Consider the following 56,742-nt stretch of genomic DNA (forward strand, 5'->3'; position numbering starts at 1 on the left):
GAAGCCCTTCGGGGTGGATTAGTGGCGAACGGGTGAGTAACACGTGGGCAATCTGCCCTTCACTCTGGGACAAGCCCTGGAAACGGGGTCTAATACCGGATAACACTTTCCCTCTCATGGGGGAAGGTTAAAAGCTCCGGCGGTGAAGGATGAGCCCGCGGCCTATCAGCTAGTTGGTGGGGTAATGGCCTACCAAGGCGACGACGGGTAGCCGGCCTGAGAGGGCGACCGGCCACACTGGGACTGAGACACGGCCCAGACTCCTACGGGAGGCAGCAGTGGGGAATATTGCACAATGGGCGAAAGCCTGATGCAGCGACGCCGCGTGAGGGATGACGGCCTTCGGGTTGTAAACCTCTTTCAGCAGGGAAGAAGCGAAAGTGACGGTACCTGCAGAAGAAGCGCCGGCTAACTACGTGCCAGCAGCCGCGGTAATACGTAGGGCGCAAGCGTTGTCCGGAATTATTGGGCGTAAAGAGCTCGTAGGCGGCTTGTTGCGTCGGTTGTGAAAGCCCGGGGCTTAACCCCGGGTCTGCAGTCGATACGGGCAGGCTAGAGTGTGGTAGGGGAGATCGGAATTCCTGGTGTAGCGGTGAAATGCGCAGATATCAGGAGGAACACCGGTGGCGAAGGCGGATCTCTGGGCCATTACTGACGCTGAGGAGCGAAAGCGTGGGGAGCGAACAGGATTAGATACCCTGGTAGTCCACGCCGTAAACGTTGGGAACTAGGTGTTGGCGACATTCCACGTCGTCGGTGCCGCAGCTAACGCATTAAGTTCCCCGCCTGGGGAGTACGGCCGCAAGGCTAAAACTCAAAGGAATTGACGGGGGCCCGCACAAGCAGCGGAGCATGTGGCTTAATTCGACGCAACGCGAAGAACCTTACCAAGGCTTGACATACACCGGAAAGCATCAGAGATGGTGCCCCCCTTGTGGTCGGTGTACAGGTGGTGCATGGCTGTCGTCAGCTCGTGTCGTGAGATGTTGGGTTAAGTCCCGCAACGAGCGCAACCCTTGTTCTGTGTTGCCAGCATGCCCTTCGGGGTGATGGGGACTCACAGGAGACTGCCGGGGTCAACTCGGAGGAAGGTGGGGACGACGTCAAGTCATCATGCCCCTTATGTCTTGGGCTGCACACGTGCTACAATGGCCGGTACAATGAGCTGCGATGCCGCGAGGCGGAGCGAATCTCAAAAAGCCGGTCTCAGTTCGGATTGGGGTCTGCAACTCGACCCCATGAAGTCGGAGTTGCTAGTAATCGCAGATCAGCATTGCTGCGGTGAATACGTTCCCGGGCCTTGTACACACCGCCCGTCACGTCACGAAAGTCGGTAACACCCGAAGCCGGTGGCCCAACCCCTTGTGGGAGGGAGCTGTCGAAGGTGGGACTGGCGATTGGGACGAAGTCGTAACAAGGTAGCCGTACCGGAAGGTGCGGCTGGATCACCTCCTTTCTAAGGAGCACTTCTTACCAGGGTCTACGGGCTTTGGTCAGAGGCCAGTACACCGGCGAATGTTCGGTGCTGGTTGCTCATGGGTGGAACGTTGACTATTCGGCACGACAGGTTGTTTTTCACTAGTACTGCTTCGGCGTGGAATGTGGGAAGTGATCGGTCGGGTCGGGCACGCTGTTGGGTATCTGAAGGTACGGCCGTCATGGTCGTCCTTCGGTTGCCGGCCCCAGTGAACTCATCCGGTAAGGGTGGGGTGATGGGTGGCTGGTCGTTGTTTGAGAACTGCACAGTGGACGCGAGCATCTGTGGCCAAGTTTTTAAGGGCGCACGGTGGATGCCTTGGCACCAGGAACCGATGAAGGACGTGGGAGGCCACGATAGGCCCCGGGGAGCTGTCAACCAAGCTTTGATCCGGGGGTGTCCGAATGGGGAAACCCGGCAGTCGTCATGGGCTGTCACCCGCTGCTGAACACATAGGCAGTGTGGAGGGAACGAGGGGAAGTGAAACATCTCAGTACCCTCAGGAAGAGAAAACAACCGTGATTCCGGGAGTAGTGGCGAGCGAAACTGGATCAGGCCAAACCGTATGCGTGTGATACCCGGCAGGGGTTGCGCATGCGGGGTTGTGGGATCTCTTTTTCACAGTCTGCCGGCTGTGAGACGAGTCAGAAACCGTTGATGTAGGCGAAGGACATGCGAAAGGTCCGGCGTAGAGGGTAAGACCCCCGTAGCTGAAACATCAACGGCTCGTTTAAGAGACACCCAAGTAGCACGGGGCCCGAGAAATCCCGTGTGAATCTGGCGGGACCACCCGTTAAGCCTAAATATTCCCTGGTGACCGATAGCGGATAGTACCGTGAGGGAATGGTGAAAAGTACCGCGGGAGCGGAGTGAAATAGTACCTGAAACCGTGTGCCTACAAGCCGTGGGAGCGTCGCTGTATGTGCTTGCACATGCAGTCGTGACTGCGTGCCTTTTGAAGAATGAGCCTGCGAGTTTGCGGTGTGTTGCGAGGTTAACCCGTGTGGGGAAGCCGTAGCGAAAGCGAGTCCGAATAGGGCGATTTAGTAGCGCGCTCAAGACCCGAAGCGGAGTGATCTAGCCATGGGCAGGTTGAAGCGGAGGTAAGACTTCGTGGAGGACCGAACCCACCAGGGTTGAAAACCTGGGGGATGACCTGTGGTTAGGGGTGAAAGGCCAATCAAACTCCGTGATAGCTGGTTCTCCCCGAAATGCATTTAGGTGCAGCGTCGTGTGTTTCTTGCCGGAGGTAGAGCACTGGATAGGCGATGGGCCCTACCGGGTTACTGACCTTAGCCAAACTCCGAATGCCGGTAAGTGAGAGCACGGCAGTGAGACTGTGGGGGATAAGCTCCATGGTCGAGAGGGAAACAGCCCAGAGCATCGACTAAGGCCCCTAAGCGTACGCTAAGTGGGAAAGGATGTGGAGTCGCAGAGACAACCAGGAGGTTGGCTTAGAAGCAGCCACCCTTGAAAGAGTGCGTAATAGCTCACTGGTCAAGTGATTCCGCGCCGACAATGTAGCGGGGCTCAAGCGTACCGCCGAAGTCGTGTCATTCACACATATAGGGCCAACGCCTGTGTGGATGGGTAGGGGAGCGTCGTGTGCCGGGTGAAGCAGCCGCGGAAGCGAGTTGTGGACGGTTCACGAGTGAGAATGCAGGCATGAGTAGCGATACACACGTGAGAAACGTGTGCGCCGATTGACTAAGGGTTCCTGGGTCAAGCTGATCTGCCCAGGGTAAGTCGGGACCTAAGGCGAGGCCGACAGGCGTAGTCGATGGACAACCGGTTGATATTCCGGTACCCGCTTTGAAACGCCCAGTACTGAATCAGGCGATGCTAAGTCCGTGAAGCCGGCCCGATCTCTTCGGAGTTGAGGGTAGTGGTGGAGCCGACGAACCAGACTTGTATTAGGTAAGCGATGGGGTGACGCAGGAAGGTAGTCCAGCCCGGGCGGTGGTAGTCCCGGGGTAAGGGTGTAGGCCGTGTGGTAGGTAAATCCGTCACACATTAAGGCTGAGACCTGATGCCGAGCCGATTGTGGTGAAGTGGATGATCCTATGCTGTCGAGAAAAGCCTCTAGCGAGTTTCATGGCGGCCCGTACCCTAAACCGACTCAGGTGGTCAGGTAGAGAATACCGAGGCGTTCGGGTGAACTATGGTTAAGGAACTCGGCAAAATGCCCCCGTAACTTCGGGAGAAGGGGGGCCATCACTGGTGAGGGAACTTGCTTCCTGAGCTGGGGGTGGCCGCAGAGACCAGCGAGAAGCGACTGTTTACTAAAAACACAGGTCCGTGCGAAGCCGTAAGGCGATGTATACGGACTGACGCCTGCCCGGTGCTGGAACGTTAAGGGGACCGGTTAGCTGACTTTCGGGTCGGCGAAGCTGAGAACTTAAGCGCCAGTAAACGGCGGTGGTAACTATAACCATCCTAAGGTAGCGAAATTCCTTGTCGGGTAAGTTCCGACCTGCACGAATGGCGTAACGACTTCTCGACTGTCTCAACCATAGGCCCGGTGAAATTGCACTACGAGTAAAGATGCTCGTTTCGCGCAGCAGGACGGAAAGACCCCGGGACCTTTACTATAGTTTGATATTGGTGTTCGGTTCGGCTTGTGTAGGATAGGTGGGAGACTTTGAAGCGGCCACGCCAGTGGTTGTGGAGTCGTCGTTGAAATACCACTCTGGTCGTGCTGGATGTCTAACCTGGGTCCGTGATCCGGATCAGGGACAGTGTCTGATGGGTAGTTTAACTGGGGCGGTTGCCTCCTAAAGAGTAACGGAGGCGCCCAAAGGTTCCCTCAGCCTGGTTGGCAATCAGGTGTTGAGTGTAAGTGCACAAGGGAGCTTGACTGTGAGACCGACGGGTCGAGCAGGGACGAAAGTCGGGACTAGTGATCCGGCAGTGGCTTGTGGAAGCGCTGTCGCTCAACGGATAAAAGGTACCCCGGGGATAACAGGCTGATCTTCCCCAAGAGTCCATATCGACGGGATGGTTTGGCACCTCGATGTCGGCTCGTCGCATCCTGGGGCTGGAGTCGGTCCCAAGGGTTGGGCTGTTCGCCCATTAAAGCGGTACGCGAGCTGGGTTTAGAACGTCGTGAGACAGTTCGGTCCCTATCCGCTGTGCGCGTAGGAATATTGAGAAGGGCTGTCCCTAGTACGAGAGGACCGGGACGGACGAACCTCTGGTGTGCCAGTTGTCCTGCCAAGGGCATGGCTGGTTGGCTACGTTCGGAAAGGATAACCGCTGAAAGCATCTAAGCGGGAAGCCTGCTTCGAGATGAGTATTCCCACCAACTTGATTGGTTAAGGCTCCCAGTAGACGACTGGGTTGATAGGCCAGATGTGGAAGCCCGGTAACGGGTGGAGCTGACTGGTACTAATAGGCCGAGGGCTTGTCCTCAGTTGCTCGCGTCCACTGTGTTAGTTCTGAAATAACGAACGGCCGTGTTTTGTTCCGGTGTTGGTTAATTTCATAGTGTTTCGGTGGTCATTGCGTTAGGGAAACGCCCGGTTACATTCCGAACCCGGAAGCTAAGCCTTTCAGCGCCGATGGTACTGCAGGGGGGACCCTGTGGGAGAGTAGGACGCCGCCGAACTCCTTTTAAATAGTTGAGCCCCGTGCCCTTGTGGCACGGGGCTTTTCTGCGTTCCCCACCAGACCACCAGACCAGAAGGCCCTTACCTTTCTCAGCCCGCGGTGACCAGGTGGGTGTCGTACGCCAGGATCACTGCCTGGACGCGGTCCCTGGCACCGGTTTTCGCGAGGATGCGGGAGACGTGGGTCTTCACGGTTGATTCGGCCAGGTGCAATCGCTCCGCGATCTCCGAGTTGGTCCAGCCCTGGCCGATGACGGTGAGGATCTCCCGTTCCCGGCCGGTGAGGGTCCCGATGCGCGAATCGGGCGTCGCGGGTCCGCCGGGGGTCGTCGGCAGATGCTGGACGTACGCGTCCAGGAGGCGGCGGGTCAGGCTGGGGGCGACCACCGCGTCGCCGCTCGCGACCGCACGGATGCCGGAGAGCAGCTCCTCCGGCATCGCGTCCTTGATGAGGAAGCCGCTCGCGCCGGCCCGCAGCCCGTCGTACGCGTACCGGTCCAGGTCGAACGTCGTGACGATGAGGACGCGGGTGCGGGAACCGGTCCTGATGATGCGGCGGGTCGCCTCGATGCCGTCGAGCAGGGGCATGCGGATGTCCATCAGGGCGACGTCCGGCTGGTGCCGGGCGACGAGTTGGAGGGCCTCGTGGCCGTTGGCGGCCTCGCCGACGACCGTCATGTCGTCCTGGCTCTCCAACAGCATGCGGAATCCGAAGCGTTGCATCGGCTGGTCGTCCGCGATGAGCACGGTCGTCACGAGGGGGAGTCCTCCAGAGGGAGCCGGAGCCGTACCCGCCAGCCTGTGCCGGTGGGCCGGCCCGTTTCTACGGTGCCGTCGTACAGGGAAGCGCGTTCACGCATGCCCGTGATGCCCTGCCCGGTGCCGTCCGGTGCGGCGGCGCCGTGAGCAGGTGTTCCGTTGTCGGTGATCACGGCCTCCAGCTCGTTCGGCCGGTAGGTCAGGGTGACCTCGGCGGCCAGGGCGGAGTGTCCGCCGCCGTGCTTCAGCGTATTGGTCAGCGCCTCCTGTACCACCCGGTAGACGGTCAACTGCCGTCCTGCGGTGGGCGGGACGGCCGGTGGGGTGCCACGGCTGCTGAGTCGTACGGGAAGACCTGCCGTCCGTACGCCGGTGAGCAGGGTGTCCATGTCGTCGAGGGTCGGTTGCGGGGTGCGGTCGGCGCGGTCGGGGGGATCGCGCAGGACTCCGAGCAGGCGGCGGAGTTCGGCGAGGGCCTGGCGGCTGGTGGTGCCGATCGCGTCGAGGGCCTGGGCGGCCCGTTCCGGGCTCTTGGCCGCGGCGTACGCGCCGCCGTCGGCCAACCCCGTGATGACGGACAGGTTGTGGCCGATGATGTCGTGCATCTCCCGGGCGATCCGGGTCCGTTCGGCGACGGCGGCCAGCTGGGCCTGCTGGTCCCGTTCGAGTTCGAGCCGGTTGGCGCGGTCGACGAGGGCCTCCGTGTACTCCTTGCGGGTCCGGAAGACGATGCCGAACAGGGACGCCAACACGAACGCGTACAGGTGGGGGACGATGAGCTGGTTCCAGTGCTCCGGGAAGTGGGCAGAGCCGATCGCCAGCGGGGCGAGCACGATCCCGCCGGACAGGGCCAGGGTGCGCAGCGGCAGCCGGAGCGCGATGTTGAAGACCACGATCTCCTGGAGGAAGGCGGCCTGGATGACCGCCCCCGTCCAGACGTTGACCAGTGCGAACGGGGTCATGAACAGCAGGACGGCCAGCGGGTGGCCGCGGCGCCACAAGAGTGGCGCGGAGAACGCGGCGCTCAGCAGCAGCACCAGCCGGGGGGACACGCTCGGGTCGATGGCGACGGTGCGCCAGCCGCGCGAGGAGACGTCGAGCACGGCGAACAGGATCCAGAACGTGGTGAGCAGTCCGTCCCAGACGGCCGGCCTGCGGCGGTCGGCCGCGCGGATGCGCTGGAGTTGTCGCTGAATGTGCCCGGTGAGCGGGCTGGGGCGCGGTGTCCCCGCGCGGTCGGTGGCGGTGTCCCTGTCGCCCGTCATGTCCGCGTCCCCCCGATCGTCCTTCGTCTCCCCTGCGATCCTGACACCCTCCTTTGTGGCCCCGTCCGCCTCATGCGTCGCGGCGGCGCAGGAGGGCGGCTGCCGCGAGGAGTGCGGCCGAGGCCCAGAGGACGAGGGCGAGCAGGGCGGCGCCGTTGGAGGCGGCGTCGGGGAGCGGGGTGGCGGAGCCGAGTACGCCGGCGGCCTGGGTGGGGAAATAGCGGACGGCGGTCTCCACCGCTTCGTAGGGAAGCATGGAGAGCACCTCCGGAAGGACCATCACGCCCCCGATGAACGCGCCGATGGCGCCGGGGGTCGAGCGGAGCAGGGCGCCGAGGCCCAGGGCGATCAGGCTGAGGAGTGTGGTCCCGGCGGCGTTGCCCGCTATGGCGCGCAGGACGCCGGGGTCGGTGAGGGAGGCGGCCTGGTCGGTGTCGTCGAGGAAGAACTGGGCGACGACGAAGGTGACCAGCGAGGTGGCGAGCATGACGGTGAACACGGTGGCGGCGAAGACCGCGGCCTTCGCCCAGAGGACCGGGAGCCGTCGGGGTACGGCGGTGAGCGAGGCGCGGATCATGCCTGTCGAGTACTCGCCCGCCGTGACCAGGATGCCCAGCACGACGGTGCAGAGCGTGCCGAGCGTGGTGCCGTAGAGGACCATGACGACCGTGTCGACGTCCGAGTCGCCGCCCCCGGACGTATAGGTCGTGCCCATGAGGATCCCGACGGCGAGGACGAGAGCGGCGGCTGATCCCAGAGTGATCCAGGTCGAGCGCAGGGACCGGAGTTTGTGCCACTCGGAGCGCAGTACCCGGGCCGGGGTGACGCGGTAGGGGTGCGGGGTGACGGCCACGGTGGTCATGCGAGGGCTCCGGTCGGTTCGGGGGCGGTGATCCGGTAGTCGACCGATTCCTGGGTGAGGTCCATGAAGGCCTGTTCCAGTGAGGCGGTGCGCGGTGTGAGTTCGTACAGCGGGATGGCATGCGCGGCCGCGATCCGGCCGATGTGGGCGGCGTCCGCGCCGCGGACCTCCAGCTCGCCGATGTCGGTGGCGGCAGGGCCCGTGACGTCGATGCCGGGGCCCTGGAGGAGGTCGCGCAGGGCGGGGGCCTGTGGGGTGAGGACGCGGACCGAGGCGCCGCCGGCCATGGCGACGAAGTCGTCGACGGTGGTGTCCGCGAGGAGGCGGCCGCGTCCGATGATGACGAGGTGGTCGGCGGTCAGCGCCATCTCGCTCATCAGGTGCGAGGAGACGAGGACCGTGCGGCCTTCCCCGGCGAGGGACCTGAGCAGGTTTCGGATCCACAGGACGCCCTCGGGGTCGAGGCCGTTGACCGGTTCGTCGAGGATGAGGACGGCCGGGTCGCCGAGCAGTGCGGCGGCGATCCCGAGCCGTTGGCCCATGCCGAGTGAGAATCCCTTGATCCGCTTCCCTGCGACCGAGGTCAGTCCGGCCAGGTCGAGGACGTGCTCGACGCGGCTGCGGGGGATGCCGTGGGTGTGGGCGAGGGACATCAGGTGGTGGAAGGCGGTGCGGCCGGGGTGGACGGAACGGGCTTCCAGCAGGGCGCCGACTTCGGTCAGCGGTGCGCTGTGGCCGGCGTACGCGCGTCCACCGATCGTCGAACGGCCTCGGGTGGGGGCGTCCAGGCCGAGCAGCATGCGCATGGTGGTCGATTTCCCGGCGCCGTTCGGGCCGAGGAAGCCGGTCACGATGCCGGGGCGGACCGTGAAGTCGAGGTCTTGGACGACGGTGGTGTCCCCGTACCGTTTGGTGAGTTCGTATGCCCTGATCATGCGGTCGACGCTACGGAGCGGGCGGGCGCGGAACGTCGGACCGGGGGTGGCAGGTGGCGGCGCGCGTAGTACCGGGGTACGACTCCGGGGTCGGGGCGGGAACTCGTTTGCACGGCCGTCGGCGGCAGGTGAGGATCGGCGCATGGACTACGTGATACGGCCGGTGCGGGCCGAGGAGTGGCAGCTGGTGAAGGAACTCCGGCTGGCCGCGCTGCGGGACCCGGTGGCGCCGCTGGCGTTCCTGGAGACGTACGAGCAGGGCGTGGAGCAGCCCGACGCGTTCTGGCAGGAGCGGGCGGCCGGTTCTTCGGAGTCGGGCGACGGTGAGAAGCGGCAGTTCGTCGCGGTGGCGCCGGACGGAAGCTGGGCGGGTTCGGTGACCGTGCTGGTCGAGCGGCCGGACGGGGAGGTGGCGTTCGGTGCGGCGGCCGACGTCCACCAGGCGCATGTGGTCGGGGTGTTCGTACGCCCCGAGGCGCGGGGCGGGCGCGTGGCCGGGGAACTGTTCCGGGCCGGTCTGGACTGGGCGTGGTCGCTGGGCGGGCCGAGGATCGAACGCGTACGGCTGTACGTGCACGAGGACAACCTGCGTGCCTCCGCGTTCTACCGCCGGATCGGGTTCGTGCCGACCGGCGAGACGGTGCCGGTCCTGGGCGACCCGACGGCTCGTGAACTGGAGTACGCGGTGGCCCGGCCGTAGGGGTGGGGCGGGGGCGGGCCCGGGTGGGTCAGGGGGCGGTCGGCGTCTGGAGTTGCTGGGTCCAGCGGGCGCGGCCCTGTTCGGGGGAGCGGAGCAGGGCGACGGTGGGCAGGCCCAGGTTGTTGCCGGTCGCGAGCAGTTCGGGGAGTCGGGGCAGGGGTGCGACGGCTGCGACGTCGTCGAGGACGAGCGTCATTGGTGGGTCGAGCCGACCGTCGGATGACCGTGCGGCCATGCGGCGGCCGTGCTCGACCACGTCTGAGGCGAGCGCCGTGAGCAGGGGCATGGCTCCGGGGCTCGATCGCGGATTCTCGATGGGTTCACCCACCACATAGAGCGTGCCCCCTTCGTCCGCGAAAGATTCCAGCGCGAGCGCATCGGCCCGATTGGGGGTGCAGGCGTCGCGGACGTGGACCGAGGAGAGTGCGCCGAAGGCCCGGACCGTCAGTTCCTGCGCCATCTCGCGGCGTTCGGGGTGCGCGGTGAGCGCGGACTCCAGGAGTCCGGCGAGTCCGGACGCGGCCTTGGGGTGGGTACGCAGCAGCCGCACCGGTTCGTGGGCGGCGCCGCCCAGGGCCCAGCGGTGGACCTGGCGGAAGGGGCGGCCGTCGATGGCCGCGGCGTGCAGCCAGCACTGGAGGAGCGTCTCTGCGGTGTCGGCCGTCGCCGCGTCGATGCGGGCCTGCGGGCGGACCGGGGCGAGGAGGGCGGCGGAGCGGGCGGCCGCCCGCTCCGGCTGTTCGCAGCCGGCGGTGGGGGCCCAGTGGAGCCGGGCCGGGGTGTCGCAGAGGTGGCCGGGGTCGTAGATGAGGACGGGGCCCAGTTTGGCGCGGGCGTCCTTGGTCTCGGCCCAGACGCTGGGGTCCGAGGTGACGACGAGCACGGGCCCGTCGGCTTCGCTGATCGCCTGGACGACGGTGGGCCTGCGGGTGGCGGCGGGGCCGTAGACGACGAGGGGGGCGCGGGGGGAGGGCACGGTGAGCGGGGCGGCGGTCGCGAGGAGCTCGGTGGTGGTGGCGGGGGTGGTGGCCGGGGTGGTTGTGGCCTGTTGTTGTTGCGTTGCGGGGAGGCGTTCCGTGGGGGCGGGGCTCGGGGCCTGGTGTTCGTACCCCTGGCCCTTCTCCAGGTTGGGGAGCTGCTGGGCCGCTCGCTCCGGTCGGCGTTCCTCCAGCTGTTCCAACCGGTCCAGCCGTTGGGCGCGTTGCCGGGACCGTACGTCGCGCCAGCGTGCGACCACGCCCATGACGAAGATGGTCAGCACCACGAGCACCATCAGTTCACCGATGAACAGGCCCCAGAACAGACCGAATCCGGAGAGCGCCCCCGCCGGGGTGGTCGGCCAGGCGGCCGGCAGGTCGTGCGGGGCCTCCACCAGGCGCCGCATGGCCAGCGGGGTCTCGGCGAGGGTGACGCCGTGCGGCCAGGCGCCGTGCGAGAGGAGCCCGGACAGGCCGGTGGCCGTCCAGGCCAGCAGCGTCAGCCCGAGCAGGAAGGCCAGCAGGGCGATCAGCAGTCCGTCGGGGATGCCGCCGCTGCCGCCCCCGTTGCCGCCGGACCGTGCCTCGCCGCGCCCTGCCATGTCATGCCACCGTTGACTCGGACGACTCGTTGAGCCGCTGCTGGTTCTCGATCCGGGCCGCGCGCTGCTCGGCCTCCAGTTCGGCGGCGCGTACGTCCTCCGGGAGCAGGTCGATGGCGGAGGACTCGGTCATGGCGCGGTCGGTGAAGACGAGGGGGCGTTCGGCCTCGGTGATCAGGTGTTTGACGACCTGTACGTTCCCGTTGACGTCCCAGACGGCGATGCCCGGGGTGAGCGTGGGGATGATCTCGACCGCCCATCGGGGCAGCCCGAGGACCCGGCCGGTGGCTCTGGCCTCGTCGGCCTTCTGGGCGTAGATCGTGCGGGTCGAGGCCATCTTGAGGATGGCCGCCGCTTCCCGTGCCGCGGCTCCGTCGACGACATCGCTGAGGTGGTGGACGACGGCGACGAAGGACAGCCCGAGCCGTCGGCCGAACTTCAGCAGACGCTGGAAGAGCTGGGCGACGAAGGGGGAGTTGATGATGTGCCAGGCCTCCTCGACCAGGAAGATGCGTTTCTTCCGGTCGGGCCTGATCCAGGTGTGCTCCAGCCAGACGCCGACGATCGCCATCAGGATCGGCATGGCGATCGAGTTGCGGTCGATGTGGGAGAGGTCGAAGACGATCAGGGGGGCGTCCAGGTCGATGTCGGCGGACGTCGGCCCGTCGAACATGCCGCGGAGGTCACCGTCGACGAGCCGGTCCAGGACGAGGGCGACGTCCAGGCCCCAGGCCCGTACGTCGTCTATGTCGACGTTCATCGCCTCGGCCGACTCGGGTTCCGGGTGGCGCAGCTGGTCGACGATGTCCATCAGGACGGGCTGGCGGTCGTTCTTCGTCTCGTTCACGAAGGCGTGCGCGACCTTGAGCGCGAAGCCGGACCGTTCGTCGAGGCCGTGGCCCATGGCGACTTCGATGATCGTGCGGAGCAGGGCGAGCTGTCCGGTGGTGGTGATCGCGGGGTCGAGCGGGTTGAGCCGGATGCCGCCGTTGAGCGCGGAGGTGGGGTCGAGGCGGATGGGGGTCAGGCCCAGTTCCTGGGCGATGAGGTTCCATTCGCCGACACCGTCCTCGCCCTGGGCGTCCAGGACGACGACCTGGCGGTCGCGGAAGCGGAGCTGGCGGAGCACGTACGTCTTCTCCAGCGCGGACTTGCCGTTGCCGGATTCACCGAGCACCAGCCAGTGCGGGGCGGGGAGCTGCTGTCCGTACAGCTGGAAGGGGTCGTAGATGTAGCCCTTGCCGGAGTACACCTCACGGCCGATGATCACGCCGGAGTCGCCGAGGCCGGGGGCGGCGGTGGGCAGGTAGACCGCCTGCGCCTGTCCGGTCGAGGTGCGGACGGGCAGCCGGGTCGTCTCCACCTTCCCGAAGAGGAAGGCGGTAAAGGCGTCCGACAACGCGGACAGCGGATCTCGCATGGCGTGACCGACCTCCCTCTCGTCTCTCTCGGTGCTCGGTGCTCGGTGCTCGGTGCTCGGTGTTCTCGGTGGTGCGGTGGTGCGGTCGTGCGGTGGCTAGCGGCGGATGCCGGTGGCGAACGGCAGGGTGTTGACGAACGCGCGGTGGTGCTCGCGGTCGCACCACTCCAGCTTCAGGTACGACTTTCCGGCCGAGGCCCGGATCGTCCGCTTGTCGCGGGCGAGGGACTCGGGCGAACGCGACGACACGGTGATGTACCCCACCAGGTTCACCCCGGCCGCGCCGCTCGCGAGATCTTCACCCCGCTGGTCGAGCCGGCCGTGGGCGGCGATGTCGCGGGGGTCGACGGTGCGGTTCATCTTGGCCTGGCGGCTGGCCTCGGCCTCGTCGTTGGTCTTCTCGGTGAGCATCCGCTCGATGGCGATCTCGGTGGGTTCGAGGTCCATGCAGACCGCGACCGTACGGATCACATCGGGCGTGTGGACGAGGAGCGGGGCCAGGAAGTTGACGCCGACGGGTGTCATCGGCCACTCCTTCACCCAGGCCGTGGAGTGGCACCAGGGGGCACGGGTGGACGATTCGCGGGTCTTGGCCTGGAGGAACGTCGGCTCGACCGCGTCCAGTTCGGCGGGCCAGGCGTTGCGCTTGGTCATGGCCTGGATGTGGTCGATGGGGTGGTCGGGGTCGTACATCGAGTGGACGAGGGAGGCCAGGCGGCTCTGGCCGAGCGGCTGGCGTACCCGGATGTCGGCCTCGGCGAGGCGGGCGCAGATGTCGGTGAGCTCGCGGGCCATGACGACGGCGAGGCCCGCGTCCCGGTCGAGCTTGCGGCCGCCGTGGGGGCGGGCGGCGCGGGCCATGGCGTTGGCCTCCGCGGCGAGCTCGCGGTCGAACTCCATGCAGGCGACCAGGTAGGCGCGGTGCTGTTCGCTGGAGGTGGAGACCATCGACTGGAGCTGCTCGTAGGACTCCTGGAGCCAGCCCGGGGAGGCCTTGTCGCCGCGCTGGGCGACGTCCTTCGCGTGGGCGTCGGGGTCGGCGGGCAGGGTGCGGGCGAGCATCTGGATGCGGGTCACGAAGCCGTCGCCGTTGGCGACGTGCTTGAGCAGGGTGCCGAAGCGGTCGACGAGCGCTTCCTGGTCCTCGCTGTCGCGCAGCCCGACGCCGGGCCCCTCGATCTCGATCGCGGCGGTGACGGTGCGGCGGTCGGCGTGCAGCAGTACGGCGATCTCGTCGGGTCCGAAGGGTGCGGCCAGCCAGTTGATCCGGCCGATGCCGGGGGGCGGGCCGATCTCGACCTCGCGGCCGTCGGCGCTGGTGCCCGCTTCCATGGCGGCGGACTGGTAGGTGGCGCCTCGGCGCAGGGAGCGCTTGTAGCTGCGGTTGATCTCGAACCACTTGTAGAACGTCCGGTGCTTGTACGGGACGTAGACGATCGCCAGGGCGAGCAGCGGGAAGCCGGTGAGCAGCACGATCCGCATGGACAGGACCGGTACGAGCAGCCCGCTCATCATGCCGAGGAACGCCCCGCCGATGATCAGGGCGATCTCGCCGGTCTCGCGGTTCTTGCCGACCATGGCGTTGGGCCTGGCCCGGCCGATGAGATACGTACGGCGGGGCGCGATCGGATGGGACTGCGTGCTCAACGCCCGCCACCTCCTGTGCTGCTGTTACCTGAACTTCCTGACCCGCGGCGCGGGCTGCGGCTGCTGTGCGGGGTACCTGAGGTGGGGCCTGATCCGCTGCGGGGCGGAGGTGCGGCGGAGGGGACAGATCCGCCGCCGACCCCGCTCCCGGAGTTGCGGGAGCTGTGGGCGGCGACTCCGCCGCTGACCGGATTGGCGGGGCGTCCGCCGCCGCTGTTGCCGCCGCCGTTGTCCTGGCCGCCGCCGCGGCTGCTGTGGGTCTTGATGCCCTGGGAGACGAGTGCGGCGGGCGAGCTGATCATCGCGGCGGCCTGGGAGCCGTCGGTGGCCTGCTTGCGGTTGGTACGGGCGCCCTGGATCTCGTCGCCGAAGCCGGGGACGAAGCGGTAGATCATGCCGGAGGCGAAGATCGCGAGCAGGATGATCGCCAGCCCGGAGACGACGGCGGAGAACGCGTCCGGCCCGTCGTCGGAGGAGAGCGCGCCGGCCAGGCCGAGCACGATGACGATGACCGGTTTCACCATGATCACGGCGATCATGATGCCCGCCCAGCGGCGTACGTGCCCCCACATGTTCTTGTCGACGAGCCCCGCGTACACGGCGGTTCCGAGCAGGGCGCCTACGTAGAGGAGGGCGGCCCGGATCACGAGTTCCAGCCAGAGGATGCCTGCGGCGAGGATCGACACCAGGGACACGACGATCAGCATGATCGGTCCGCCGCCGATGTCGGAGTCCTTCTTGAGCGCTTCGGCGAACGACCCGAAGAAGACGTCCGTCTGCCCGCCGGAGGACGAGGAGATGACCTCGGTGACGGCGTCGGTGGCGGAGACGATCGTGTACAGGATCAGCGGGGTGAACGCGGACGCGAGGACCGTCAGCCACAGGAACCCGATGGCCTCGGAGATGGCGGTGGTGAGCGGTACCCCGCGGATGGCGCGCTTGGCGACGGCGAGCAGCCACAGGACGAGCGTCAGCACGGTGGAGGCGGCGAAGACGATCGCGTACTGCTGGAGGAAGCGGGTGTTCGTGAAGTCGACGTTCGCGGTGCCCTTGACGGCGTCGCTGAGCTTGCCGACGATCCACGCGGCGGCGTCGGCACAGCCGCGGCCCAGGGAGGTCAGGGGGTCCAGGGCGGGGTCGACGCTTTTGGGGGCGTTGGACTTGGAGGTGCCTGCGCCGCCTTCGCAGTAGTCCTTGGCGGGGCCGACGATGAGCGAGCAGTTTCCATTCCCGGAGGGAGAGGGGGAGGGCGTCGGTGCCGCCGCAGCGCGGGTTGCCAGAATCACCAGAGTTGCCTGGACGCTCGCCAGGGACGCACTCAACTTGAGTGCGTGCCGTGATTTAGCGCGCATAGGTAAACCCTCCGTACTCCTCGACGGCCTTGGCGATGTCATCGGCGTTGGAGGCCGTACGGTCGGTATTGACCGGTGCCGGTCCGTCTTTCTGGGAGAAGCTGTCGACCTTCCAGTCGTTGCTCTCCCACTGGAGCTTCAGCGTCATGGTGAACCAGTCGTTGCTCACGGGATTGGTGGAGCCGACCCCAGCCGTTCCGAAGACTCCTGTGCACCACACCTCGACAGTGGCGGAAGAGCCAGAGAGCTGCGTCACCTTGGTCCCGACGGGCGCGGTCCTTGAGACGTACGTCATGCCTTCAGCGGCTTTGCCGCTCTCGTCGAGGCCGACCTTGGCAAGGAAGTCCTTGCTGTATGCCTGGTTGAGCTTGGTCTCAAGCTCGTCGACTCGGCCCGTGGCGAAGACGCGCCGTACGATCTGCGTCCGGCGATCTGGCCTGAGGATGTCTGCCGATACGAGCGCCACGGAATAGTTCGCCGCCGCGCTCTGCGCCCCCTGCTCGTCATGCGCGTACCCCGAGGGAATCGAGCCGTTCTTCCCCGTCACCGGCTTCGTCCCCGTGGCCGCGGTCGGTGCCGAGCCGGCCTTCTTGGCGTCGCTTCCGCGCGCACCGTCGCCGCCGTTGTCCCCGCCGCCTCCGCCCATGTTCGCGAAGGCGATGGCGGCCAGGAGCAGGATCACCACGCCGAGGACGGTGAAGAGCGAGCGGGAGTTGCGGGCCGGGCGGCGGGGGCCGTAGCCGTCGCCGCCCTGGCTGTCGGGGAGGCGGGTGCGGGTCTGGCGCGTGCCGCCGAGGGTGCTGTAGCCGTCGTTCGAACGGCCGGAGTCGTTGCCGTAGCCGTCGTCGTCGGGACTCATGCCGCGTACGCCCCCTCAACCGTTGCCTGAACCGCGTCGTAGTACGACGGTAGCCGTGCTGGTTCCCGCGCGGGCGCGGTGTGGTGACTCGACATCAGGGAGACGCAACCTCTGCCGGTGGGCACGACGGGCGGATGGTGGGGACGGGGCGGGAGTGCCCCCGGACGCGGGCTGACGGTCGGTTAGACAGCCATCCCGTAGACGATGGTGAACAGGGTTCCCAGGGATCCGATGATGAATACACCGGTGAGACCGGCGACGATCAGTCCCTTGCCCTGCTCCGCGCTGAACGTGTCACGCAGAGCCGTCGCGCCGATCCGCTGTTTCGCCGCTCCCCAGATCGCGATGCCGAGGCAGAGCAGGATGGCGATCGCCATCACCACTTCGATCATGACGCGGGCCTCGTTGCCCAAGGTCCCGAACGGCCCCCAGTTCGGGGCGATTCCGCCGATGATGGTGGTGATGTCGCCCTTTTCAGCTGCCAGGATCATTTAAGTCACCGCCCTTGCTGGGTAGTTCGGTGCCCGCACCGCACGGCACGAGTCACCCTCTATCTTCGCTGATGAAACTGCGTTCGCACGACGACTTGGCAGCTCTCTTTACCCGGATCTCGTACATTTGACCGGTCTGACCGCCCTGACCTGCGGATCGAATCGGTGTGTGACCGAATTACATATCGTTACTCTGTGTATCACGGAGGGTGACGCCGGGCAATGATCGCCATCGCGCCACCCTGGCCGAGACCGACATCAAATGCCTGAACCGCACCTATCGGCGCATGTATGGCGAGGTGGAGGTGTGCGTCGTTCAGAGGAGCGAGCGGCGGGGGTTGGGTGGACGGGGTGGTGTCGTCCAGGCCGACGGTGGCTTGAAATCGCACCAGGAGCCGTCGAAGGGAAACGTTCCGGCCTCGGCGAGCCGTGCGACCGCGTCCCCCTCGGAGCGGATGGCGACCGCTTCCTCGGCGGTCCAGTACGCGGGGTGGCCGGTCTTCTCCGCGAAGGACTGCTCGTCCTTCCACCGCCAGGTACGGTCCGGCGCCACGTTGAGGTCCAGCTCGTGGTCCGCGATGTCGATGTCGTCGCCGTGATGGAGCCGACGTTCCAGATTGACGTACCAGCCGCGGAACTTCTGTCTGCGCCCGAACAGCCACAGGACGGAGTGGGCCGCGCCGGTCGGCTGGTAGAAGAGGGCGTTGCCCATCGGCCACCGGTCCGGAACCACGGGGTACCCGTCGGCGGGGCGTTCGTGTGGGGCGATGTCCCGCAGATGCGTGGTGCCGCGCGGCAGGGCGGTCCGCCACATCGGCGTGCCGGTCTCCATCCACAGCAGCTGACCCGCGGTCGTACGTTCGACGAGGCGGACGGGAACGGAGGCGCTCAGGTGTCCGCCTATGAAGAAGTTCCATTGCAGGATCTGCCCCGGACCCGGTTCTGTGCCTGCTCGGCCACCCGTACGGCCGCCCGTGTCGAGCCTCGTGCTGTTGGTCGCGACGTCCCTCTTGCCCGCTTTCATGCGATTGATCATGCCCGCGTCGAGGTCTTCGGACACGTGCCCGTACCTGTCAGGCGCTCGCACTCCCGGAGGGGGCCCGCATCCAAGTGGCGTTCGTGGGCGGTCGTCACCTGGTGAGGTGCCTGCGGGCGAACGGTGCTGTTCCCAGTACGAGCACGGTGAAAACGGTGAGCCGTTGCAGACCGGGCTGCACCGTGAAGTGGCCCCACGAGGAGGAGGCCGGTCGCGTACGCGCAGACCAGCGCTACCGCGTGGCGTGGGGTCCGGGACATCCATCCGGTCATGGCGCCCCGTCAGTCAAAAACCCGCGCGGGCGCCGAGCCGGTCGCGGGTTCGGTGAAGTGGTCGAACTCGCCGGCCCGGACGCCCTTGGCGAAGGCCTCCCACTTGGTGCGGGTGGTCGTGACCACGTTCTCGGGGTCGCTGGTCTCGCGCAGGTGGACGAGATCGCCCTCGCCGAACGCGATCTCGATCCAGGGGCCTGGTCCGGGCTCGTCCTCGGGGGCGGCGCGGATCCAGGTGAGGTCGGCGGGCTGGTCAATCATGGAGCCGGTCCTCCTTGAGCGTGCGGAGGAGGGCGTCGAGGGCGGCAGGGGTGGTCCGGAGTATCGCGCCGCTGGGGTCGCCTGATTCGGTGCGTCTCACCCTGCCCTTGTGGGCGGCCACGTGGAGGCAGGCTTCTCCCTGCGCGCAGTAGGACGACCTCTGCCAGGTGTGTGCGGGCATCAGGGTTCCTTTCACAGGCCTTGGGCGATCTTGTGGATGAGTTCCTGGAACTGTTCGACGTTCAGGGAAGCGGCGTTGAGGCGCTCCAGCAGAAGTCGGTACTGGGCCAGTTGGCGGCCAGCGTGCCATCTCGAACTCCCCTTGCAATGCAGCTGGGTTGGACTGTCACTCACACGATTGGTTCAGATCAACACGCTCCGTCGCGTACTCCGCGTTCATGGTATGTCCGAACTCCTCGAAACCGCCGGTGGAGTGAGCAGGTGCCTGCGGAGCTCGCCGAGAGAGGGCGGGGGCTGTATCTCGTCACGCCCTACGCGTCGTGCTGGGGCGCGTACCCGATGCGTGGCGGGCTTCCGGGGCAGGGCGGCAAGCTGCTCCGGGTGGAACGCGCGGCGAAGCCGGACTGCCGGTCGGGTGAGCTGCCGTAGCCGTGTGCGGAGAGGTGCCGGATTCCCGGTGGCTGACGATAGGGCCTTTCGGCGGGATCAGGCCGCGATGTGCGGCGATCCCGCGCGGAGCCTTGCGTGTTGAGTGATTCCGTCTGATGGTGGTGGTTCTTGTTGCCTTCCGTTCGGAGCCGCTTCATGAGCGCACACCGTCCGAGCCGTCGTTCCGTCCTTTCGACCGGGGCAGCCCTCGCGGGCTGGGCCGTCTTCTCCGCACAGAGACAGGCCTTCGCCGCGGAGGGCCCCGAGTGGGACGCGGAGCCGAGAGTGTTCCAGGTGGGCCGAGAGGCTGCGCGGGCCCAGCTCGTGCCGTACGCGAGCGGCTCCGCCGCACTGCGCGGGGACATGGCGAAGTCGCCCTACTTCCGTTCCCTGAACGGAACCTGGCGCTTCAAGTGGTCCAAGAACCCCGACGCCCGGCCCGCCGGTTTCGAGGCGCCCGGCTACGACGACGGCGGCTGGGACCGGATCCCCGTACCGTCGAACTGGGAGATCGAGGGCTACCCGGAGCCGATCTACCTCAACATCCGCTACCCGTGGATCGGCTACGAGACCCCGGACCCGCCCGCCGTTCCGCACGACTTCAACCCGGTCGGCTCCTACCGCCGCACCTTCACCGTCCCGCGCGACTGGTCGGGCCGGCGCACCCTGATCTCGTTCCAGGGCGTGAAGTCGGCGTTCTTCCTCTGGGTCAACGGCAAGCGGGTCGGCTACAGCGAGGACAGCTACACCCCCGCCGAGTTCGACATCACCGACCATGTGCGGCCGGGCGACAACACCCTGGCCGTCGAGGTCTACCGCTGGTCCGACGGCAGTTGGCTGGAGGACCAGGACATGATCGACCTGTCCGGGATCTTCCGGGACGTCTATCTGTACGCGGTCGCGCCGGTCCATGTGCAGGACCTGTTCGTGCGGACCACGCTGGACGACGCGTACCGCGACGCGGTCCTCACGGTCACCGCGACCGTGCGCGACCGGGGCGGCGCCGGCGCGTCCGGCCACCGCATCGAGGCGGTGCTGTACGACGGCCGGGGACGCCGGGTCGGCCGTCCGCTCACCGGGGACGTGCACCCGAAGGGCTCGGGCGGGGAAACGAAGGGCTCGGGCGGGGACACGGAGGTGACGCTGAAGGCGGACGTCTCCGCGCCCGCGCTCTGGTCGGCCGAGGACCCGAACCTCTACACCGTGGTCGTCACGCTCACCGACGGCTCCGGGCGGACGGTCGACGTCCAGCGCACCCGTACCGGCTTCCGCGAGGTCGAGTACGGGCCCGGGAAGTTCACCGTGAACGGCAAGCCCGTGATGTTCCGCGGCACCAACCGTCACGAGTCCGACCCCGACGACGGCCAGGCGATCCGCGAGCCGCGGATGCTCCAGGACATCCTGCTGATGAAGCAGCACAACATCAACGCGGTGCGCACCTCGCACTACCCCAACAGCCCGCGCTGGCTGGAGCTGTGCGACGAGTACGGCCTGTACGTCATCGGCGAGACGAACCTGGAGACCCACGGAGTCCGCGACACCGTGCCGGCCTCCCTGCCGGAGTGGACCGACGCCTGTGTCGACCGGATCCGCTCCATGGTCGAGCGCGACAAGAACCACCCGAGCGTCGTCGTCTGGTCGCTGGGCAACGAGGCCGGCGGAGGCTCCAACTTCCGGGCGATGGCCGACTGGGTGCACGCCAGGGATGCCTCCAGGCCCGTGCACTACGAGGGCATGAACGAGGTCGCCGACCTGCACAGCGAGATGTACACCAAGCCGGCGGACGTGGAGGCGTACGGCAAGTCGGGCAAGGAGACGCCCTTCATGCTGTGCGAGTACGCGCACGCCATGGGCAACAGCAGCGGCAACCTCAAGGAGTACTGGGACATCTTCGAGCGCTACCCGAATCTGCACGGCGCGTTCGTGTGGGACTGGGTGGACCAGGCGATCCGGCTCCCGGTGCCGGGCGACGCCAAGCACACCTACCTGTCGTACGGCGGGGACTGGCACGACGGCTATCCCACCGACGCCAACTTCTGCTGCAACGGGCTGGTCGCGGCCGACCGTACGCCGCACCCCGGTCTGCTGGAGCTCAAGAAGGTCTACCAGCCGGTCGCCGTCGCCGCGGCGGACCTCGCGGCCGGGACGGTCACCGTACGGAACAAGCACCTGTTCAGCGGCCTGGACGCGTACGAGCTGCGCTGGGATGTGACCTGCGACGGCCGCAGCGTCCAGCACGGCGGGCTCGCGGCGCCGAAGGTGGCGCCCGGCGGCGAGGGCACCGTACGCATCCCGTACCGGAAGCCGGCGAAGCCCGAGCCGGGCGCCGAGTACTGGCTGAACGTCTCCTTCGTACTGAAGGCCAAGGCCACGTGGGCGGAGGCCGGGCACACCGTGGCCGCAGAGCAGCTCGCGCTCGACTGGCACACCCCCGCCCCCGCGGACCCGGCCCCGGACACGCTGCCCGCCCTCACCCTCGACGAGACCGACGCACGCGTACAGATCAGTGGGCGCGACACGGAGGTGGTCCTGGACAAGTCCACCGGGACGCTGGCCTCGTACCGGGTGAAGGGCCGGCTGCTGCTGGCCGGCGGCCCGGTGCCGAACTTCTGGCGCGGGCCCACCGACAACGACATCGGGCGCGGCGCCCAGAACTCCCTGCGGACGTGGCGGGACGCCGGTACCGACCGCGAGGTGACCTCCGTCAAGACCGGTCAGCCGTCGCCCGGCGTCGTCACGGTCGAGGTGGCGTGCACCCTGCCCACCGCCCCGGCCACATCCACCTGGACCACCGTGTTCACCGTCCGCGGGGACGGCGAGATCCGGGTCCGGCACACCCTGGAGGCCGCCGCCGGGCTGCCCGATCTGCCCATGGTGGGCGCGCTGCTGACGGTCCCGAAGGGCTTCGAGCAGATCGACTGGTACGGGCGCGGCCCGCAGGAGAACTACTGGGACCGGCACACCGGCGCGTTCGTGGGCCGCTACCGCTCCACCGTGGACGACCAGGTCGCGCCCTACGTCCGGCCCGAGCAGACCGGCAACATGACCGACGTGCGCACGCTGTCGGTGACGGACCGATCCGGCACCGGACTGCTGGTACGGGCCGACCCGGACGAGGGCGAACCCATGCTGGAGACGAGCGTCCTGCACTACTCGCCGTTCGACCTGGACGGGCCGAAGCACCCCTACGAGCTGAAGCGGCGCGACGAGAGCGTCCTCGGCGTCAACCACCGGCAGATGGGGGTCGGCGGCAACGACTCCTGGGGAGCTCCGCCGCTGGAGGCGTACCTGCTGCACGCCGGGCGCACGTACACCTACGCCTACCGGCTGCGGTCCGCGTAGCCCCCGGCCGGACACCCGCCGACCCGGGGCCTTGGCGGTGCCCCGGGTCGGCGGGTGTCCGGCCGCAGCCGTGGGAGGCCGTGGGGCGGACGCCGTTCTCGGGCATCATGCAACTTGCCCGTCACGACGTGACGACGGGACGATGTGAGGTCATCAGGTCATCAGGTCGTCACGTCGTGAGGTCGTCACGTTGTGATGTCGTGAGGTCGTTGCCCGTGTCCTCGACGGCCGCCCCGCGTTAGGAGAGATGTGCCCAAGACTGTCATCTCGCAAGAGACCGCCGCCTCGTCGCCCGTCGAACCCGCCCTGCCGCCGTTCCTGCTGACGAACCGGCAGGGTGAGGCCGCACGTGCGCTCCTGTCGTACGTGGCCGGGCTGCCGCTCGCGTCCGTCGACGCGCAGTTCCTCGCCGTCGTCGTGGCCATCAGGGCCGCACGGGGTGGTGTCGGCAACGTCACCGGCACCGACGTGCGCTCGTTGCGGCTGGAGGACCCGCGCCGGGCCGTGGCCGATCTGGAGGCCGCCGGATGGGAGGTGCCCGGTCCGCTGGTCGACGGGGAGCAGGACGTCCCGGTGGGGATCAGGGTGCCGGAGATGAGCCGGGAGGCGGACCACCCGCTGCCCCTGGGCAAGGGCACACGGTCGCGGGTGTCGGGATGGGCCCTGCGCGCACGGATCGCGAAACCGGTCAAGAAGGCGCCGCCGGCCACCCGGCTGGCCGCCCTGTTCCTGGCCGCCCACAGCAACTCCGAGCTGCACGGCCGGATCCCCGGCCACCTGCCGGAGGCCTGCCGCGCCGCCCTGCCCGAACTCGCCGCCAAGGGGTTCCTCGCGGACCTCTCCGGCGACGCCTACCGCCTCGACCCGGTGGTACGCCACCTCGCGGGCAGGTTCCGTACCCCTGAGGAGATCGCGGAGGAGGCGCGCGTGGAGGCGAGCCGCCCGCCTGCCGACCCCGACCCGGACCAGATCACCCCGGCGGCGTGGGACGCGTGGAAGTCCGGTACGAGTCCGGCCCTGCGGCGGCACGTGGAGGCGGTCGAGCACTGCGCCCTGTGCCGGTTCTCCATGGGCCGGGTGGCCAAGGCGTTCATGTACCCGCCGGCCGACGTCCCCGCCCCCCGGTCCGTACTCACCGCCTACGACGCCTGGGAGGAAGGCCATCCCGACCGAGGCCCGCAGGCCGCCGGCTTCGCCGCCGCGTTCCGCGCGGAACACGGGCACGGCCCCTCGTACGGCCAGCTGTGCAAGGGCCTCGGCTGGAAGCTGTCGCGCTCGCTGCGCGGCTTCGTCGTGCATGGGATCGTCGCGGAGGACTGGCTGACCGACACCTCACCGGTGCCGTGGACGCTGCGTCCGGGGCGGGTCGCCCAGGCCCACGGGATCGCCCTGCCGGGGCAGGCGGCGCGCAGTATTCGCTGATCATCGGTCAGCCGTCCTGACGCCGCGTGCGGAGAGGGTCAGCTTCGCCGCGATGAGGAGTGCGGCGAGGATGCCCGTGACGAGGACGGGCGAGGGGGCGAACGTCGCGGCGAGGATGGCGGCGACCGCGACCGGGTGCACGGCGTCGGCGGCGTCGATCCGTACCGGGGTGGGGTGGTGCAGCAGCCATACGAGGGTGACGAAGAGCGCGACCGGAACGGTGTAGACCGAGGCCGCCGCATGGTCGGAGAGACGGCCGTGGCCCGTGGCGTGGGCGACGTTGAGCGCGAGCGCGGCGCCGACGGCGGCTGCGGAGGCGAAGACGAAGTAGTGCCCGTAGCCCCAGAGGAGCGCGACGCGCAGGGTGGTGAGCCGCCGGGGCGCGCTCTGTGCGAAGTACAGCCACCACAGGGCGAACACGGTCAGGATCCCGCCGACGACGAGTGCGGCGAGGTCACCGAGCGCCGCGTGGGTGTCGAGGGAGACGCGTACGGCACCGGTGGCGGCGGTGATCGACTCACCGAGCACGATCAGCGTGAACAGTCCGTACCGCTCCGCGATGTGATGCGGGTGCCAGGTGGTGGTGGCCGCCCGCTCGGCCCATACGGGGACAGCGATCTCCGCGACCACGAGGACCGCGAACGTTGCGAGTCCGCTGCCTTCGGGCAGGGCGAGGCGTACGACCCAGCCGGCCTGCACCACGAGGATCCCCACGGCGTAGCGCAGGCAGCTGCGGCGCCGTTCGGGATCGGCGTGGGCGGCGCGCAGCCACTGGGCCACCATGGCCAGCCGCATGATGACGTAGCCCCAGGTGATGACCGTGAAGTCCTCGTGCTGAACCGCCTCGGTCGCGCCGGCGGCCAGGACGAGTGCGCCGGTGATCTGTACGAGGGTGAGCAGCCGGTACGGCACGTCGTCGGTGTCGTACGCGGAGGCGAACCACGTGAAGTTCATCCAGGCCCACCAGATCGCGAAGAACACCATCGCGTAGCCGAGTACGCCGTGGCCGATGCGCCCCTCCGCCAGTTCGTGCTCGAAGGCCGTCGCCGCCTGGGCGACGGCGGTGACGAAGCAGAGGTCGAAGAAGAGTTCCAGCATGGTCGCGGTGCGGTGCTGCTCGTCGGCCGGGCGGGCGACCATCGGCCGGAGCCACGCGGACGCGTTGCGGACGGGTTGCGAATGGCTCATGGGGGCGCATTCTTCCCGCTGGTGGGCGGCGGGGGCGTACAGCCACGCCCCGGCCGCCGGACGCGGGTCCGGCGGCTCAGGTGTGAGGCACCGGGGTGCGGCGTGACCCGTCCACCGTTCGGGTGATCCCCGGGCGGGGGCCCGGCCTGAGAGGCCCGGGTGAGCAGGGGATTTCCCGCTCACCCGGGCCTCTGCGCGTTGTTCGGCCCGGCGTGTCGCGGTCGCCCGTTTTGGCACAGTGCCGCTCCACGATCAAGGAACGGGGTGAGCGGGGTGAGCGGTATGGCCGTGGTGGGGCAGCCCGGAGGGCGGCAGAGGCTGAGCGACCTGGTCGGTGGGTCCGGTGGGCCTGGTGGGTCTGACAGGTCCGGTGCGGTGGATGGGTCTGCTGGGGATCAGCTTCGGCATAGCGGAGGGGTGTGGGCTCGGGCTGCCGGGGGCGCGGAGGGGATGGTCGCGCACCTCGGGCCGGTGAAGTCGGAGCTCGCGGCGGCGCACGAGGGCCTGCTCGCCGGTACGGCCGGGCTGAGCGCCCTTGCGGAGCTGGGGAGCGTACGGGAGTCGTGGGAGCGGCGCTTCGAGTCCGCGCGCCGGGAGTGCGGGTCCCTGGCGGGGAACCTGCGGGGCGTCGCACGGGCCCAGGGCGAGACGAACGAGACCGTGAAGTCGTCCTTCACACCCGTGGCGAGGCCGGAGTGGGGAGTCGTACGTTGACGCCGCCGCCGAGTTCCACGCTGACCTGGGCACAGTTACGGGACCTGAGGTGCGCCGAGCTGGAGGGCGCGGCCGACGGATGGGGAAAGGCGAGCAACCGCGCCGACGCCGGACGGGACCGGATCGAGAAGCAACTGCTGAACGGCCTGCGCGAGACCCAGCGCGGCGCGGCGGCGGACGCGGCGGTGGGCAGGCTGCGGCAACTGGGCCAGAACCTGCAGTACGTGTACACGGAGTGCGGTCTGGTCCGTACGGCGCTGAACAGCCTCGCCCACGAGATGAGGGCCCAGCAACGGGCGTTGCGGGAGGCACTGGACGACGCGGAGGCGCTGAGGTTCACCGTCCACGCGGACGGCTCGGTGACGTACCCGGAGGCCGGGGAGGGCCTGGTCGACGGTAAGCCGTTGCCGGGTGGCACGGCCTCGGTGACGGCGTCGCCGGGACTGCTGCCGCCGTCGGGGCTGGTGGCGCCGAACCCGAACGCGGGCAAGGCCCAGGACATCGCGGACCGGGTGACGAAAGCCGTACGGACAGCCGCCGAGATCGACTGGCGGTTCGCCGGAATCCTGCGGGACCTGAAGGCCGAGGAGGGCCTGAAGGTCCCGGACCGGACTTGGACGGACGCGGCGGGCGACGCCGCAGCGGTACGGGACGCGGCGCGCGGCTACCTGAAGTCGGGCATCCCGCTCGACGCGAGCCCGGCCGCGCGCAAGGCGTGGTGGGCGGGCCTGACGGACGAACAGCGCGAGGAGTACCTCGCGGTGTACCCGGACCAGATCGGCAACCTGGACGGCATCCCGGCCCTGGTCCGCGACACGGCCAACCGCGACAACCTCCAACTGCTGATCGGCAAGCTGGAGGGGCAGGACGATGAGGACGCGGAGACGAAGCTGGCGGGGCTGCGAGAGATCGACCGGCAACTGAAGGAGGGCCGGCAACCGCCGATGTACCTGCTCGGCATCGGGGACGAGGGGAACGGCCGCGCGATTGTCTCGTACGGGAACCCGGATACGGCGCGAAATGTTTCGGCATACGTTCCTGGGTTGAATACGTCGTTGGATGAGGACTTCGCGCAAAATGACCTCAAGCGGGCGCGGGATACGGCTATTGGGATGCAGCAGCATGATCCGTCGAGTGCTGGCATCGTTTGGCTTGGGTACGATGCGCCGCAATCGGTGGACGGATTTGACAGTCTCGACGTAATGGGAGATGAGAGGGCTGAGAGAGGTGGAGGTGCCTTCAATCAGTTCATGGATGGAGTTTCGGTTACGAATGAGGATGACGATCCGCATATGACAGCAATCGGTCATTCGTATGGATCACGCACTGTGGGGGCGGCCACTCAGCAAGGAGGTGGGATTCCAGGGGTCGACGACATCGTTCTGGTCGGAAGCCCCGGCGTTGGTGTGGATCGAGCGGAGGACCTTGGAGTTGGCAAGGAGCATGTTTTTGTAGGTGCGGCAGAGAACGATATCGTGACCAAGCTTCCATCGAAGCAGCAGGCTGCTTTCGGTGCCGCTGCTTTCGCCTTTGCAGGACCGGCGGGTTCGTACCTGGTCGGCGATGTCGCAGACCAGGGGGATGACGAACTCTGGTTTGGTAAAGACCCGGCGAGCGAGGCATTCGGGGCTAAGCGTTTTCCCGTGGAGGATGGCCCGAAGGTCGTTGGCGGCAATGGTCTATCGATTGATGCGCATTCTCAATATTTCGATCCAGATCGAGATGCTTCATCGGCTAACAGCATCGCACTCGTCGCTGCTGGGCAATCGAATCGGCTTAAGGCGGAGGAGCATCGATGAGAATTCGTTTTCTGGTGTGTGGGATCACGGCGATTTTGGGCTTGGTACTTTCTGGCTGCGTAAGCAGCGACAAGAGGGCTGATATGGACATGCAAGACGCCGCAGGGCATGCCGACGAAATTATGGATGCGACGTTGGCGAGCATTGATCCAGTCGTTCAATGGACTCACGGCCCCACGACCACAGGATCCTGTGCTGTAACACGCCGCAGAGCCGTAATGACTATTGTTTCCGATGGGCGGCGAGGTAGCTTCTTAGGATTGGTCGAGAGGGCCTGGAGGAAGCGTGATTACAGGATCAAAGGTGTTAATAATGATCGGGACTCACCCGCTATCTACGCCCAATCGGGCGGCGGTTTCGGAGTGAGCCTGGTCTTTGGGGGCGGCCAAGCCTTCTTCGAGGTGGACAGTCCCTGCGTGGAAGAGTCCGAAGTGGCGGAGTCGACGACGCCGCCCAACGGTCCGTCCTACGAGGGTGTCTACCCTCTGCCCCGCCCCAACGTCCGCTCCGACTTCTGGTCCGCCGGAGCGCCCTGATGCTCCATCAGTGACCCCGATGACTCGCACACACCGTCGAAAACACCCATGAACCCGTCCCCGATGGGGGAAGGTTGAGGGGTGCGGAAATTCTGGTTGGTGGGTGGGATCGGCGTCGGGGCCGCCATGTGCTTCGTGGCGTTGCTCGTTGTCGGTACGTACTCCGCCGCAGCCGGCCTCGGGGGCGGCGGTGGCGGGGCTGTCGGGCTGGCCAAGGGGGCGGTGCCGGCCAAGTACCAGCCCCTCGTGGAGAAGTGGGGCAACCTCTGTCCCGCCATCAACCCCGCCCTCCTGGCCGCCCAGCTGTACCAGGAGAGCGGCTGGGACCCGGGCGCCAAGAGTCCGGCCGCCGCGCAGGGCATCGCGCAGTTCATCCCCGGGACCTGGGCCGGACACGGCATCGACGGGGACAACGACGGCGACCGGGACGTCTGGGATCCCGCCGACGCGATTCCGTCCGCCGCGTCGTACGACTGCGAACTGGCCGGGTACGTGAAGAAGGTTCCGGGGGACGCGACCGACAACATGCTGGCCGCCTACAACGCGGGCGCGTACCGGGTGATCAAGGCGGGTGGGGTCCCGGGCATCTCGGAGACCGAGAACTACGTCAAGATCATCCGGTCCCTGGAGAAGAGCTTCGCCAAGCCCGTGGGCCGGGTGCAGCCCTCTCAGCAGGCCGCGGGTGCCATCTACTTCGCGCAGAAGAAGCTCGGGACGAAGTACCTGTGGGGCGGCAACGGCACGGCGGAGCAGGGCGGGCGGTTCGACTGCTCGGGGCTGACGCAGGCCGCGTACCGGACGGTGGACATCGAGCTGCCTCGGGTGGCGAACGACCAGTACAACGCCGGACCGCACCCCTCGCGCGACGAGTTGCTCCCCGGTGACCTGGTGTTCTTCTCGGACGACCTGGCCAACTCGCGCGCCATCCACCACGTGGGCCTGTACGTTGGCGGCGGGTACATGATCAACGCGCCGTACACCGGTGCCGTGATCCGGTTCGACAAGATCGACTCGCCCGACTACTTCGGTGCGACACGCGTCACAAAGGACGGTGCCGCGGCCCTTCCGACCACGCGGCCGGCCGCCTGACCGGTGGGCGGCGGTGGCCGGAACTCTCTGTGAAGCCTGGGCCCTGAGCTGCGACGATGAGTCACTCTTCGATAACGTCATGGTGATCATTCGGTGGAGAGTGGAACGTACGCACGGAACGCGTCGTTCTCTGGTTGGACCGGGGTAGCGGCCACTGACCGAGCGTCGTCCCACGTACGTGATCGAAGCGAACACGGGGGTTCGTCAATGCGGTGCACATGGGTGTGTGCCGCGGTATCAGCAGCAGACAAGGCAAGGGGCCGCGGCAGATGGCTGGACTCGCACTGGATGGGTCAAACCCCGACGTCAGCCTGCTCTACGACATCAACGGGCTCGCCAAGTCCGCTCCCACCTGGTTCGACAAGGTCATGGAGTTCATCGGCGAGTACGGGATCATGCTCGGCATGGTCCTGGTGGTCCTTTGGTGCTGGTGGAGTGCCCGTCGGCGCGGGACCCCCGAGGACTCGGTGACGGCTGTCGCCGGAATCGTGTGGGCGCCGCTCGCCGCGGGCATCGCCCTGCTGATCAACATCCCGATCCGCGGATTCGTCGAACGGCCGCGGCCGTTCAAGGACCACCAGGGCCTCGAAGTCCTGGTGGACGGGAAGAACGACTTCTCCTTCGTGAGCGACCACGCCACGATGGCGATGGCCCTCGGCGTCGGGCTCTTCGTGGCGAACCGCAAGTACGGCATCGCGGCGATCGGGCTCGCGTTGCTGGAGGGTTTCTGCCGGATCTACATGGGCGTTCACTACCCGACCGACGTCATCGGCGGATTCGCCCTCGGCACGGCTGCGGCGCTGCTGCTCGCCCCGCTCGCGATGATGCTGCTGGCTCCCCTGGTGGGTGCCGTCTCCCGGTCTCCCCGGGCGGCCAGGCTCGTACGGTCGCGCCGGGCACTGTCCGCGGCGGGGACCGAGAGCCGGGGCGACGCGCTCGGGATCCCCGAGCCGCGGCCGGGCTCCGGCGGCGGCGGTGACGGCGAGAAAGGGCTCGCGGCGTAGGAACGCGGAGTCGCGACGCGAGCTGTGACGTGGAGCCTCGACGCCGAGCCGCGACGCGGAGTTGTGACGCGGAGCTGTGACGCCGAGTTGTGAGGGGCCTCCGGGCGGGGCTTTCCGCCCCGCCCGGAGGCCCCCGGCCGTTCAGAGCGACTGCGGGTACGTGAAGGCGCCGTCCGGGTCGTACCGCTTCTTCACCTCGGCCAGTCGGGCGGCCCCCGTGCCGTAGTAGGCGTTCCGCCAGTCCGTCAGTGCCGGGTCCGCGTAGTTCTGGTAGGCCGCTCCGGATGCGTACCGGCGCAGCGCGGAATGGGTGTCTTTCAGCCAGTTCTGTTGCGGGCTGCCCGATGTGCCGGGGCGCCAGGCGCCGATGTACTGGGCGAGCACCCGTGAGCGCCGGTGGACGAACGCCGTGGCCTTCGGGTCCACCCGGTTGATGGCCCCGCCCAGCGCGGTGAGCGCGATCGATCCGCCGCCGCCCTGGGCCGTGTCGAGCCGGGTGAAGGCCTCCGTCCGGTCGAGGAGGGCCTGGACGCCGGCCGGGGGCAGCGCGTGGTCGTAGAAGTCGGACGCGGCGGCGTACGTCTCGCGCTGGAGCGTGCCCTGCGAGGTGCGGCCGGGGGTGGTGCCCGGGAGATGGCACTGGGCGTCGGTGATGCCCGAGCAGCCCGCGTACACGAGCATCGCCTCCTGGTAGCTGCGGCGGCGCAGCGAGACGGAGGAGGCCGGGGCGCCGATCTTGTCGGCGAGGCGGTCGACGGCGTTCTGCAGATCGCCGTACGTGCCGAGGCTGAAGGCCGAGACCGTCACGGTCGGGTTTCCGCCGCCGGGGCCCGCCGCGAGGTGTGCGGAGGACCAGATCTCGTCCGGCTGGTCCGGCCCCCACTCCTGCCAGGCGGTGACGACGGACCGGGCGCGCGACCAGGGCCAGGACATGTACGCGGTGACGGTCTGTGGGGCCGGGCGGGTGCGGAAGCGGAGTTCGGTGACGACGCCGAAGTTGCCGTTGCCCGCTCCGCGCAGCGCCCAGAAGAGGTCCGAGTGGTGTTTGGCGTCGGCGGTGAGGGTCTTGCCGTCGGCGGTGACGATGGTCGCGGCGGTGAGGCTGTCGCAGGTCAGGCCGTATGCGCGGGCCGCGACACCGTGGCCGCCGCCCAGGGTGAGGCCGGAGATGGCGACCGTGGGGCAGGAGCCGCCGGGGATGGTGACGCCGTGCGCGGCGAGGCCCTGGTAGACGTCGAGGAGCCGGGCGCCCGCGCCGATCGTGCCGTCGCCGCCGACGCGGGAGAGTGACGAGACGTCAATGACGAGCCTGCCGTTGCCACTCGACCAGCCGCCGTAGGAGTGGCCGCCGCTGCGGATGGCGACGGGCGTGGAGCTGCGCCGGGCGAAGGCCAGGCACTCGCGGATGTCGGCCTCGTGCCGGACGTAGGCGACCCCGGCCGGTTTCTGGTTGTCGTAGCGGGTGTTGTAGAGCTGACGGGCGGTCGGATAGGCCGCGTCGTCGGGGCGTACGACGGAGCCGTCGAGGCTCTTGGCCAGCGCGGGCCAGTCCGCCGGGCCGGAGGGCGCGGTCGTCGACGGGGACGCGGAGGCGCCGGTGGGTGTCGGTCCGCCCGTCGTCGTGGCCGGGGTCGAGCCGCCGGTGGGTGTGGAGGAGCCGGTGTCGTCGCAGGCGGTGGCGGTGACGCCGGTGAGTACGGCTGCGGCGCCCGCGGTCAGGACGGTGCGTCGGTTCGGCAGGGTCATCGGACCTCCGGGGTGGGGGGAGCGGGGCCTCGTGGGGTGCGGCCGGTGGTCCGGGTCAGGGGGCGGCGCGGTGTGCGTCGGCGTCGGCGCGGGCCCGGTCGCGGGATCTGCGGGCCGGTCCGGACCAGCCGCAGCCGCATCGTGCGGTGCAGAAAGAGCCGCGTTCGACGGTGGTGGGTTCGTGGGCGGGCCGGGCCGGTGGGACGGCCGGTGGAACCTCTGCGGTGTGTTGGTCATACACGCGTCCACGGTACTGGGCGGGGCCGTCCGGCGGTGAGGGGTGGGCGGGCGGCGTTACGGGGGACAGGGGCAGTCGTTATCCGGAACGGGTGGGGGGCTCGGGCAAGCGGCACGGCGTTGGGGGTTGGCAGGCGATGGTGGTGCAGCAGCACAGATCCGGAGGCGGGGCGCGCGCTGTGTGCGCCCTCGCCGCGATGGGCGTGATGGCGGCGGCCGCCGGCTGCTCCGGCGGTGGCGGCGACCGGGCCGCGGCCGACGACCGGGCCGGGCCCGGAGCCGTCGAGGCGGTGCGGCAGGCGGCCGCGGTACTCACCGGGGCGGACGCCGGTGACGCGTCCTCCGCCCGTGTCACCGGGAAACCCGGCGGCAAGGACGGGGCCGAGGGCTCGCCCGCCCAGGCTGGGGCAAGAGCCGGCGCGGGCACGAGGGCCGGTGCGGGCCGGAAGGCCGGTGCGGGCACCACCGCCAAGGTGAACACGTCGATGGAGACGGCGGCGGGCGGTACCCGGGTGACGATCAGGGGCCGGGGGACGTACGACTTCCGCAGCCGGTCCGGGCGGCTCAAGGTGGTGCTGCCGCAGGACGCCGTGGGCAAGGAGGAGCACCTGCCCATCACGGAACTGCTGGCCCCCGGCGCGCTCTACATGATGAACCGCGGCGCCGGGGTGCCCAAGGACAAGTGGGTCCGGATCGACACGACGGCCCTGGCCGACGGCAACCTGGTGACCGGCGGGGCGACCGATCCGATGGCCGCGGCCGAGCTGCTGCTCGGGGCGCGTGCGGTGACGTACCTGGGCGAGAGCGATCTCGCCGGGGTGACCGTGCGGCACTACCGGGGGACCACCGACATCGGGCGGGCCGCGCGGCAGGTGCCGGCCGCCTCACGGGGCGCGCTGACGGCGGCGGCGAAGGGGTTCCGTACGGACACCGTGCCGTTCGACGCGTATCTGGACGAGCAGGGGCGGCTGCGCAAGGTGCGGCACCGGTTCAGCTTCGCCAACGAGGGGCCCGCGGTGGAGGTGGTGTCGACGACCCTGCTGTACGGGTTCGGGGGCCCGGTGTCCGTGAAGATCCCGGCCGGGCGCGATATCTACACCGGTGAGATCCGGCAGGGGCAGCAGCCGTGACCGCCACGGACGGGACCGCGGTGGAAGGGACCTCGCCGGAGGCGGCGGACGGAGTCGGCCAGGGGCTGTTCCGTAGGCATCTCGCTGAGGCGAAATGGTCCGTCCGTGCCATGCGCGGTGTGTGGTGCGCTCCCTACCCTAGGAAGTCGGCGACGGCAGTGAGAGGTGAGTGACGTGGTGACGCTCAGCGCACGGACCGTATCGGACCATGTGGCACTCGCCGAGATCGAGCTGTGCGGGGAGCTGATGATCGCGGCGTCGGCGGCGATCGGGGAACGCCTCAGTGCGGACCGTATCGACGAGGTGCTCGATGTGAAGGTGGTCACTGAACGCACCACCGTCCCCCGGCAGGGAGAACACCGGGGCTGACGGGGGGCGGACAGGCAAGGCGGGGGCGCGGGGGCAGTACCCCGCGGGGCAGCGCGCCGGTAAGTACGCGGGAGTGCGCCAGGGTGCGCGGGAGTACGTGGCAGTGGCTCAGGTGCGCAGCAGCCGGGCGATGGCCTTGGTGGCCTCCTCGACCTTCGCGTCGATCTCCTCGCCGCCCTTGACCGCCGCGTCCGCGACGCAGTGCCGCAGGTGCTCCTCCAGCAGCTGGAGCGCGAAGGACTGGAGCGCCTTCGTGGACGCGGAGACCTGGGTGAGTATGTCGATGCAGTAGACGTCCTCGTCGACCATGCGCTGCAGGCCGCGGATCTGGCCCTCGATGCGTCGCAGGCGCTTGAGGTGCTCCGCCTTCTGATGGTGGTAGCCGTGGATGCCCCGGTCGTGGTCGGTGACGATCTCGACCGCCGGAACGGTGGCGTCCGCCGGGGTCCCGGCGTCCGTGGTGTCCTGCGACCGGTCCGCCCCGGTGGCCTCGGTGGTGGTCATTGCTGCCTCCCGTTTTCCCTTTACCCTGCCGTTTATATACCCCTGGTGGGTATATCCTAACGAATTCAGCTGAAACGTGACCGGGGTCCCGTGCTGATCACTGTGCCTGATGCGCGACACTGAAGAATGCCGGTTAGCCGTGGCCGGATGATGCGCCTAGCATCAGCCTGACCGAATCCAAAGCATCCCGAGGACCCCACGTGCGCTTTCGTCTGACCCCCAGGGAGACGAGCTTCTACGACATGTTCTCCGCGTCTGCGGACAACATCGTCACGGGCTCGAAACTCCTGATGGAACTGCTCGGGGCGGATTCTGCCTCCCGAGTCGAGATCGCGGAGCGTATGCGGGCAGCGGAGCACGCGGGGGATGACGCCACCCACGCGATCTTCCACCAGCTGAACTCCTCCTTCATTACGCCGTTCGACCGCGAGGACATTTACAATCTCGCATCGTCGCTCGACGACATCATGGACTTCATGGAGGAGGCAGTCGACCTGGTCGTGCTGTACCAGGTCGATGAGCTCCCGAAGGGTGTCGAGCAGCAGGTCGAGGTGCTGGCACGGGCGGCGGAACTGACCGCCGCGGCGATGCCGAACCTGCGGACCATGGACAACCTCACCGAGTACTGGATCGAGGTCAACCGCCTGGAGAACCAGGCCGACCAGATCCACCGCAAGCTGCTCGCGCAGCTCTTCAACGGCAAGTACGACGCCATGGAGGTGCTGAAGCTGAAGCAGATCGTGGACGTGCTGGAAGAGGCTGCCGACGCATTCGAGCACGTCGCGAACACGGTGGAGACCATCGCGGTCAAGGAGTCCTGAACCACGTGGACACCTTTGTACTGGTCGTGACCATCGGCGTCGCGCTCGGCTTCACGTATACGAACGGCTTCCACGACTCCGCGAACGCCATCGCCACCTCGGTCTCCACCCGGGCGCTCACCCCGCGTGCGGCGCTGGCCATGGCGGCGGTGATGAACCTCGCCGGTGCGTTCCTCGGCAGCGGGGTCGCCAAGACCGTCAGCGAGGGCCTGATCGCGACGCCGGAGGGCGACAAGGGGATGGGAATCCTCTTCGCCGCGCTGGTCGGCGCGATCATCTGGAACCTGGTCACCTGGTACTTCGGCCTGCCGTCGTCGTCCTCCCATGCCCTGTTCGGCGGCATGGTCGGCGCGGCGCTCGCGGGCGGGACGCTGGTGCACTGGGACGGGGTGCTCGACAAGGTCGTCATCCCGATGTTCATCTCGCCGGTGATCGGCCTGGTGGTCGGTTATCTGGTGATGGTCGCCATCATGTGGATGTTCCGTAGGTCCAACCCGCACAAGGCCAAGCGCGGTTTCCGGATCGCGCAGACGGTGTCGGCCGCGGGCATGGCGCTCGGTCACGGTCTCCAGGACGCGCAGAAGACGATGGGCATCGTGGTGATGGCCCTGGTCATCTCCGGCCACGAGACGTACAGCGACCCGATCCCGGTCTGGGTCAAGCTCGTCTGCGCGCTGATGCTGTCGCTCGGTACGTACGCGGGCGGCTGGCGCATCATGCGTACGCTCGGCCGCAAGATCATCGAGCTGGACCCGCCGCAGGGCTTCGCCGCGGAGACGACGGGGGCGTCGATCATGTTCGGCTCCGCGTTCCTGTTCCACGCGCCGATCTCGACGACGCACGTCATCACCTCGGCGATCATGGGTGTGGGCGCCACGAAGCGGGTGAACGCGGTGCGGTGGGGTGTCGCGAAGAACATCATCCTGGGGTGGTTCATCACGATGCCGGCCGCGGCGCTTGTCGCCGGCGCCAGCTACGGGGTTGTCGTCCTGTTGTTCGGATGACGGTGGTGGGCGGGTGCCGGGTGCGTCCGGCCGACGCTTTGTCCTCAATCGCCGGACGGGCTTGAGGGTGCTGGACGGGCTTGAGGGTGCTGGACGGGCTTGAAGGTGCCGGATTGGCTTGATCTGGCTTGGTCATGTGGGTCCGCCCCGCTCTCTTGTGGAGAGCGGGGCGGACCCTTCGCCTTGTGGTGGCACCGCCATGCAGCACCCCAAGGCCGTCTGTGGGAGTGGTCCGGCTCAGCCGAAGCGGCCGGAGATGTAGTCCTCCGTGGCCTGGACCGACGGGTTGGAGAAGATCCGCTCCGTCTCGTCTATCTCGATCAGCTTGCCGGGCATGCCGACCGCCGCGAGGTTGAAGAACGCGGTGCGGTCCGAGACCCGTGCCGCCTGCTGCATGTTGTGCGTCACGATGACGATCGTGAAGCGCTCCTTCAGCTCGCCTATCAGGTCCTCGATGGCGAGGGTGGAGATCGGGTCGAGGGCGGAGCACGGCTCGTCCATCAGCAGCACGTCCGGCTCGACCGCGATCGCGCGGGCGATGCACAGCCGCTGCTGCTGGCCGCCGGAGAGACCGGAGCCGGGCTTGTTGAGCCGGTCCTTGACCTCGTTCCAGAGGTTCGCGCCGCGCAGCGACTTCTCCACGATGTCGTTCAGGGCGCTCTTGCGGTAGCTGCCGTTCAGCCGCAGGCCCGCAGCCACGTTGTCGAAGATCGACATGGTGGGGAACGGGTTCGGGCGCTGGAAGACCATGCCGACCGTGCGGCGCACGGTGACCGGGTCGACGTTCGCCCCGTACAGGTTCTCGTCGTCCAGCAGCACCTTGCCCTCGACGCGGCCGCCGGGGGTGACCTCGTGCATCCGGTTCAGGGTGCGCAGGAAGGTGGACTTTCCGCAGCCGGACGGGCCGATGAAGGCGGTCACGGAGCGGGGCTCCACGGTCATCGAGATGTCGTCGATCGCCTTGTGGGCGCCGTAGTAGGCCGAGAGGCCACTGATGTCGATGCGCTTGGCCATCTGAATCACTGCTTTCCGCCGGCCTCAGCGGCCGGTCTTCGGGGCCTTCCAGCGGGCGATGCCGCGGGCCACCAGATTGAGGATCATGACGAAGGCGATCAGGACCAGGGCGGCGGCCCAGGCGCGGTCGTACGACGCGGTCTCGCCGATCTTGTACTGCTCGTAGATGTAGAACGGCAGTGAGGACTGGGCGCCTTCGAAGGGGTTCGGGTTGATCAGCTGGCTGCCGAAGACCAGCAGGATGATCGGGGCGGTCTCGCCGGCGATCCGGGCGATGGCGAGCATGACGCCGGTGGCGATGCCGCCGATCGCGGTCGGCAGGACCACCTTCAGGATGGTGCGCCACTTCGGGATGCCGAGGGCGAGGGAGGCCTCGCGGAGCTCGTTCGGTACGAGCTTCAGCATCTCCTCCGTGGAGCGGACCACGACCGGGATCATCAGGATCGTCAGGGCCAGCGCGCCCATCAGGCCGGAGGGCTCCAGGCCCGCGATCAGCATGATCGAGAGGATGAACAGACCGGCGACGATGGACGGGATGCCGGTCATCACGTCGACGAAGAAGGTGACGGCCCTGGCGAGCGGGCCCTTGCCGTACTCCACCAGGTAGACCGCGGTGAGCAGGCCGAGCGGGGCGGAGATCACCGTGGCGATGCCGACCTGTTCCAGCGTGCCGATCAGCGCGTGGTAGACACCGCCGCTGTCCTCGGAGCCGAGCACACCGGCCATCGAGTGGGTGAGGAAGTAGATGTCCAGGCGTCCGGAGCCCCGGCTGACGGTCGTCCAGAGCAGCGAGGCCAGCGGGACGATCGCGATCAGGAAGCAGACCCACACCAGGCTGGTGGCGAGGCGGTCCTTGGCCTGTCGCCGGTTCTCCACGACGCTGGTCGCGACGTACGAGATCACCAGGAAGAACAGCGCGGAGACCAGGCCCCACTGGACGCGGCTGTGCCAGCCGGCGGCCGCGCCGAGGCCGACGCCCAGGGCGATCGAGACGGCGGCGAAGCCGAGCGGTGCCAGCCGGGGCAGCGTACGGCTGCTGAGGCTGTTGCGCCGGGCGGGCGGTATCGACCTCTGCCGGTCCTGGACGCTGGTGGGTGAGTGGCTCATGCGTTGGCCCCCGAGTACTCCTTGCGGCGGGCGATGATGAGCCGCGCGGCGCCGTTGACCAGCAGGGTGAGGACGAAGAGGACCAGGCCGGAGGCGATCAGGGCGTCACGCCCGAACGCGTCGGCCTCGCCGAACTTCGCGGCGATGTTCTGGGCGAACGTCCCGCCGCCCGGGTTGAGCACGTGCAGCGAGATCAGGAAGTTCGGGGACAGCACCGTGGCGACGGCCATCGTCTCGCCGAGCGCCCGGCCCAGGCCCAGCATCGACGCGGAGATCACGCCGGAGCGGCCGAAGGGCAGCACCGAGAGGCGGATGACCTCCCAGCGGGTGGCGCCGAGCGCGAGCGCGGCTTCCTCGTTCATCTTCGGGACCTGGAGGAAGACCTCGCGGCTGACGCTGGTCACGATCGGCAGGATCATGATCGCGAGCAGGATGCCGACGGTGAAGAGCGAGCGGGCGACGCCGACCTCGGTCTTCTCGAAGATGTACGTCCAGCCGAAGAACTGGTCGAGCCAGAGGTTCAGGCCTTCGAGGTACGGCACCAGGACGAGCGCGCCCCAGATGCCGTAGACGATGCTGGGCACCGCGGCGAGCAGATCGACGACGTACGCGATCGGGCCGGCCAGCTTGCGCGGCGCGTAGTGCGAGATGAAGAGGGCGATGCCGACAGCGATCGGAACCGCGATGAGCATCGCGATGATCGAGCTGACGACGGTCCCGAAGAGCAGGACCGCGATGCCGAAGACGGGGGGACTGCCTGCCGGGTTCCAGTCGAAGGTGGTGAAGAAGTTGCCTTCGTCCTCGGAGATGGCGAGGGCGGCGCGGTAGCTGAGGAACACGGCGATCGACGCCATGAGCACGAGCAGCAGGATGCCGGAGCCCTGTGACAGGCCCAGGAATATCCGGTCGCCGAGGCGCCCGGCCGGCCGGGGGCGGGATGGCCCGCCCGGCCTGGCCGGTGGTGTCTCTGTCTGTGTGGTGGAAGCCATGGTCTTTCCGGTCTGTGTGGGGGAGCGGAGCGCTCCCCTGGCGGCGGTGCACCGGATGGGGGTGGTGGTGGCCGCCGGTCCGGAGGGGTGTGCCGGACCGGCCGCCTGTTGCGTGTGTCTCTGCGTGTTACGTGTTGCGTGTTGCGTGTTGTGCGGTCGGGTTACGAGAGGCCGGAGACCGTCTCGCGGACCTTGGCGTTGATGGCCTCGGGGATCGGGGCGTAGCCGGCGTCGGTGAGGATCTGCTGGCCCTCGGTGGAGGCGGTGTAGGTCAGGAAGGACTTGACCGTGCCGAGGGTGTCGGCCTTGTTGCCGGTGTCGCAGACGACCTCGTACGTCACCAGGACCAGCGGGTAGGCGCCCTCGGCCTTGGTGGTGTAGTCGAGGTCGAGCGCCAGGTCCTTGCCGGTGCCCGCGATCTTGGCGGCGGCGATGGCCTTGGAGGCGTTCTCGGAGGAGGCCTTGACCGGGGCGGCGCCGCCGGTGTTGATGTCGACCGTGGTGATCTTCTGCGAGGCCGCGTAGGAGAGCTCGAAGTAGCCGATCGACCCGTCGACCGCCTTCACCTGGGTGGCGACGCCGGAGGAGCCGGACGCGGCCTGGCCACCGGGGGCCGGCCACTTCTTCTCGGCCTCGTACTTCCAGTCGCTCGGGGCGGTGGCGGCGAGGTACTTGCCCAGGTTCTGGGTGGTGCCGGAGTCCTCGGAGCGGTGGAAGGGCTGGATGGCCTTGTCCGGGAGCTTGGCGCCGGGGTTGAGCTTGGCGATCGCCTGGTCGTTCCACTTCTTGATCTTCGTGTCGAAGATCTTGGCGAGGGTCGAGGCGTCCAGCGTCAGGCTGTCGACACCTTCGAGGTGGAAGCCGACCGCGATCGGGCCGCCGACCATCGGGAGGTTGATGCCCTGGCCGGTCTTGCAGGTCTTCTTCGAGTCGGCGACCTCCTCGGGCTTCAGCGCCGAGTCGGAGCCGGCGAAGCCGACGGTGCCCTGGTTGAAGGCGACGATGCCCTCGCCGGACGAGGAGGAGTTGTAGTTGATCTCCACGCCGGAACAGGCGGCCATGTAGTCCTTGACCCACAGGTCCATGGCGTTCTTCTGGGCGCTGGAGCCGGAGGCGCGCAGCTGGCCCTTGGCGCCGTCGCACTTGACGTTCGAGGCGGCCTTCGTCTTGCCGCCGCTCCCGCCGGTGTCGCCGCCGCTGTTGTTGTCCGAACCGCACGCCGTGAGGACCAGGGCGCCGGAGACGGCGAGGGCACCGAGCGCGGTGGCACGAAGCCGGTTCTTGCGCTGAAGCTTCACTTTCGGGTGTTCCTTCCAGGAGCCGCCGCGATTGATGTCGTTCTACGACGGCGTGCGAGGTGATGGGTGGTGCGGAAGTCATTGCCGGTGCGGTCTGTGCCTCGCACCGTGTACTGCCGAAATTAGGCAGAACAGGTGAAGCGGTCTGCGGGGGTGGGTGAACGGAAGGTGAACCGTGTCGGGCGGCCTGGTTCCGCCGCCGGGACGGGCCGGATCGGCCGGGTCACGTGCTCGGAGGGGTTACGCCTGCGGCAAGGTGCGCAGGGACTGGGCCGTGTCCAGCAGGGCGCGGTCGCGCGGGTGGGTCAGGCGGGCGCGGGCGGCCTCCGGCGGGAGCCACAGCACGGCGTCAACCTCACGGTTCGGCACGAAGGAGCCCGCGGTCGCCTCGGCGGACCAGTACGTGACCTCTTTCGGGCGCCCGTTCGCGACGTACCGGACCATGGGCAGCACGGCGCCCGGCACGCAGTGGTGGCCCGTCTCCTCCAGGACCTCGCGCAGCGCCGCGTCCCTCGGGGATTCGCCGCGCTTCAGCTTTCCTTTGGGGAAGGACCAGTCGTCGTATCGCGGCCTGTGTACGAGACAGAGCTCGACGCCGACGGCGGGCGCACCCGTATCGGGCACGGCGGGCGGGTGCGGGCGGCGCCAGAGCACACACCCCGCCGCCCGGACCGTGCCGTTCATCGTGCGGTCACGGCCGCCGCGTACGGCCACGTCTCCCGGAACACCGCGCGCGCCGCCTCCACCTCGTGGCGCTGGTCGGCGTGGAGCACGCCCAGGGCGTACGCGGTCGCCGGTGCGATCCGTGGCGTACGGGCGGCAGAGGCCGCCGCGGCGGCCGCCTCCGACGCGTCCCGGTGCAGGTCGAGGGCGTGCCCCGGGCCGGCCAGGACCGGGTCGGGGGCGCCGCGCACCACCTCGTGGGCGTACCGGTGCAGGCGCAGCAGCAGCCGGGTCCGGTGCCAGGACGCGTCCTGCGCCTCGTTGTACGGCTCGGCCGCGGTGCCGGACGCGAGGGCGGCCACCGCGCCGAGCAGCCGCTGTTCGGCCCGGTCCGCGGGCTCGGCCAGCAGTTCGGCGGCGGGCGCGGAGGCCGCGGGGGCGAGCGGGACCTCGGAGGCGAGCAGCGCGACCGCGTCGGCCACCGCGTGGAAGCGGGAGGAGCCGAGGGCCTGGAGCGCGGCGGAGTGCGCGCGGGTCCGGGCGAGGGTCAGCTGGCGTTCCAGCAGTGCGCCGGCGCGCGCCGCACCGACGCCGAGGCCGGCGCGCTCCTTCGTGGCGCCGTTGCCGGAGGAGGTGCGGGCCGCCGGCAGGGGTGTCCCGGACAGTCCGTGCAGCGCGTCGAGGAGCCGGTTCAGCCGGTCCGCGTAGGCGTGCTCGCGGGCCAGGGTGCCGGACAGCCAGGCCAGTTCGGTGCGCAGCTGCTCGGCCCAGAGCGGGTCGAGCGCGGCGCGGAAGGTGTGCAGGGTGCCGCCGATCCGGCGGGACGAGCGGCGCAGCGCGCAGGCGGCCTGCTCCGCGGCCTGCGGACCGGCGTCCGTGGGGGCACTGTTCTCGCGGTGCAGGCGCAGACTCCGCAGGAAGTCCGCTGCCTGCGCCCGGAGATACGGCGCGAGCACCGCCCCCGCGGTCAGGTCCGTCTGGGTCTGGTGGTCAGGGCGTCGCACGCCGGCGCCTCCGGGCGTCAATGAGCATTTCCTGTACGTGCCGCAGCGGCCGGCCCTCCGCGTCCGTGGCGTGCCGGGTCCAGTTCCCGTCGGGGCCCAGGTGCCAGGAGGAGGTGGTGTCGGCCATGCCCGTCTCCAGGAGGCGGCTGAGCGCGGCCCGGTGGGCGGGGTCGGTGACCCTGACGAGGGCCTCGATGCGGCGGTCGAGGTTGCGGTGCATCATGTCGGCGCTGCCGAACCAGACTTCGGGTTCGCCGCCGTTGCCGAAGGAGAACACCCGGGAGTGTTCGAGGAAGCGGCCCAGTATCGAGCGGACCCGGATGTTCTCGGAGAGGCCGGTGACGCCGGGGCGGATCGCGCAGATGCCGCGTACCCAGATGTCGACCGGGACGCCCGCCTGCGCGGCCCGGTAGCAGGCGTCGATGATCGCTTCGTCGACCATCGAGTTGACCTTGACGCGGACGTAGGCGGGGCGGCCGGCCCGCTGGTGCGCGATCTCCTTGTTGATCCGGGCGATCAGTCCGTCGCGCAGCGACTTCGGGGCGACCAGCAGCCGGCGGTAGGTCTCGCGGCGGGAGTAGCCGGAGAGCCGGTTGAAGAGGTCGGAGAGGTCCGCGCCGACCTGCGGGTCGGCGGTGAGCAGGCCGAGGTCCTCGTACAGCCGGGCCGTCTTGGGGTGGTAGTTGCCGGTGCCGACGTGCGAGTAGCGGCGCAGGGTGTCGCTCTCCTGGCGGACGACGAGCGAGAGCTTGCAGTGCGTCTTGAGGCCGACGAGCCCGTAGACGACGTGGCAGCCCGCCTCCTCCAGCTTGCGCGCCCACTTGATGTTGGCCTGCTCGTCGAAGCGGGCCTTGATCTCGACGAGGACGAGGACCTGCTTGCCGGACTCGGCGGCGTCGATGAGGGCGTCCACTATCGGGGAGTCGCCCGAGGTCCGGTACAGGGTCTGCTTGATCGCGAGGACGTCCGGGTCGCCCGCCGCCTGTTCCAGGAAGGCCTGGACGGAGGTGGAGAAGGAGTCGTACGGGTGGTGCAGCAGGACGTCGCGTTCGCGCAGGGCGGCGAAGATGTCGGGCGCGGAGGCGGACTCGACCTCGGCCAGATCGCGGTGGGTGCCGGCGATGAACTTGGGGAACTTCAGCTCCGGCCGGTCCAGCGACGCTATGCCGAAAAGACCGGTGAGGTCGAGCGGTCCGGGCAGCGGGTAGACCTCGGCGTCGGACACCTTCAGCTCGCGGACCAGCAGGTCCAGCACGTACGGGTCGATGGACTCCTCGACCTCAAGGCGGACCGGCGGGCCGAAGCGGCGGCGCATCAGCTCCTTCTCCAGGGCCTGGAGGAGGTTCTCCGCGTCGTCCTCCTCGACCTCCAGGTCCTCGTTCCTGGTGACCCGGAACATGTGGTGCGCGAGCACCTCCATGCCCGGGAAGAGCTCCTCCAGGTGGGCGGCGATGACGTCCTCGATGGGGACGTAGCGCTGCGGGGAGGCCTCCAGGAAGCGGGTCAGCAGCGGCGGGACCTTGACCCGGGCGAAGTGGCGGTGGCCGCTGACCGGGTTGCGTACGACGACGGCGAGGTTGAGCGAGAGGCCTGAGATGTACGGGAAGGGGTGCGCCGGGTCGACCGCGAGGGGGGTCAGTACGGGGAAGACGCGCTGCCGGAAGAACGTGAACAGGCGGGCCTGCTCCTTCTCGGTCAGCTCGGGCCAGCGGATCAGCTGGATGCCCTCGTCGGACAGGGCGGGCGCGACGTCCTGCTGGTAGCAGGCTGCGTGCCGGGCCATGAGTTCGCGCGAGCGGGTCCAGATCAGGTCGAGGACCTCGCGGGGCTGGAGCCCGGACGCGGAACGGGTGGCGACACCCGTCGCGATCCGGCGTTTCAGGCCCGCCACCCGGACCATGAAGAACTCGTCCAGGTTCGAGGCGAAGATGGCGAGGAAATTAGCCCGTTCGAGGAGGGGGGTCGAGGGGTCCTCGGCCAGTTCCAGAACGCGTTCGTTGAACGCGAGCCAGCTGCGTTCGCGGTCCAGGAACCGGCCCTGCGGCAGCTCGTCCCCGTCGACATCGGGCTCGTACGCGTCGGCGTCGGCGTCGATGTCGGGGTCCAGATCGGCCGCCGTGGACAGGGTGGAGCCGGTGCGGGCGGGGGTGGCGACGGCGTGCGGCCGGTGTGCGGCGAGGGAGCCGACGGACGGCTGAGCGGCGGGCTGGACCGGGACCTCGGAGCTGGGCTGCTGGCTCATGGGCCCATTCTTCCGCGCGGAGTGCTCCGGGGGCGCGTCGGAGGGGGGTGAGATCGCGGAGATCGCACGGTCGGCGCGTTCTCTGCCGGGAATTCTCCCGTTGCGGGGGGACGGCACAGCTGGCTGCATCCTGAGAGGGTCGCAAGGGCGTCTGAATGCCCGGTAACGGCGACATGACATGCAGGAAGCGGTGTGGCCGTGTCCGGGGGCGACTGCGGGCCCCCGGACACGGCTTCGGGCTCCTCAGCCGTGGCTGCGGCGCAGGACGCGGAAGGCGAGGGCGACGGCGACGGCGGTGAGGACCAGCAGGACGCCGGTCTCGATCAGCTGGAGCGGCCAGAAGTGCGAGGCCGGGTGGTAGTCCACGTACTGCGAGACGGCGCCGTGCCGGGCCATGCACGCGTCGACGTCAGCGGCGCCGGAGCAGGTGGTGTCGCCCAGCCGGGTGCCGCCGCCGGTCATCCAGCCGACGGAGACGTCGGACGCCGCCGACGGATACCGGATCTCCCGCCCGAGGGCCGTGGTGTCCGTCCGCATCGGCCACAGGCTGCCACGTACGGCGTTCATGACCACGACCACTGCGGCGTAGGCGGCCGCGGTGACGGCCATCGCGGGCAGCGTGCGCCGGACCAGTACCGCGGCGAGGGCGCCGAGGGCCAGGCAGAGCAGGGCGTAGCCCACCGGGGCGGGGCCCATCGCCCCGTACACCTGCGGCTCGAACCACTGGACCGGGTAGTTCGTGCCGCGCGCCCGGAACCAGGCCCAGCCGTACACGGCGGACAGGACGGAGACGCCGGACACGGTGAGGACGGCGGGTACGGCGAGCTTCGCGGTCAGCCAGCGGGCGGGGCTGACGGACTGGCTCCAGGAGAGCCGGTAGGTGCCGTCCTCCAGCTCCCGGCCGATCATCGGCCCGGCGACGAACACGCCGAACGCCGCGGGCAGCACCATCATCGCGGCGCCCGCGTACCCGAGCAGGTGGTTGAAGTACAGCTCGACGCTGAGGAAGTGGCGGACGGCGATGCCGCAGCCGTGGACCGTGTGCCGTACCGAGCAGCCGGTGTCGTCGAAGGTGGTGGCGGCGGCCGACGTCACCCACCAGGCCACGCCCATCAGCACGATCCCGACGAGCGCGAGCGCTCCGGTGATCCACAGGACGCGGCGGTGCTGGAGTACGACGACGCGGGCCGGGCCGCGCAGGGCGAGGGTGCTCATGCCGCGCTCACCGCCGCCCGGGTCGTGGCCGCCGCGCTCGGCGTGAGCAGCGGGGGCGCCTCGGGGGAGCGCAGGTGTGCCAGCAGCAGCTCCTCCAGTGACGGTTCCGCGGTCTCCCAGGTGTCGGTGTCCACCGGGCCCTCCTTCCGGACGAGTGCGGTCTGCCGCCGTCCCGTGGTGCGGGACTCGACGACGGTGTGCGGGGCGAGGTCCTGTACCGGACCGGTGAGCAGGGTGTGTGCGGTGAGCAGGTCGTCGGTCTCGCCGCCGAGGCGGACCCGGCCGCCGTCGACGAGCAGCAGGTAGTCGCAGGCGCCCTCCAGCTCGGCGAGGATGTGCGAGGACATCACGATGGTGATGGAGCGCTCGGCGGCCTCGGCCATCAGGGCGCCCATCAGCTGGTGCCGGCCGAGCGGGTCGAGGTCGGCCATCGGCTCGTCCAGCAGCAGTAGTTCGGGCCGCTTGCCGAGGGCGAGTGCCAGGGCGAGCCGGGTCTGCTGGCCGCCGGACAGGGTGCGGACCCTGGCGTCACCGGGCAGCGGCTCCGTGATGCGCTCCGCGACGTCCTGGTCCCAGGTGTCCGGGTTCAGCTCGGCGCCCGCCCAGAGCGTCTCGGTGACCGTCAACTGCGGGTACAGCGGCTTGTCCTGGGCCACGAAGGCCATGCGGCGGCGGGCGTCGCCGGGCGCCGAGCCCAGTACCCGTACCGTCCCCTCGGCCGGCCGCAGGAATCCCGCGGCCAGGCTCAACAGGGTCGACTTCCCGGCGCCGTTCGGGCCGACGAGCGCGCATACGCGTCCGGCGGGCAGCCGGAACGAGCAGTCGCGCAGCGCCCAGCCCCCGCCCCTGCCCCGGTACTTCATGCCGAGGCCCTCGGCCTCGATCGCAGCGCCTGTCATCCGGCCTGTTCTCCCTCGAAGGTCTTGTTCAGTACGGCGGTGAAGAGCGCGCTCACGTCGTCCTTGTCCAGCCCGGCGGCGCGGGCACGGCGGGCCCAGTCGGCGAGTTCGGCGCGCAGCGGGGCGTCGGCGGCCGCCGCCGCGCCGCCGAGGGTGCGGGTGACGAAGGTGCCGAGGCCGCGCCGGGCCTCGACGAGCCCTTCGCGCTCCAGCTCCCGGTAGGCCTTGAGCACGGTGTTCGGGTTGATGGCGGTGGCCTCCACGACCTCGCGTGCGGTGGGCAGCCGGTCGCCGGGCTTCAGCAGATTCAGGCGCAGGGCCTGTTTGGTCTGCTGGACGATCTGGAGGTACGTGGCGATGCCGCTGCGCCGGTCGATGCGGTACTCGACTGCTGCGGGCTGTGCCATGTTCACCCCTTTCACTAATTGAGTAGTGAAAGGGTGGCGTAAAACTGGGGCGGCGTCAAACGACGCCGCCCCAGCAGTGGTTGTGACTGCTCAGGACTCCGTGCGGTACATCAGGTCCACCTCGTGGGTGGTGAAGCCCATCCGCTCGTAGACCGCCACGGCCGCGGTGTTGTCCGCGTCGACGTAGAGCATCGCGGTCGGCAGCCCCTCGGCGGCGAGGTGGCGCAGCCCGATCGCGGTGAGCGCCTTGCCCAGGCCGCCGCCCTGCGCGTCGGGCCGGATGCCGACGACGTACACCTCACCGAGCTGGTCCTCGGCGTGCACCTTCGTCCAGTGGAAGCCGATCAGCTCGGTGCCGCCGTCATCGGTGGCGCCGTCATCGGTGGCGCGCTCCGCGAGGAAGAAGCCCTTCGGGTCGAACCAGGGCTCGGCCTTGCGGTCGTCGAGGTCGCGCTGGGTCAGCGAGCCCTGCTCGGGGTGGTGGGCGAAGGCGGCGCGGTTCACGGCCAGCCAGGCGGCGTCGTCCTGGCCGGGGACGAACGCGCGGACGGTGACGCCCGGCGGCAGCACCGGCTCCGCGATGTTCAGCGGGCTCAACGGGCGCCGCAGTTGCCGCAGTTCGCGGAAGAGCGAGAGGCCGAGGACCTGGGCGAGGTGGCGCGCGGCTGACCTGCCGCCGTGCGCCCACACCCGCAGCCGCTTCCCCGTGGCGGCCAGCAGCGCCGCCCCGAGCGCCCGCCCGTGCCCGTGCCCCCGGTGCGAGGGGTGCACGACCAGCTCGGCGGCCGGCGCCTCCACGGGGTCGGTGTCCTCCAGCTGCGCGTACCCGACGAGCACGCCCCCGGCGGTCAGCAGGAAGTGCCGCACGCCCTCCCGGTGACCGCCGCGCAGCTGCAGCCGCCCCTGCTCGGACACGGCCTGCCTGCCGTCGGACCTGGCCGCCTCCGCGAGCAGCCCGGACACGGCCTCCGCCTGCTCGGGGTCGAGGGCGTCGAGCGTCCGGATCTCGCGGCCGGGGGCGGGGAGGGGTACGTCAGTCGTCATGTGTACGAGCGTACGTGGCCCTTGGGCGGGCGGCGGCGGGGTTCCTTGACGTTGCCCTGGTCCTTGGTGCGGGGTTCCGTCCTCAATCGCCGGACGGGCTTGGGTGCGGGTGCTCCGCCGGGTGCGGGGCCGCCTGCCCCGGTGGGTGGGGGTTCGGGGTCCCTCCGGGGCGTCTCCTCAAACGACGAACGTGCGGGGGGTCCGCATTGCGTACCCGGGTCTGTGTTCGTCGTTCTGCGGGGACTCCCCTGCACGCCCCCGAACCCGCCCGTCGCGCGTCTGCGACAGCAGCTCCGCCGGTGTGCAGACGCGAGTGGCGCTGGGGTGGGGACGTGCAGGGGAGTCCCCGCAGGAAATGGCGTACGACCCGGGTCCCTCACGTACCCGGGTGAACACGCCATTTTCGAGGAGACGCCCCGGAGGGGCACCGCCCCCCACCCACCGGGGCAGGCGCACCCCGCACAGGCGGAGCACCCGCACCCGCACACCAAGCCCGTCCGGCGATTGAGGACGGAACCCCGCGCTCCGGGAAGGCGGCGCCATATGGGCGAATGGCCCCGTTCCGATCGGGCGGCAACCAGTTCGTAACCACGAACACCTGTCGCGCTACGCGCGTTGACTCTAGGCTGCGGCACGCAGTCTCCAGACTCGTCACCACTCTCAGACCTCCGCTGAACTCACAAGGGGACCGATGTCAGCGACACCGCAGAAGAACCGCGCGTCCCGGCGGGTGCTCGCCGCCGCTGCCGGCCTTGCCACCGTCGGAGCGCTCGTCGCGGCCATGCCGGCCGGCGCGCAGGAGCGCGGACACGGGCACGGCAAGGGTCACGGCCATCACGCGCCGGACCGGACCGTCGACGTACAACTGCTGTCCTTCAACGACCTGCACGGCAACCTGGAGCCGCCGGCCGGCTCGGCCGGTACGGTCAACGAGACGCAGGCCGACGGCACGGTGAAGGCCGTTCCGGCAGGCGGCGTGGAGTACCTCGCCTCCTCCCTGCGCACCGCGCGCAAGGGCCACCCGTACTCGATCACCGCGGCCGGCGGCGACATGGTGGGCGCGAGCCCGCTGCTGTCGGGGCTCTTCCACGACGAGCCGACCATCGAGGCGCTCAACAAGATCGACCTCGACGTGACGAGCGTCGGCAACCACGAGTTCGACGAGGGCGCCACGGAGCTGGCCCGCCTCCAGAACGGCGGCTGCCACCCGGTCGAGGGGTGCTACGAGAAGGGCAAGAAGTTCAAGGGTGCCGACTTCCCCTACCTCGCAGCCAACGTGACGAGCGAGAAGACCGGCAAGCCGATCCTCAAGCCGTACACGGTGTGGAAGAAGAACGGCGTGAAGGTCGGCTTCATCGGGGTGACCCTGGAGGGCACGCCGAACATCGTGACGGCCAACGGCGTCAAGGGCCTGAAGTTCCACGACGAGATCGAGACGGTCAACAAGTACGCCAAGGAGCTGGACCGGCAGGGCGTCAAGTCCATCGTCGCGCTGATCCACGAGGGCGGCGCCCCCGCCTCGTCGTCGTACAACTACGACTGCGACAGCCCGGGTGCCGGTGACGGCATCTCCGGGCCGATCACCGACATCGCCAAGGGCATCTCGCCGAAGGTCGACGCGCTGGTGACGGGCCACACCCACCAGGCGTACGTGTGCACCATCCCGGACCCGGCGGGCAACCCGCGCCTGGTCACCTCGGCCTCGTCGTTCGGCAAGCTGTACACGGACACGACGCTCACCTACGACCGCCGCACCAACGACATCGTGCGCACGGCGGTGAAGACGTCGAAGGCGCAGAAGGGGTCGAAGCACCACCCGCACCCCAAGCCCGCGAACCCGGTCTCCGCGAACCACATCGTGAACAGGGACCAGGCCCCGGCGAACGACATGACGGCCCTCATCGCGCGCTGGAACACCCTCGCGGCGCCGATCGCGAACCGGCCGCAGGGCTACATCTCGGCCGACATCAACGGCCGGGGCTCCACGGCCCCGGAGAAGCCGCTCGGCAACCTGATCGCGGACGCGCAGCTGGAGGGCCTTGCCCCGGCGGACAAGGGCGGGGCGGTCGTCGCCTTCATGAACCCGGGCGGCATCCGCGCGGACCTGGTGTACAAGGCGTCGGGCAGTGAGGGCGACGGCGTGGTGACGTACGGCGAGTCGTTCACCGTGCAGCCGTTCACCAACATGATGAACGTCCTCGACCTGACCGGTGCGCAGCTCGTCAGCGCGCTCCAGCAGCAGGTCAGCGGCGCGAACGAGGCCAGCCCGAAGATCCTTCAGGTGTCGAAGGGCCTCACGTACACGCTGGACATGACGAAGTCGGGTGCGGACCGGGTGGTCGCCGACACGATTCTGCTGAATGGTGAGGCGATCGACCCGGCCAAGACGTACCGGGTCGCGATGAACGAGTTCCTGGCGGGTGGCGGCGACGGCTTCGCGGCGCTCGGTGAGGGCACCAACAAGCTGGTCGGTGCCTCCGACCTGGACCTGTTCAACGAGTACCTGGCCGCGCACTCCACGGCCGCCGCGCCGCTGGCCCCGCCGGCGACGGACCGGATCACGGTCGTTCAGTAGCTCCGGCTACGAGGCATCGCCCCTGTGCCCGAGCGCTCGGGCGCGCGGACCGAGTTCGAACACCGACGGCCCGCCACGAAAGTGGCGGGCCGTCGGCTTATCAGGCCGGTCCGGGGACGAAGATCTCGTGTCCCCCGACTCGGCGCCACAGGACATGCGTCTCACCTGGACGGAGCTCGTCTCCGTACTGCCAGGTGGCACGGCCGTCGGGCGCCCATGTCATCTCCATGACGGGGCGTGCGCCCTGTGGTACGGAGATGCCCTGAACCGGCTTGACCCGGAGCCCGGGTCGGAACTGCCCACGCTCCACATCCGGGACGAACTTCTTCCGGATGACCTCTTCGAAGCGCCTTCGCTCTTCAGGTTTCAGAGACTTGAAATCGCGCTTGAAGTGGGCAGTCGTCTCAAAAGTCGGCAATCGGGCCTCCCGGTGTCAGACGTCATTCCTCGTCGAGGTGCGCGAACATGCTGTCCGCGTCCTCATGGACGGCGGTGCGCCCGGCCGCGATGTCCTCGCTGGCCCCACGCTCGCCGTCCTGCCACTCCGGAGTCCAGAACCAGGCCTGGTCGGAGCGGATCTTGGTCAGCCCGTGCACCGTCACTTCACCGGCGCTGGTGATCTCGAACTCAAGCTCGTCGCCCTGATCGACTCCGAGGGCGGTGCGAATCGCTTTGGGCAGGGTGACCTGCCCGTTCGTACGCAGTGTGGCTGTGGCCGTAGTCAAAGTGATGACCTCCTACCTCTGTCGCCATCCCCGCCAATCTACCACGCAGAATCAAAAATTCGAACTCTGCGAAATTAGCAATATTAGAAATTTCTGAGGTGGTCCAATGGGTCGGATCACGGACGTTCAACAGGACGCACGTTTCAGCACAGCGCCGCGGCGAGTTCGCGCCAGGCGGTGCGGGCGAAGAGGCTCCGGTGGGCGGTGACGACCTGGAGGGCGATGTGGTCGGCCCCGGACGTTGTGTGTTTGGTGACCTGAGCGGCGATCTCGTCGGGCGTCCCGTAGGCGAACAGTGCGTCGATCAGCCGGTCGCTGCCGCCGTGGGCCAGATCGTGGGGGTCGAAGCCGATGCGCAGCCAGGCCTCGCGGTAGTTGGCGAGTCCCAGGTACGGGGCGAGCATCGTCCGGGCCTGGTTCCGGGCGGCCTCGGGGTCGGTGCTCAGGATGACCGTCTGTTCCGTGGCCAGCAGGGATGTGGGGTCGAGGTCGGAGCGGGCCCGGACGGTGTGGCCCACATCGACGAGATACGGGTGCACTCCGAGGGTCCTGGCCGCGCCGAGGCGGGTCATCCGGGGCCCGTGGGCGCCTACGATCCTGGCGGAGGCGGGCAGGGGAGGCGAGGCCGCGTCCAGCTCGTCCAGGTAGCCGACGAGCGCTGCGTAGGGGCGCCGGTAGCGGTCGATGCACTCGGCGTGGCTGACGCCGAGTCCGACCAGCAGCCGGGCCCGCTGGTGTGCGGGCAGTGCGTGGTAGGCGGCGGCGAGGTGCGCGGCGGGCTGTTCCCAGATGGACACGCATCCGGTCGCGACGGTGACCCGGTCGGTCGCGTCCAGCACGTCGGCGGCGGTGGCCAGGTCCCCGCTGGGGTTGCCGCCGGGACTGCCGCCAAGCCAGAGCGTGCCGTACCCCAGGTCCTCCAGTTCGGCTGCGGCCTCCCTGGCCTCCCCGCGGTCCCCGTGTGTGAACGCCAGGCTCCATATACCGATCGTTCCGAGGTTCATCAGCGGCTCCTCCTGTGTGGGAGCTCTTTTCTAACTCTGCGTCGGCGGCCCGCTCGCGGGGCTTGCGTGACTCTGTCCGGAACCGGTCCACCGGTGTCCGGATGCTCTGGGACGGCCTCTTCCTGCCATGACGTGCACCCGCCATAATCCAGGGGCCCGACCCGCACACTCGTCCCACGCTGACCCCACACGGCACCCGGAGGCGTCCCCGCATGAGCCCGTACACAGCCAACCGCCGGAACTTCCTGGCCGGCGCGCTGGCCGTTTCCGCCACCGCCGTCCTGGGCACGGCCCCCGCCCGCGCCACGGCCCGCAGAGCCCTCACCAACCAGGACTGGATGAGCGGCATCGCGGACGGAACGGACCTGCGACGGCTCACCATCCCCGGCTCGCACGACTCGGGAGCCCGCTACGGCGGGCCCTGGACCGAGTGCCAGAACACGACGATCGCGGAACAGCTGAACAGCGGGCTGCGCTTCCTCGACGTACGGTGCCGGATCACGGACGGGTCCTTCGCGATCCACCACGGAGCGTCGTACCAGAACCTGATGTTCGGTGATGTCCTCGGCGCTTGCTGGGACTTCCTGGCCGAGCGGCCCACCGAGACGGTACTGATGCGGGTGAAGCAGGAGTACTCGGAGGAGAGCGACGCGGCGTTCCGGGCGGTCTTCGACGACTACCTGGACGTGCGGGGCTGGCGGCCGCTGTTCCGCATCGATTCCGCGCTGCCCGCGCTGGGGGAGGCGCGCGGCAAGGTGGTGCTGCTGGCCGACAACGGGGGTCTGCCGGGCGTGCGTTACGCCGATCCGGGCCTTTTCGACATCCAGGACGACTACATGGCCGAGCCGTTCGCCAAGTACCCCAAGATCGAGGCCCAGTTCCGCAAGGCGGCGGAGCAGCCGGGCAAGCTCTTCATGAACTACGTCTCGACCGCCGCCCTCCTGCCGCCCCGAGGGAACGCGGACCGGCTCAACCCGCAGGTCCAGTCGTTCCTGGACGGCGCGGAGGCGTCCGGCTGGACCGGCCTCGGCATCGTCCCGCTGGACTTCCCGGCGACCCGGTCCGGACTGGTGGAGTCCCTGATCCGGCACAACCCGGCGGCCTGAGCCGCCGTTCCGGGTCACGGCGGGGAGCCGGTGGTGCGCGTGGCCCGTCCGACGGCGTAGGCGCACAGCCGGGCCCCGTAGAGGTCCAGGGCGTCGTCGGGATCGTCGTCGTAGTGGGCGGCCACCTCGTACCACCGGTCCCAGGCGTAGAGCCGGGCGTGGCGGCGGTCGTCGTCCGTACGCGAAGGGGTGTCCTGCTGCCTGCTGTTCAGCCACTGCTGCCACTCCTGGTGCGTTGCGGGGTCGGTCCCCGGTTCGCCTTCCGGTGCGGCGGGCCGGTCCCTGGCGAGAGCGGCGGTGATGTACGCGGCCGGGCGTGCGGGGTGCCATCCGGCGGCCATCCCGATGAGTTCGGCGGCGATGTCGTGGGCCTCCAGCCCCCGGTCGATCAGCGGGCGCAGCGCGAAGGCCAGCCGGCGCAGCCCTTCCGGCTGGGTCCAGCCGACGAGCGGCCGGACCTGCCGGGCGATGCGGATGTCCCGGGCCACCTGCCATGGGCTCCGGCCACTGCTCCCCGCCCTCCTGCGCGCCGTGGCCTTCGCGCGAGGCGCGCACGTGCGCGAGGTGTAGTTCAAGCACCCGTCCGGATCTGCCGTAGGTACGTGGTGGTGCCGCCCAGAAGAATGGGGTGCACGGTGCGCCCGGTCACGCTTGCGCGCTGCCTCGTTGTCCACAGGGTGTGGATGCGGGCGGGTGGCGGTCTTCGCGGCGAGCGCCCGCCCCTCGTCCGTCACTCCGGCCACCCGCGCCCGGTACCCGGTGCCGGCGAGCCGGTGCCCCATCGCCTCGTCGTACGCGGCCGGGACCGTCGCCGCGTAGATCGTGGCCGTGGCGGTGTACGGGCGGCCCGGAAGCCGGAGGTTCCTCTTCGTGCCGTGTCGGTGCCATGCCAGCGCGCCGAGCTCCCGTAACACCCGGACGTGACGTTTTACGGTGGCCGTCGACACCCCGCATCGCGCGGCGGTGCCTTCGAGGTCGTAGAGGACGAGCCCCAGCCGGTAGTCCATCCGCGTTGCGAGATCCCGGGCCACGGTCAGCGTCGTTTGCGTCGCGCGCGGGTGCAGACCGGCGCCGACCAGCCACGTCACGGCAGGCAGCCATGCGGACGGCCTGGTGTGCCGGGCAGCGGTCGAGCCGACTTCCTGAAGCGCACGGGGTACGGGGGGCCGTCCCGGAGCCGCCGGGCATGGCGAAGGAGCGCGGCGCGAGGCCGCGCCGGTGGTGCGGCGCATTACGGTCCGTCGGGGTAGGCGCAGGCCGGGGGCGGCGGTCCGGATGGCCTGCCGCCCCCGCTTGTGGTGGGTGCCGGGGCGCTTACGCCCGGCCGTCGTCCGGGACGGGCCGTCCGAGCGTGAACCAGACGACCTTGCGGCCGGGGTGCTGCTCGCCTGCGGTGTTCGCTCCCCAGGCCAGGGCGAGGCTCTCCACGAGCATGAGCCCGCGCCCGCCTTCCCCTTCGGGCCCCGCGCGTAGTGCGCGCAGGAGTTGCGGAGCGACGGGCCCGTCGTCCGATACGGCGACGGTGACCCGCTGGTGGTTGACCGCGACGTGGACGCGGATCAGGGGCGTGGGGGTGTGGCGGTGGGCGTTGGTGACCACTTCGGTGACGCAGACCCGCGCGTCGTCGACCAGGTCGTGGTGTCTGCTGACGCCCAGCAGCGAGGTGACGAAGTCCCGCGCGAGTTTGGCCGCGCTGGCGGTGTTCGGCAGGGTGAGGCGGTAGCTCTCGCCGCCAAATGGGTTGATCGGTAAGGGCTTTGGGGTGGCCTCGGGCATGTCGTTCTCCCCACACGGTCTGGTTCTCCGGGCGTCCGCACCGCTCGTCGCCGCCGACGCACGCCTCAACGCACGCTTGTGCGGCTGCACATCAGCCCTGCCGACGTGTAGCGCGGTACGGAACGACGATAGCGCGAGGTAGCACATGTCGTACCGTCGAGGACTACTTAGTAAACGAATGGATTACCGTGAGGACGCCAGTCACACTGTGATCCGATACGAGGAGGGGCCGATGCCACCGAGGAAGACGCCCACGGCACGGCAGTGCCGGGTGGGGATTGAACTGCGCAAGATGCGGCAGCACGCGGGCCTTGCTCTTGCCGAGGCTGCGGCGTTGCTCGGCACGGATCGCACCACGATCAGCAATACGGAGTCCGGACGCTTCGGTGTGAGTGGCGAGCGGGTGCGTGCGTGGGCCGATGGCTACGGGTGTCCCGACGCGCTCTACGTTGCGGCGCTTCGCGCCATGGCCGAGGAGCGAGTGAAGGGCTGGTGGGAGGACTACCGCGGCGAGCTGGCCAGTGGCGCTCTGGACCTGGCCGAGTTGGAGCACCACGCTGTCGGGATCAGATCCGTACAGATCGTCAATCTGCCCGGTCTGCTTCAGGGGGAGGACTATGCGCGCGCCGTGTTCGCTCAAGCTGTGCCGCAACCGAGCCCGGCCCGCAGGCGACGCTGGCTTTCACACCGCCTGAAGCGCCGCGACGTGCTCGACCGGGATAATCCGCCCGCATGCACGTTTCTGATTCATGAGGCGGCCTTGCGCATGGTGTACGGAAGTCCGGAGATCGCGCGGGCGCAGCTGAACTATCTGCTGAGTGAGTCGGAGCGTGACAACGTCACGATCAGGGCGATCCCCTTCGCGGCGGGTGGCCTCCCGGAAACGGGCGGCTCGACGCAGTACGTCCAGGGTCCAGTCCCGCAGCTCGACACCGTACAGATGGACACGGCTACCGGACCGGTGTACTTGGACGCGGAGACACGTCTCGTGAACTACCGGGCTGTGTTGGATCGGGTCGAGGACATGTCGCTCGACCCCCAGGAGTCGCGAGACTTCATTCGGAGAATCGCACAACAAGCGTGAAGGCGTGAGAAGCATGGAAATTCAGTGGCGAAAGTCGTCCAAGTCGTCAAGTGCTGAGGGCAACAACTGCCTGGAACTCGCCGAGAGCGGAGGGGAGATCCTCATGCGGGAGAGTGACAACCCGGACGTGATCGTCCGTACGACTCGCGCGAAGCTGCGGGCGTTCCTGGGTGGAGCCAAGGCCGGCGAGTTCGATGATCTGGTGTGACTGACCGCGTCTCGTCTCTTTCGGGCGGCCCCGCCGCGCAGGGTCGGGGCTGTCCGTCTCGCTCGGAGAATCCCACAACAAGCGTGAAGGCGTGAGAAGCATGGAAATCCAGTGGCGCAAGTCATCCAAGTCCTCAAACGCGGACGGGTCCGACTGCCTGGAACTCGCCGAGAGCGGAGGGGAGATCCTCATGCGGGAGAGTGACAACCCGGACGTGATCGTCCGTACGACTCGCGCGAAGCTGCGGGCGTTCCTGGGCGGCGCGAAGGCCGGCGAGTTCGATGATCTGGCCTAGCTGACCGCGTCTCGTCAGTCTCGGGCGGCCCTCACCGGCGCAGGGTGGGG

The 56,742-nt window shown here is 68.9% G+C and carries 50 protein-coding genes and 3 rRNA genes (1 of these 53 cut by a window edge); 21 read left to right on the forward strand and 32 right to left on the reverse strand.

The window, feature by feature from the left end:
• The 3 genes from OG892_RS21490 to rrf form a co-directional block, all read left to right on the forward strand.
• Window positions 1–1,456 (forward strand): 16S ribosomal RNA (locus OG892_RS21490); it begins 70 nt to the left of the window's first position.
• Window positions 1,457–1,763: 307 nt separating this feature from the next.
• A 23S ribosomal RNA gene (locus tag OG892_RS21495) occupies window positions 1,764–4,888 on the forward strand.
• Window positions 4,889–4,967: 79 nt separating this feature from the next.
• Window positions 4,968–5,084, forward strand: a 5S ribosomal RNA gene (rrf, locus tag OG892_RS21500).
• The 16S, 23S and 5S rRNA genes sit together here, the layout of an rRNA operon.
• A 91-nt stretch (window positions 5,085–5,175) precedes the next feature.
• Here the strand turns inward: rrf and OG892_RS21505 are convergent.
• The 4 genes from OG892_RS21505 to OG892_RS21520 form a co-directional block, all read right to left on the reverse strand.
• Entirely contained in the window at window positions 5,176–5,841 is a 666-nt protein-coding gene (locus OG892_RS21505) for a response regulator transcription factor (RefSeq protein ID WP_073733123.1), read from the reverse strand.
• The gene (locus OG892_RS21510; RefSeq protein ID WP_371629998.1) at window positions 5,838–7,109 is read right to left on the reverse strand and encodes a sensor histidine kinase; all 1,272 of its coding nucleotides are present in this window, start codon (window positions 7,107–7,109) and stop codon (window positions 5,838–5,840) included. Before OG892_RS21510 ends, OG892_RS21505 begins: the two co-directional genes overlap by 4 nt.
• A gap of 70 nt (window positions 7,110–7,179) precedes the next feature.
• Window positions 7,180–7,971 carry an ABC transporter permease gene (locus tag OG892_RS21515; RefSeq protein WP_371629999.1) on the reverse strand — a complete coding sequence of 264 codons (792 nt, stop codon included), beginning with the start codon at window positions 7,969–7,971 and terminating at the stop codon, window positions 7,180–7,182.
• A complete protein-coding gene (locus tag OG892_RS21520) occupies window positions 7,968–8,906 on the reverse strand; it encodes an ATP-binding cassette domain-containing protein (RefSeq protein WP_371630000.1) in 939 nt (312 codons plus the stop codon). Before OG892_RS21520 ends, OG892_RS21515 begins: the two co-directional genes overlap by 4 nt.
• 142 nt (window positions 8,907–9,048) lie before the next feature.
• Here OG892_RS21520 and OG892_RS21525 point away from each other — a divergent pair, with 142 nt between their 5' ends.
• Window positions 9,049–9,606 carry a GNAT family N-acetyltransferase gene (locus tag OG892_RS21525; RefSeq protein WP_073733119.1) on the forward strand — a complete coding sequence of 186 codons (558 nt, stop codon included), beginning with the start codon at window positions 9,049–9,051 and terminating at the stop codon, window positions 9,604–9,606.
• A 28-nt stretch (window positions 9,607–9,634) separates the two neighbouring features.
• Here the strand turns inward: OG892_RS21525 and OG892_RS21530 are convergent, their stop codons facing one another.
• The 9 genes from OG892_RS21530 to OG892_RS21570 form a co-directional block, all read right to left on the reverse strand.
• Window positions 9,635–11,185, reverse strand: a complete 1,551-nt coding sequence (locus OG892_RS21530) for a type IV secretory system conjugative DNA transfer family protein (RefSeq protein WP_371630001.1) — start codon at window positions 11,183–11,185, stop codon at window positions 9,635–9,637.
• A 1-nt stretch (window position 11,186) separates the two neighbouring features.
• Complete coding sequence (locus OG892_RS21535; protein ID WP_328866123.1) at window positions 11,187–12,605, reverse strand: ATP-binding protein; 1,419 nt, start codon at window positions 12,603–12,605, stop codon at window positions 11,187–11,189.
• A gap of 96 nt (window positions 12,606–12,701) precedes the next feature.
• Entirely contained in the window at window positions 12,702–14,252 is a 1,551-nt protein-coding gene (locus tag OG892_RS21540) for an SCO6880 family protein (RefSeq protein WP_073733116.1), read from the reverse strand.
• A complete protein-coding gene (locus OG892_RS21545; protein ID WP_371630002.1) occupies window positions 14,249–15,604 on the reverse strand; it encodes a hypothetical protein in 1,356 nt (451 codons plus the stop codon). The genes OG892_RS21540 and OG892_RS21545 overlap by 4 nt, the downstream gene beginning before the upstream one ends.
• The gene (locus OG892_RS21550; protein ID WP_371630003.1) at window positions 15,594–16,463 is read right to left on the reverse strand and encodes a hypothetical protein; all 870 of its coding nucleotides are present in this window, start codon (window positions 16,461–16,463) and stop codon (window positions 15,594–15,596) included. The genes OG892_RS21545 and OG892_RS21550 overlap by 11 nt, the downstream gene beginning before the upstream one ends.
• 182 nt (window positions 16,464–16,645) lie before the next feature.
• Complete coding sequence (locus OG892_RS21555) at window positions 16,646–16,954, reverse strand: hypothetical protein (RefSeq protein WP_024493027.1); 309 nt, start codon at window positions 16,952–16,954, stop codon at window positions 16,646–16,648.
• 316 nt (window positions 16,955–17,270) lie between these two features.
• Window positions 17,271–17,978 (reverse strand): DUF402 domain-containing protein, encoded by a 708-nt coding sequence (locus tag OG892_RS21560; protein WP_371631666.1) that lies wholly within the window; start codon window positions 17,976–17,978, stop codon window positions 17,271–17,273.
• A 293-nt stretch (window positions 17,979–18,271) separates the two neighbouring features.
• The gene (locus OG892_RS21565) at window positions 18,272–18,523 is read right to left on the reverse strand and encodes a DUF397 domain-containing protein (RefSeq protein ID WP_371630004.1); all 252 of its coding nucleotides are present in this window, start codon (window positions 18,521–18,523) and stop codon (window positions 18,272–18,274) included.
• Window positions 18,516–18,704, reverse strand: coding sequence for a DUF397 domain-containing protein (locus OG892_RS21570; protein ID WP_328866118.1), 189 nt, complete (start codon window positions 18,702–18,704; stop codon window positions 18,516–18,518). The genes OG892_RS21565 and OG892_RS21570 overlap by 8 nt, the downstream gene beginning before the upstream one ends.
• A 260-nt stretch (window positions 18,705–18,964) precedes the next feature.
• Between OG892_RS21570 and OG892_RS21575 the strand changes: the two genes are divergently transcribed.
• The 3 genes from OG892_RS21575 (at window position 18,965) to OG892_RS21585 (ending at window position 23,896) form a co-directional block, all read left to right on the forward strand.
• Entirely contained in the window at window positions 18,965–19,132 is a 168-nt protein-coding gene (locus OG892_RS21575; RefSeq protein ID WP_371630005.1) for a hypothetical protein, read from the forward strand.
• A 156-nt stretch (window positions 19,133–19,288) separates the two neighbouring features.
• Window positions 19,289–22,474 (forward strand): glycoside hydrolase family 2 TIM barrel-domain containing protein, encoded by a 3,186-nt coding sequence (locus OG892_RS21580; protein WP_371630006.1) that lies wholly within the window; start codon window positions 19,289–19,291, stop codon window positions 22,472–22,474.
• 249 nt (window positions 22,475–22,723) lie between these two features.
• A complete protein-coding gene (locus tag OG892_RS21585; RefSeq protein ID WP_371630007.1) occupies window positions 22,724–23,896 on the forward strand; it encodes a hypothetical protein in 1,173 nt (390 codons plus the stop codon).
• Here the strand turns inward: OG892_RS21585 and OG892_RS21590 are convergent, their stop codons facing one another.
• On the reverse strand, window positions 23,897–25,084 hold the full coding sequence (locus tag OG892_RS21590; protein ID WP_371630008.1) for a low temperature requirement protein A: 1,188 nt from the start codon (window positions 25,082–25,084) through the stop codon (window positions 23,897–23,899).
• Between the two features lie 450 nt (window positions 25,085–25,534).
• Between OG892_RS21590 and OG892_RS21595 the strand changes: the two genes are divergently transcribed.
• From OG892_RS21595 to OG892_RS21615, 5 genes are all read left to right on the forward strand, one after another.
• Window positions 25,535–25,798, forward strand: coding sequence for a hypothetical protein (locus OG892_RS21595; RefSeq protein ID WP_073733203.1), 264 nt, complete (start codon window positions 25,535–25,537; stop codon window positions 25,796–25,798).
• Window positions 25,795–27,597, forward strand: coding sequence for an alpha/beta hydrolase (locus OG892_RS21600; RefSeq protein WP_371630009.1), 1,803 nt, complete (start codon window positions 25,795–25,797; stop codon window positions 27,595–27,597). The genes OG892_RS21595 and OG892_RS21600 overlap by 4 nt, the downstream gene beginning before the upstream one ends.
• Window positions 27,594–28,133 (forward strand): hypothetical protein, encoded by a 540-nt coding sequence (locus OG892_RS21605; protein ID WP_371630010.1) that lies wholly within the window; start codon window positions 27,594–27,596, stop codon window positions 28,131–28,133. The genes OG892_RS21600 and OG892_RS21605 overlap by 4 nt, the downstream gene beginning before the upstream one ends.
• A 126-nt stretch (window positions 28,134–28,259) precedes the next feature.
• On the forward strand, window positions 28,260–29,222 hold the full coding sequence (locus tag OG892_RS21610; RefSeq protein ID WP_371631667.1) for an NlpC/P60 family protein: 963 nt from the start codon (window positions 28,260–28,262) through the stop codon (window positions 29,220–29,222).
• Window positions 29,223–29,491: 269 nt separating this feature from the next.
• The gene (locus tag OG892_RS21615; RefSeq protein WP_371630011.1) at window positions 29,492–30,226 is read left to right on the forward strand and encodes a phosphatase PAP2 family protein; all 735 of its coding nucleotides are present in this window, start codon (window positions 29,492–29,494) and stop codon (window positions 30,224–30,226) included.
• Between the two features lie 141 nt (window positions 30,227–30,367).
• Here OG892_RS21615 and OG892_RS21620 read toward each other — a convergent pair whose 3' ends face one another.
• Together OG892_RS21620 and OG892_RS21625 are read right to left on the reverse strand one after the other, a co-directional pair.
• Complete coding sequence (locus OG892_RS21620) at window positions 30,368–31,972, reverse strand: FAD-binding oxidoreductase (RefSeq protein WP_371630012.1); 1,605 nt, start codon at window positions 31,970–31,972, stop codon at window positions 30,368–30,370.
• Window positions 31,973–32,027: 55 nt separating this feature from the next.
• Window positions 32,028–32,213: a hypothetical protein gene (locus OG892_RS21625; RefSeq protein WP_073733105.1), complete on the reverse strand. Its 186-nt coding sequence runs from the start codon at window positions 32,211–32,213 to the stop codon at window positions 32,028–32,030.
• Between the two features lie 133 nt (window positions 32,214–32,346).
• Between OG892_RS21625 and OG892_RS21630 the strand changes: the two genes are divergently transcribed.
• Entirely contained in the window at window positions 32,347–33,339 is a 993-nt protein-coding gene (locus OG892_RS21630; protein WP_371630013.1) for a hypothetical protein, read from the forward strand.
• Window positions 33,340–33,513: 174 nt separating this feature from the next.
• Window positions 33,514–33,708, forward strand: coding sequence for a hypothetical protein (locus OG892_RS21635; protein ID WP_073733104.1), 195 nt, complete (start codon window positions 33,514–33,516; stop codon window positions 33,706–33,708).
• 108 nt (window positions 33,709–33,816) lie between these two features.
• Here the strand turns inward: OG892_RS21635 and OG892_RS21640 are convergent, their stop codons facing one another.
• On the reverse strand, window positions 33,817–34,212 hold the full coding sequence (locus tag OG892_RS21640; RefSeq protein ID WP_073733103.1) for a metal-sensitive transcriptional regulator: 396 nt from the start codon (window positions 34,210–34,212) through the stop codon (window positions 33,817–33,819).
• A gap of 200 nt (window positions 34,213–34,412) precedes the next feature.
• Here OG892_RS21640 and OG892_RS21645 point away from each other — a divergent pair, with 200 nt between their 5' ends.
• Window positions 34,413–35,033, forward strand: a complete 621-nt coding sequence (locus OG892_RS21645; RefSeq protein WP_024493297.1) for a DUF47 domain-containing protein — start codon at window positions 34,413–34,415, stop codon at window positions 35,031–35,033.
• Window positions 35,034–35,038: 5 nt separating this feature from the next.
• A complete protein-coding gene (locus tag OG892_RS21650; protein ID WP_073733102.1) occupies window positions 35,039–36,037 on the forward strand; it encodes an inorganic phosphate transporter in 999 nt (332 codons plus the stop codon).
• 237 nt (window positions 36,038–36,274) lie between these two features.
• Here OG892_RS21650 and pstB read toward each other — a convergent pair whose 3' ends face one another.
• The 11 genes from pstB to mshD form a co-directional block, all read right to left on the reverse strand.
• Window positions 36,275–37,051 carry a phosphate ABC transporter ATP-binding protein PstB gene (gene pstB, locus OG892_RS21655; protein ID WP_371630014.1) on the reverse strand — a complete coding sequence of 259 codons (777 nt, stop codon included), beginning with the start codon at window positions 37,049–37,051 and terminating at the stop codon, window positions 36,275–36,277.
• Window positions 37,052–37,075: 24 nt separating this feature from the next.
• Entirely contained in the window at window positions 37,076–38,158 is a 1,083-nt protein-coding gene (pstA, locus tag OG892_RS21660; protein ID WP_327338166.1) for a phosphate ABC transporter permease PstA, read from the reverse strand.
• Window positions 38,155–39,147 (reverse strand): phosphate ABC transporter permease subunit PstC, encoded by a 993-nt coding sequence (pstC, locus tag OG892_RS21665; protein WP_073733099.1) that lies wholly within the window; start codon window positions 39,145–39,147, stop codon window positions 38,155–38,157. Before pstC ends, pstA begins: the two co-directional genes overlap by 4 nt.
• 161 nt (window positions 39,148–39,308) lie before the next feature.
• Window positions 39,309–40,445 carry a phosphate ABC transporter substrate-binding protein PstS gene (pstS, locus tag OG892_RS21670; RefSeq protein ID WP_371630015.1) on the reverse strand — a complete coding sequence of 379 codons (1,137 nt, stop codon included), beginning with the start codon at window positions 40,443–40,445 and terminating at the stop codon, window positions 39,309–39,311.
• A gap of 240 nt (window positions 40,446–40,685) precedes the next feature.
• Window positions 40,686–41,129 (reverse strand): NUDIX hydrolase, encoded by a 444-nt coding sequence (locus OG892_RS21675; RefSeq protein WP_073733200.1) that lies wholly within the window; start codon window positions 41,127–41,129, stop codon window positions 40,686–40,688.
• Window positions 41,126–42,112 (reverse strand): CHAD domain-containing protein, encoded by a 987-nt coding sequence (locus OG892_RS21680; RefSeq protein WP_327338170.1) that lies wholly within the window; start codon window positions 42,110–42,112, stop codon window positions 41,126–41,128. Before OG892_RS21680 ends, OG892_RS21675 begins: the two co-directional genes overlap by 4 nt.
• Window positions 42,099–44,354, reverse strand: a complete 2,256-nt coding sequence (locus OG892_RS21685) for an RNA degradosome polyphosphate kinase (protein ID WP_073733097.1) — start codon at window positions 44,352–44,354, stop codon at window positions 42,099–42,101. Before OG892_RS21685 ends, OG892_RS21680 begins: the two co-directional genes overlap by 14 nt.
• Window positions 44,355–44,597: 243 nt before the next feature.
• A complete protein-coding gene (locus OG892_RS21690; RefSeq protein ID WP_328866105.1) occupies window positions 44,598–45,569 on the reverse strand; it encodes a hypothetical protein in 972 nt (323 codons plus the stop codon).
• The gene (locus tag OG892_RS21695; protein WP_371630016.1) at window positions 45,566–46,468 is read right to left on the reverse strand and encodes an ABC transporter ATP-binding protein; all 903 of its coding nucleotides are present in this window, start codon (window positions 46,466–46,468) and stop codon (window positions 45,566–45,568) included. The genes OG892_RS21690 and OG892_RS21695 overlap by 4 nt, the downstream gene beginning before the upstream one ends.
• Window positions 46,465–46,875: a GntR family transcriptional regulator gene (locus OG892_RS21700; protein ID WP_371630017.1), complete on the reverse strand. Its 411-nt coding sequence runs from the start codon at window positions 46,873–46,875 to the stop codon at window positions 46,465–46,467. Before OG892_RS21700 ends, OG892_RS21695 begins: the two co-directional genes overlap by 4 nt.
• Window positions 46,876–46,965: 90 nt before the next feature.
• Window positions 46,966–47,919 (reverse strand): mycothiol synthase, encoded by a 954-nt coding sequence (gene mshD, locus OG892_RS21705; RefSeq protein ID WP_371630018.1) that lies wholly within the window; start codon window positions 47,917–47,919, stop codon window positions 46,966–46,968.
• A 691-nt stretch (window positions 47,920–48,610) separates the two neighbouring features.
• Here mshD and OG892_RS21710 point away from each other — a divergent pair.
• Window positions 48,611–50,494, forward strand: a complete 1,884-nt coding sequence (locus OG892_RS21710; protein WP_371630019.1) for a bifunctional UDP-sugar hydrolase/5'-nucleotidase — start codon at window positions 48,611–48,613, stop codon at window positions 50,492–50,494.
• Between the two features lie 440 nt (window positions 50,495–50,934).
• Here the strand turns inward: OG892_RS21710 and OG892_RS21715 are convergent, their stop codons facing one another.
• On the reverse strand, window positions 50,935–51,219 hold the full coding sequence (locus OG892_RS21715) for an AbrB/MazE/SpoVT family DNA-binding domain-containing protein (RefSeq protein WP_328866101.1): 285 nt from the start codon (window positions 51,217–51,219) through the stop codon (window positions 50,935–50,937).
• Between the two features lie 143 nt (window positions 51,220–51,362).
• A complete protein-coding gene (locus tag OG892_RS21720) occupies window positions 51,363–52,223 on the reverse strand; it encodes a TIGR03620 family F420-dependent LLM class oxidoreductase (RefSeq protein ID WP_371630020.1) in 861 nt (286 codons plus the stop codon).
• Window positions 52,224–52,435: 212 nt separating this feature from the next.
• Here OG892_RS21720 and OG892_RS21725 point away from each other — a divergent pair, with 212 nt between their 5' ends.
• On the forward strand, window positions 52,436–53,329 hold the full coding sequence (locus OG892_RS21725; RefSeq protein ID WP_371630021.1) for a phosphatidylinositol-specific phospholipase C: 894 nt from the start codon (window positions 52,436–52,438) through the stop codon (window positions 53,327–53,329).
• Between the two features lie 14 nt (window positions 53,330–53,343).
• Here OG892_RS21725 and OG892_RS21730 read toward each other — a convergent pair whose 3' ends face one another.
• A complete protein-coding gene (locus OG892_RS21730; protein ID WP_371630022.1) occupies window positions 53,344–54,417 on the reverse strand; it encodes a cell wall protein in 1,074 nt (357 codons plus the stop codon).
• 226 nt (window positions 54,418–54,643) lie between these two features.
• Complete coding sequence (locus tag OG892_RS21735; protein ID WP_371630023.1) at window positions 54,644–55,105, reverse strand: ATP-binding protein; 462 nt, start codon at window positions 55,103–55,105, stop codon at window positions 54,644–54,646.
• A gap of 232 nt (window positions 55,106–55,337) precedes the next feature.
• On the opposite strand from OG892_RS21735, the gene OG892_RS21740 reads away from it, so the two are divergent.
• From OG892_RS21740 to OG892_RS21750, 3 genes are all read left to right on the forward strand, one after another.
• A complete protein-coding gene (locus OG892_RS21740; protein ID WP_328866096.1) occupies window positions 55,338–56,189 on the forward strand; it encodes a DUF5753 domain-containing protein in 852 nt (283 codons plus the stop codon).
• 13 nt (window positions 56,190–56,202) lie between these two features.
• Window positions 56,203–56,397: a DUF397 domain-containing protein gene (locus tag OG892_RS21745; RefSeq protein WP_073733087.1), complete on the forward strand. Its 195-nt coding sequence runs from the start codon at window positions 56,203–56,205 to the stop codon at window positions 56,395–56,397.
• A 100-nt stretch (window positions 56,398–56,497) separates the two neighbouring features.
• Window positions 56,498–56,692, forward strand: coding sequence for a DUF397 domain-containing protein (locus tag OG892_RS21750; protein ID WP_328868408.1), 195 nt, complete (start codon window positions 56,498–56,500; stop codon window positions 56,690–56,692).
• The last annotated feature ends 50 nt before the right edge of the window (window positions 56,693–56,742 follow it).

Origin of the sequence: Streptomyces sp. NBC_00341 (genome assembly GCF_041435055.1) — a bacterium.
Classification (GTDB): Bacteria; Actinomycetota; Actinomycetes; order Streptomycetales; family Streptomycetaceae; genus Streptomyces.

What these genes read in the sequence shown, in the direction of transcription:
- OG892_RS21525 (WP_073733119.1), top strand. Translation starts at nt 9,049, where the DNA reads ATGGACTACGTGATACGGCCGGTGCGGGCCGAGGAGTGGCAGCTGGTG.
- OG892_RS21555 (WP_024493027.1), bottom strand. Translation starts at nt 16,954, where the DNA reads ATGATCCTGGCAGCTGAAAAGGGCGACATCACCACCATCATCGGCGGA.
- OG892_RS21725 (WP_371630021.1), top strand. Translation starts at nt 52,436, where the DNA reads ATGAGCCCGTACACAGCCAACCGCCGGAACTTCCTGGCCGGCGCGCTG.
- OG892_RS21610 (WP_371631667.1), top strand. Translation starts at nt 28,260, where the DNA reads ATGTGCTTCGTGGCGTTGCTCGTTGTCGGTACGTACTCCGCCGCAGCC.
- OG892_RS21550 (WP_371630003.1), bottom strand. Translation starts at nt 16,463, where the DNA reads ATGAGTCCCGACGACGACGGCTACGGCAACGACTCCGGCCGTTCGAAC.
- OG892_RS21615 (WP_371630011.1), top strand. Translation starts at nt 29,492, where the DNA reads ATGGCTGGACTCGCACTGGATGGGTCAAACCCCGACGTCAGCCTGCTC.
- OG892_RS21740 (WP_328866096.1), top strand. Translation starts at nt 55,338, where the DNA reads ATGCCACCGAGGAAGACGCCCACGGCACGGCAGTGCCGGGTGGGGATT.
- OG892_RS21700 (WP_371630017.1), bottom strand. Translation starts at nt 46,875, where the DNA reads ATGGCACAGCCCGCAGCAGTCGAGTACCGCATCGACCGGCGCAGCGGC.
- OG892_RS21510 (WP_371629998.1), bottom strand. Translation starts at nt 7,109, where the DNA reads ATGACGGGCGACAGGGACACCGCCACCGACCGCGCGGGGACACCGCGC.
- OG892_RS21630 (WP_371630013.1), top strand. Translation starts at nt 32,347, where the DNA reads ATGGTGGTGCAGCAGCACAGATCCGGAGGCGGGGCGCGCGCTGTGTGC.
- OG892_RS21640 (WP_073733103.1), bottom strand. Translation starts at nt 34,212, where the DNA reads ATGACCACCACCGAGGCCACCGGGGCGGACCGGTCGCAGGACACCACG.
- OG892_RS21530 (WP_371630001.1), bottom strand. Translation starts at nt 11,185, where the DNA reads ATGGCAGGGCGCGGCGAGGCACGGTCCGGCGGCAACGGGGGCGGCAGC.
- OG892_RS21570 (WP_328866118.1), bottom strand. Translation starts at nt 18,704, where the DNA reads ATGCCCGCACACACCTGGCAGAGGTCGTCCTACTGCGCGCAGGGAGAA.
- pstA (WP_327338166.1), bottom strand. Translation starts at nt 38,158, where the DNA reads ATGAGCCACTCACCCACCAGCGTCCAGGACCGGCAGAGGTCGATACCG.
- OG892_RS21535 (WP_328866123.1), bottom strand. Translation starts at nt 12,605, where the DNA reads ATGCGAGATCCGCTGTCCGCGTTGTCGGACGCCTTTACCGCCTTCCTC.
- OG892_RS21580 (WP_371630006.1), top strand. Translation starts at nt 19,289, where the DNA reads ATGAGCGCACACCGTCCGAGCCGTCGTTCCGTCCTTTCGACCGGGGCA.
- OG892_RS21745 (WP_073733087.1), top strand. Translation starts at nt 56,203, where the DNA reads ATGGAAATTCAGTGGCGAAAGTCGTCCAAGTCGTCAAGTGCTGAGGGC.
- OG892_RS21735 (WP_371630023.1), bottom strand. Translation starts at nt 55,105, where the DNA reads ATGCCCGAGGCCACCCCAAAGCCCTTACCGATCAACCCATTTGGCGGC.
- OG892_RS21590 (WP_371630008.1), bottom strand. Translation starts at nt 25,084, where the DNA reads ATGAGCCATTCGCAACCCGTCCGCAACGCGTCCGCGTGGCTCCGGCCG.
- OG892_RS21520 (WP_371630000.1), bottom strand. Translation starts at nt 8,906, where the DNA reads ATGATCAGGGCATACGAACTCACCAAACGGTACGGGGACACCACCGTC.
- pstB (WP_371630014.1), bottom strand. Translation starts at nt 37,051, where the DNA reads ATGGCCAAGCGCATCGACATCAGTGGCCTCTCGGCCTACTACGGCGCC.
- OG892_RS21690 (WP_328866105.1), bottom strand. Translation starts at nt 45,569, where the DNA reads ATGAGCACCCTCGCCCTGCGCGGCCCGGCCCGCGTCGTCGTACTCCAG.
- OG892_RS21710 (WP_371630019.1), top strand. Translation starts at nt 48,611, where the DNA reads ATGTCAGCGACACCGCAGAAGAACCGCGCGTCCCGGCGGGTGCTCGCC.
- OG892_RS21545 (WP_371630002.1), bottom strand. Translation starts at nt 15,604, where the DNA reads ATGCGCGCTAAATCACGGCACGCACTCAAGTTGAGTGCGTCCCTGGCG.
- pstC (WP_073733099.1), bottom strand. Translation starts at nt 39,147, where the DNA reads ATGGCTTCCACCACACAGACAGAGACACCACCGGCCAGGCCGGGCGGG.
- OG892_RS21605 (WP_371630010.1), top strand. Translation starts at nt 27,594, where the DNA reads ATGAGAATTCGTTTTCTGGTGTGTGGGATCACGGCGATTTTGGGCTTG.
- OG892_RS21750 (WP_328868408.1), top strand. Translation starts at nt 56,498, where the DNA reads ATGGAAATCCAGTGGCGCAAGTCATCCAAGTCCTCAAACGCGGACGGG.
- OG892_RS21720 (WP_371630020.1), bottom strand. Translation starts at nt 52,223, where the DNA reads ATGAACCTCGGAACGATCGGTATATGGAGCCTGGCGTTCACACACGGG.
- OG892_RS21620 (WP_371630012.1), bottom strand. Translation starts at nt 31,972, where the DNA reads ATGACCCTGCCGAACCGACGCACCGTCCTGACCGCGGGCGCCGCAGCC.
- OG892_RS21560 (WP_371631666.1), bottom strand. Translation starts at nt 17,978, where the DNA reads ATGAAAGCGGGCAAGAGGGACGTCGCGACCAACAGCACGAGGCTCGAC.
- OG892_RS21595 (WP_073733203.1), top strand. Translation starts at nt 25,535, where the DNA reads ATGGTCGCGCACCTCGGGCCGGTGAAGTCGGAGCTCGCGGCGGCGCAC.
- OG892_RS21695 (WP_371630016.1), bottom strand. Translation starts at nt 46,468, where the DNA reads ATGACAGGCGCTGCGATCGAGGCCGAGGGCCTCGGCATGAAGTACCGG.
- OG892_RS21685 (WP_073733097.1), bottom strand. Translation starts at nt 44,354, where the DNA reads ATGAGCCAGCAGCCCAGCTCCGAGGTCCCGGTCCAGCCCGCCGCTCAG.
- OG892_RS21565 (WP_371630004.1), bottom strand. Translation starts at nt 18,523, where the DNA reads ATGATTGACCAGCCCGCCGACCTCACCTGGATCCGCGCCGCCCCCGAG.
- OG892_RS21515 (WP_371629999.1), bottom strand. Translation starts at nt 7,971, where the DNA reads ATGACCACCGTGGCCGTCACCCCGCACCCCTACCGCGTCACCCCGGCC.
- mshD (WP_371630018.1), bottom strand. Translation starts at nt 47,919, where the DNA reads ATGACGACTGACGTACCCCTCCCCGCCCCCGGCCGCGAGATCCGGACG.
- OG892_RS21675 (WP_073733200.1), bottom strand. Translation starts at nt 41,129, where the DNA reads ATGAACGGCACGGTCCGGGCGGCGGGGTGTGTGCTCTGGCGCCGCCCG.